Raw genomic sequence first — 42,037 nt, 5'->3', positions numbered from 1 at the left:
GATTACATTGGCGGGCTTGTCGGCGCTCGGAGCATCAGCTCAAAGCAAAGCCGTTGCAGCACCGATGGAAGACAGGAATCTTGTTGTTGACAATACGCTCGACAGTCTCAACAAGGTGCGTTTTTCACGTCCTGCGCCCGGATCGTCACGTAAAGGTGACAATCCGGTCTTGTTTCTCGTTGGCAACTCGACCATGCGCACCGGTACACTTGGTAACGGCAATAACGGACAATGGGGATGGGGCCGCTTCTTCCCGGATTATTTCGATGAAGACAGGATCACGGTTGAAAACCATGCTCTTGGAGGCACAAGCAGCCGTACATTTTATGAACGCCTTTGGCCCGATGTCCTTGCCGGTATCCGCAAGGGAGATTGGGTCATGATCGAACTTGGTCATAATGACAATGGCCCTTACGACAGCGGACGTGCAAGAGCCTCAATCCCCGGAACCGGCAAGGATACACTCCATGTCGTGATCAAAGAAACCGGAGAACATCGTGTTGTATATACCTATGGTGAGTACATGCGCCGCTTTATCCGTGATGCAAAGGCTAAAGGTGCCAACCCGGTTCTGCTTTCTCTGACACCCAGAAACGCATGGGCTGATGCTGACAGCACTGTCATTGAACGAGTGTCGGAGACCTTCGGGCTTTGGGCGCGCAGGATTGCCAAAGAAATGGAGGTGCCGTTTATTGATATCAACGAGATCTCGGCTGCGAAATTCGAACGTTTCGGCAAGGACAAAGTGAAAACGATGTTTTATCTTGACCGGATACATACAAGCGAGTTTGGCGCAAAAGTCAATGCCGAGTCTGCCGCCGAAGGATTGAGATCGCTGAAAAAATGTCGTTTGTCATCCTTCCTTAAACCGCTTGCCTATGACACTGTCACCGGTCATACCCGCAAACCTCGCCGCCCGGTCGTATTCACCATTGGAGACAGTACTGTCAAAAATGAAGATTCTGATGAAAATTCAATGTGGGGTTGGGGCAGTGTGCTTCAGGAGTATATTGATCCGGCTCGTGCTTCTGTTGAAAATTATGCAGTGCCGGGGCGTAGTGCCCGTCTCTTTTTGGATGAGGGACATTGGGACCGTATTTACAACGCGCTTCAGCCGGGTGACATCGTTTTGATCCAGTTCGGTCATAATGATGCCGGGCCAGTCAACACAGGTAAGGAAAGAGCGGAACTTCCCGGAACCGGAGGCGAAAGCAAGGTTTTCAAAATGAAGAGCACCGGACAATACAAAGTGGTCTATACCTATGGCTGGTATCTCAGGAAATTCATAATGGATGCCAGGGAAAAGGGTGCTGTGCCTGTTGTCATAAGCCATACACCGCGCAACAAGTTTGACAATGGTCTGATCGAAAGCAATAAGAAATCCTTCGGTTTATGGACCGCGCAGGTTTCAGAGCAGACCGGAGTCACGTTCATTGATCTGAATTCAATCGTCGGACAGAAATTGCAGCACATTGCTGATTATGACGGGCTGAAATCAGTCAATAGCTATTTCAAGAACGATCATTCGCATTTTTCTTTATCCGGTGCGCGGCTCAATGCCGAGGAGGTTGCACGTGTGGTAAACTCAATGCTGGATGTCGGGAACAAATAGAGGATCCGCTATCCAAAATAACAGACTTGCCGGCAAGATCCAATGCGATCTTGCCGGCAAGTTTTCTATACGGCTTACATAATTGGGTCAAATAAAAAAGGTAGCAGGACTATAAGCCGGGTTATGTCACCGCGGGACTTCTACACTTTGGATCCGAAGATCCGGAAGGTTGCCGCGGCGCCCGTGTCATTTATCTAATCGGTGCCTCGCATCGCTTCGGCACTCCAGCAGCCTACCCCCCGGCATATGGACGAGCAGCCCATTGTGACCACTCCCTTGAGGGAGCATTCTGTCACACGCCGGTATACATGGCCTTGCAACCCATAAGACGTGCGGCGTGCCATGTCGCCATGACACCCGGTGGGCTCTTACTCCACCTTTTCACCATTGCCGATACAATCCGTTCACAAAGAGCGGAATTCGTGTCGGCTGTTATTTTCTGTCACGCTACTCTGCCGTCACCGACAGCTCACTGTTAGAGAGTATGGTGCTCTGTGTTGCCCGGACTTTCCTCTTGCCGCTCCGGAGATCAACTCCATCGGCAAGCGACACAAGCGTCCTGCTACCGCGACAAAGTTACGAATAAATTTCATGAAATCTTTGTCTGTGCCGGTAATTTATAGTATTTTTACAGATAAAACCGATTATTGCCATGACTTTTGCTGAGGTTCTTCTTCCTGTCCCGATTGTCGGGACCTTTACTTACAGTGTCCCTGAGGATCTGGTGGCCGATGTAAAAATCGGGTGTCGGGTCATCGTTTCTTTCGGCCGGAAGAAATTCTATACCGGAATTGTTGTGGCCTTGACGCCGATCGCTCCACAGGGATATGAAGTGAAGGATATCGCTCTTGTCGTGGACCGGCAACCGGTGGTGCGCCATCCTCAGTTGAAATTGTGGACCTGGATGGCTGATTATTATCTCTGCACTCCCGGAGAGGTGATGAGAGCTGCTATGCCGGCAGGACTTAAGATTGAAAGCGAGACTTTCATATCTCCGGATCCGGACTATGAGGAGCGGCCTGACCAAAGGCTTAACACCCGTGAAGTCGTTGTGATGAACTATATTCTTGGGTGTGACAAAAAGCAGCCGCTTGATCTGATCGGGAAGAAAACCGGGTTTGCGAACATAGGCCCGATCATAAACTCTCTGCTCGAAAAAGGGGCTGTGCAGATTTCCGAAAATCTGGTTGAACGTTACCGTTCAAAAAAAGAGACTTATGTCAGGCTCACGGCTGAAAAGGGTGATAATGCGGCTTTGCATGCGGCATTTGATTCCGTGCGTTCCGGCGGTATGCAGGAAAAGGCTCTGCTGGCTCTGCTGGAGCTTTCGGCATTCATGCGCAAGGATACGACAGAATTGATCGAGGTGACGCGTGCGGAATTGCTGGAGCGGTCCGGTGTCACTACTGCTGTGATTGCCGCAATGGCGAAAAAGGGGATTGTGGAGGTCTATAAGAAAGAGATCAGCCGTTTTTCTTATTCCGGGCTTGTCTCAGGAGAGTTGCCTGTGCTGAGTGATCCACAGTCGGCAGCTCTTGACCGGATTCATAAGTCCTGGTTTGAAAAAGATATAACTCTCCTTCATGGAGTCACCTCAAGCGGTAAGACCGAGATCTATATTCATCTCATAGATTATGTGTTGAAAAACGGACGTCAGGCGTTGTATCTTGTGCCTGAGATCGCGTTGACAACCCAGCTGACACGCCGACTTCAGAAGGTGTTCGGTGAAAAGGTGGTGATCTATCATTCCAAGTTCTCGGACAATGACCGTGTTGACATCTGGAAAAAGCTGCTTGCGACATCCGAGCCATGTGTGGTGATCGGTGCCCGTTCGGCGGTTTTTCTGCCTTTTGCTTCGCTCGGACTTGTCATTGTTGACGAGGAGCATGAGAGTGCCTACAAGCAGCAGGATCCGGCTCCGAGATACAACGGGCGCGATGCTGCGATTGTCTTGGCGTCAATGCACGGCGCCAAGACGCTTTTGGGTAGTGCCACACCTGCAATTGATACATATTACAAGGCTTTGAACGGGCGCTTTGGCCTGGTTGAGCTTAAAGAACGCTACGAAGGGCTGAAACTTCCGCAGATGCAGATAGTCGATATGGCCGCCGCCAGGAAAAGGGGAGAGGTCGATGGCGCATTTTCGATGCTTACACGCCGTTTGGTCAATGAGTCGCTGCAAAGGGGCGAACAGTCAATTCTGTTTATAAACCGCAGAGGCTATGCGCCGATTGCCCGTTGTAAACTCTGCGGCTATGTGCCGAAATGCGAGAAGTGTGATGTCTCGCTTACTTACCATCGCCATTCCGATAAGCTGATATGTCATTATTGCGGTACCCCATACAGTGTTCCGGATGTTTGTCCGGCATGCAAGGAGCCTGGAATCGAAGTGCTCGGCTATGGAAGCGAGCGTGTCGAGGAAGAGATTGACTCGCTGTTTCCGACAGCGTCCATCGCGCGCATGGATCTTGACACAACCCGCAGCAAGGATGGCTATGAAAATATAATTGACAATTTCTCGAAAGGGAAGTCCCAGATATTGGTCGGGACACAGATGGTGACAAAGGGGCTGGATTTCGGGCGTGTGAGCGTTGTCGGTGTGATCAATGCCGACAGCATTGTCAATTTCCCGGATTTCCGGTCGTCGGAACGCGCGTTCAACATGATCGAGCAGGTAGCCGGACGAGCCGGTCGCAAAAGTGATAATGGAGTAGTGGCTATTCAGACCTATAATCCGTCACATCCGCTGTTTGACTATCTTGTCCGCCATGATTACGAAGGCCATTACAAGAGGGAAATCAGCGAAAGGGAACAGTATAACTATCCGCCCTTTGTCAGGATAATCTATGTCTACATAAAGCACAAGGATCCCACTGCCGTTTCTACAATCGCATTTGAGTTTGCCTCGCGTCTGAGGACTCTGCTCGGCAATCGTGTCAGTGGTCCTGACGAGCCTTATGTATCCCGGATCCAGACTTTGTATATCCGGAGGATAATGCTTAAGATCGAGACTCAGGCCTCAATCTCGAAAGTGAAAAGTCTTTTGAATGATATAAGGATTGAGATGACCAACAACCGTATGCTGTCAGGAGCGCTTCTTTACTACGACGTCGATCCAATGTAAGGCATAGCAAAGAGGGAAGGCCCCGAATGCACCGATTGCATCGGCAAGCCCGTCGGCCATATCACCGCTGCGGCCGACAGCCATTGCGCTTTGGACAAATTCAACCGCGATTCCAAAGAGTGTGACAACAAGACATGCGCCCAACGCCTGCCTGACGTTGAGCTTTTTCTTCATGAGATTACGCTCGAAAATATAGGTGAGAGCCAGACCTCCGAACATACAGCAGTGTGCGAGTTTGTCGGCACCCGGAAATAAAGGAAGTTCCTCCTCCCCAAAAGGCTTGGGAAGGAGGGTGAGATACAATATTATTACCGCCACAGCTGAAGTCAGCTGATAGGATGGGATAAAACGAGGTATCTTCATCTGTTGAAACCGGTTTATCGTGCAGCCATCAGTCCGGCATTGACCATCTCACGATAGGCCATCAGACCGTTGTCCGACAGTTCGACGATGCTGCGGCTTCCATCCGGCGCAGGCATTGCCACGTGTGATTCGTCAATGAATGTCATGAGTTCATAGCTTTCACCACCGGGTACTGCGACGCTCCATGTCTGATCATCTTTGTCGAAATCGAGGCGCACGACAGATTTGTCATTCTCCGATGTGATTGTATAGCCTTTGCCATCACATTCCACTATGTAGCGGCCGTCTTTTCCGTCGATCACTTTTTTGCCGGCAGCCACAGGATTGTCACCGCTCCAGAATTCAATGGAGTTGAGGACGAGAACGTCAGCCAGGCAGGATACTTCGTAAACAGGGATAACCCAAAATGCGAAAAACACAAGTTCATTTACGAATTTGTTGCCGACCTGCTTATTCCATGACAGGAGTTTGTTTGTCAGTGCAAAACTGCCGATACATGAAGTTGAGAGCATCGAGCCGGTGAGAGCAATTGCGATTGCAACAGGTAAATAGCGTTTTTTCATCAGAAGTAAAAATTATAGTTGAAGGTGAATGTTAATTCTTTTTAGAGGGCTTAATTTACTGATTTTTTAGCCCTGAGTGCGATGTCTAAGCTTTTATCCGGGCCTTGTTGTAGAATTTGTAGACGCGATTGACATAGTCAAATGTTTCACGTCCACGGGAATATCCATATTTTACAACCGGATCCTTGTAATATTTCGGATTTGATTTCCAAAGGATTGCTTTTGCAACATTGTTGTCCCACTTCTGAGAATTGAGACCGTATTTTTTTGCAAGATTTATAGCGTCATAGACATGCGCGATTCCGGAGTTATAAGCGGCAATGACGAATTTCTTGCGCTCTTTTTCATCAGGCACTTTGGATGCCAGCTGCTTGTCAAGATCCCGCAATAGCTTCAGTGCGGTTTCGATGGCAACATCATTCTGCATTACGCTTTTGGCTGTCTCTCCATATCCTTTTGCCGTGCGCGGCATGATTTGCATCAGTCCTCTTGCTCCGGCCCAGGAAACGGCGGTCGAGTCAAATTTGCTTTCCACATAGGCCTGAGATGCCAGTAACTTCCAGTCCCAGCCATAGTCTGCCGCGTATTGCTTGAACAAATGGTCAAACGGGGAGACATTGCTGCCGTTGAACGCATAACGTCCGCCCGGATCGTTTTTGCTCATCTCGAAATATCGTTTGAGCAGCATTGCCTGTTCCTGACGCGGTTTGTCGCTGTTGAGCCATGCGTTTATGCTGTCGCCCAACCAGGCTTTATCCGGTGCGACAGCCCAGGCTGAACGCTGTTCGAAACTCAGCGGCAGAGTAATGTCAAGATCATTGTAATATGTCTTATTGATCCTGGCTATGTCGCTGTCAACGACAGTCAATGGGATGGAGCCTTCGCTGACCATTGCGATCAGATCTTCGGTGATCATGGTGTCGCGGTTGACTGTGTGGATGTTTATTCCTCCTCCGAGTTCGTCATTCAGGTTGCGGATGCGGGCTTCGTATTTCGAGTCGGCTTCGACATAGACATCTTTTCCGACAAGATCGGTTACGTCGCTGATGATTTCGACTTCATCCTTTTTCGGTTGTACAAGAACCTGCGTGGTTACAGTTTCCGGTCCGCAGGCAACCACTTTGTTTTTGTATTCCGCTGTGACCGGGACTTCATAAGCTATCAGATCCACCAGCCCTGAATCAAGCATCTCGACAGCACGAGAAAGAGAGGGGGCTATCTCCATTTTCAGAGCGATCTCCTTGTCAACGGCCATTGATGTGACAAGCTCATAGTCATAACCCATTTCCTGCCCTTTGTAGATGAAATACGCTTCAGGACTGTATAAGGTGACCACTCTTAACGTGTCGGGGAACTTGTGAGAGCCGTCCGGCATGTCATTCCCATTTGACGCTCTGTTTCGCCCACAGCTGTAAAACATGGCGAAACAGAGCGTAAATGCTGTGATAGATAATAATTTCAAACCATTCTTCATAAGATATGCGTCAGTTAAAAGGAGGTAGGATCAGTTATTATATTTGCGCATAGTTCTCAATGAAAGAGATGGCAGGCCGGAAGATCCGAATCGGATCAATACTCAAATATGCCGGCAGAAGTCTTTATTGTCAGCTTGTTGGCCGGAGCGTCTTCCACATGGCCGATAATTCGGGACTCGATGCCGAATTCTTCTGCGATAGCCATGACTTTGTCTGCGGCTTCCGGACGCACATAGATTTCCATACGGTGTCCCATATTGAATACTTTGTACATCTCGCTCCAGGGTGTTCCGCTCTCCTTCTGGATAAGATCGAAGAGTGGGGGTATCGGGAACATGTTGTCTTTGATGACATGCTTGTTTTCGACAAAATGCAGCACCTTGGTCTGAGCGCCACCTGTGCAGTGGACCATGCCGTCGATCTCAGGACGCATGTCGCTGAGAAGTTTCTTGATGACAGGTGCATAGGTGCGGGTGGGTGACAGAACCAGCTCTCCGGCGGTAAGCGGAGTTCCGGCAACGGGGTCTGTAAGTTTCTTTGATCCTGAATATACCAGATCCTCAGGAACATCGGCGTCAAATGTCTCAGGATATTTCTCGGCAAGATATTTCGCGAAAACATCATGACGGGCGGAAGTCAGACCGTTGCTGCCCATGCCTCCGTTGTAGCGGGTTTCGTATTTGGCCTGTCCGAATGATGCGAGTCCGACAATAACGTCACCAGCCTTGATATTGGCATTGTCAATGACATCTGCACGGCGCATACGGCAAGTGACAGTCGAGTCTACAATTATGGTTCTCACAAGGTCGCCGACATCGGCAGTCTCTCCTCCGGTGGAATGGATTCCAACACCCATTTCCCTGAGTGTGGCCAGAAGTTCTTCAGTGCCGTTGATAATGGCTGAAATGACATCGCCGGGAATGAGATTTTTGTTTCTGCCGATGGTTGAGGATACGAGGATATTGTCAGTTGCGCCGACACAGAGAAGGTCGTCGATATTCATTACAAGTGCGTCCTGAGCAATGCCTTTCCAGACGGAAAGATCTCCGGTTTCGCGCCAGTAGGCATAGGCCAATGACGATTTGGTTCCAGCTCCATCGGCGTGCATGATGTTGCACCATTCCGGATCGCCTCCTAAAATATCAGGGATGATCTTACAAAATGCGTGAGGGAATATGCCTTTGTCGACATTCTTGATTGCGTTGTGCACATCCTCCTTTGAGGCGGATACACCGCGGAGATTATAGCGCTGATCACTCATAATTTCTCGTAGATGGTAGTTTAACAAACGTGAGGTAAAACTTGTTTGGCTAATATTTTTACAAAATTACAAAATTTTTATCTAAACACCGAGCCTTTTTGTATTTCTATGCACAATCAGCCTTTTCAGCATACTGCAAAGACTTGATTTAGGCAATTATAGAGTCAGACAGGGATCGACAGCATGGGGATGTCGGAATGGAAGAGCAATTTGTGGGCCAGGGTCGGGCTGAACAGCCTTGCAAAGATGTTTTTGTGAGGAGTAGGGACCACTATAAGCTCTATTTTGTTCTCGCTGTCAAGGACTCTGAATTCCTCAATTTCGTTGGAATGCGACATCTGAAGCGCTTTGAAGGTGTATGCCGGATAGTTTTTCAGGCAGTATTCCTTGAGATTGTTCAAGGCATCGGAATCACCGGCTGGTTTTTTCTTTGACGGGATGGAAGCCAGTGTTACCGAGAGCGACTGTTCGGGGAAGAGCCGGTAAAGCGCATCAAGAGCCAGGATGTCCTGCTGACGCGAAGAGGCAAAGTAAACCACTTCATGAATATCGGATGCAGATTTGAACCGCAGAATTTCAGGGACGGTGAAGATGCTGGACCGACAGGAATCGAGAACTTCCGCTGTCACACTTCCGAGCATATCTCTGGACTGTTTGTTGGCGCCGCGTGTCCCCATGACGATCAGCATAGGATGATGGGTCGAGGCATAATCTGTGATTACCTCTTCCGGTAAACCTTCGTTGACCTCAGAGGTGAATACGACAGGCGGTAGCACCCCGTCTTTCATCTTTTCCCGCAACAAGGTCTCGAATTCCTTCATCTGTCGGTTCCCGATCTTGTTCAGTTCCATTTCTTCCTGAATATCCATGGCAGCTTCGGCTGACGAGTCGAAAGTCATCGAGTCGGAAAGCTGAAGTGACGCGCTGTTGACAAGCATCGGATCAATATATGTGTGAAGCAGTCTGATCCGTGCTTTATGGGCCGCAGCTATTTTGAATGCCATGAAACAGGCCTGACGTGAAGAGTTGGAAAAGTCGATCGGGACAAGTATCTCCGCGCAGCCGTCAGGACATTCTTTAAGTGCCGACGGCGCGAAGATCTCAATGTTTTCAATCACCCGGAGAGCCAGAGGGAGATCACTTTCATTGATCCGCACTCTGATCCCTGATGAAACGACAGGTGTCGTGAGATTGACATTCTGCAATGTGACTTTCACTCCTTCACCTTCGAGAATATTTTTAAGTTCATGTGCCTTTTCATAAGTGTGTATGGCAATTGTTATCAGACGATCCTCCGGCATAAGCATTATTTGTTAGTTTTTAAAACGGGGAGATTGACATGAGATTTTGCTCTCTTTCAGTCATAAAAACAAATAAAAGGGCAAAAAGCCTTTGGGATAACAGACTTTTTACCCTTCTGAGAATGTTTTTATGCAATTTATAGATTACTTAGTCTTCTTTATTCTGGCATTGGATTATTTCCACGGCCATATCATATATGGTGGTATCGTCGAGGACTACTATGCCGCCATTGGGACCAGGTTCAATATGAACGCCACAATTTTTACCGAACTCGTAATTGGTGCCGCCAAAATAATTTCTTACTGTCTGCGGAGTGACATTAAGCTTGTCAGCGATCTGACGGATTGAACCATCAGGCAAACTGTCTTTGATGCGGCGAAGGTCGTTGAACGAGATAGTCTTAGTCATGATACTTATGGGTGTTTGGGGGTTAGTACTTAATTTAATTTTAGTTATTCAGTGGTATTTGGAGTTCCACGTCACTAAATTAAGTTTTAATTTCTAATCGGACAAATAAAATTGCTAAAAATTTTCTATGTTTAAAAACACCTTTTTCGAGTGAACTTTTATGTGCAATTTTAACTTAATGTATTTCAAGAAATAAGTCAATCCGTTCTTGGACCTGAACTATATTTTTTCGACCGCAGAGGCGTTGATCCATGCTCTGTGAGCATTGTCGACCTGTACGTCATACCAAAGGGCATTAACCGAGTCTGTGGTCGACCGGACTGAATCCAGAATCTGGACTCTGGTTCCCTCATGAAGCAGCATGGCTTCCTGGTTTCTGTCTTTCGGGATGCGTGGCGATGTGCTCAGAATTGTCGATGGGGCGGTTACAATTGCTACATCATCGGCCAGGGCGATGGATGCCGATCGGAAGGCCAGATAAATGAAGGCGCCACAGGCGATCAGTGTGACAATGCCGCCGAAGAATCCTGCTTTTCTTACTGCCACAAGATTTGAGAAGATATAAGCAGCGACTCCGCTCAGGGTGAGAATGAAGCAGGCAAATGCGAGCCAAGCCCAGGTGTTGGATTTAGCTGAGTTGGCAACGGCATCAAGAGCATTGCCGACAAACGATCCGCGTTCGCCCGGACGGTCCGCTATTTTGCTATTGACGAATTCCAGATTGTTGCGGGCGTCTTCGAATGTCGGATCAAGCCGTAAGGCGCGTTCGTATGCGAGGATTGATTTGCCTAATTCTCCCATACGGTAGTAGCTATTGCCCAGATTGTACAGGATTTCAGCTGAAGTGCCTTCTGTGTTGATGACATGCTGATAGGCGGCTGCGGCTTCTTGAAAATTGTCAGCCGTGTAGGCTGAATCCGCTTGCTGTAAAATCTCGGTAGTCTGAGCTGAAATAACAGAGCAAAAGCAGATCGCTGTCAGCAGGGATATTATTTTTCTCATCGTTTGCAATTTTCAAGGTTATTAATGACGTTTACGCCTCTCTCATATACATTGTCCATGCGGCTTGAGCTGTCCGGTGTGTAACGAGCCATTTCGCAGTCGTCAAGGACTTCAACAAGCCCGTTGGTGCTCTCCTCGGAGTATCCTTTTGATGCAAGGGTAGAGGAGATGTTCTCGCGTGAGAGCTGAGAGACTGGCATTGAAAGTTTGTCGGACAGATAGCCCCAGATAGCCCGAAGCATTTCTTCGTAGAACTTTTCGCTGTTTCCGGCTCTCATGAATGCCTCCGCAGCCTTGAGTCTCTTCTTGGCAACCTTGCTTGCCTTGGCGGTACGGCGACCGATGACATCGGCTGAAAGTCGGGCCTGACGGCGGTTGACAGCTACAAGACCTACGGTCAGAGCCAAAAATCCGGCATACATCAGCCAATACCAGCTTTCTGTTACAACCGGTTTGTGGACAGACTGCGGTTTTTTATCACCAAGGTAGATATGACGTATGTCTGAATTTTTATTTTCGACATCTTTCTGCTCTGACGACACGGGCGCAGACACGCCTTTCGCTACCTTGATTGAGTAGGTCGGAGTGGTCAGGGTCACGTATTGCTTAGTCTGCGGATTGAAATAAACGAATTTGTCGCTGCCGATCGAGAAGTCTCCGACGCTTTGCGGGACAAATGTGTATTCGATAGTCATCGTACCTGTGACATCATTGCCATTAGCCTCGGCCTGAATGTCGCTTTTGGGGGTGTACTGCTCAAACTCTGACGGGAAATCAATGACAGGCTCTTTGACATATTTGATGTTTCCGGTACCGGTTATAGTGTAGATGAGAGTAGCCGGATCGTTTGTGCGGAATGAGTTTCCTACCAGACGGCTGTCAATGCTGAATGTGCCAACCGCACCGGTGAATCCTTCCGGCTGTGGTTGCGGCAGAGGCAGAATATTGAGTGTGCCGGTGTTGGAGCTGACTTTTATTTTCGCTTCCCGCGGCTGGCGGACCTGGAACATTCCCATGTTGACATTGTCATACTGCACAACGGAAATATCGTAGTTGCCGGAATTGATTGTCAGTTTGCCGCTTTTCTGAGGGAAGATTATACAGCGTTTCAGGACTGCTGTCATGTAATTCTGGCCTTTGTAGGTCTCCATCTCGTTGAGAGAGGGCTGCACATCAAGTTCCTGAATAAGACACCCGTCAAAAGATGGCTGCTTGGTCGGCATGAATGATGAAATACTGTACTTTGTATAGAGCTTTATCGTACATGCGATGGCTTCCTGCTCATAAGCGGATGATTTTGAAAGGATGATCCGTACAAAGACATCATCGCTGTTGACACGACGGCCTGCCGCCTGAGTATCGACATCATCCACATCGACCGGACGCTGTGATGCCGGAGTGTTTCGGTCGGCGCTCTCGTGAACTGTGAAAGTGACAGCCTTGGTCGTGTAGCGCTTGCCGTCAGCCATCACAGAAGCTGCTGGAATGGTATATTGGCCAGCTTTTCCGGCTTTATAATAGTAGGTGTATTCTATGGATGACGAAGATGTGGCCCGACCGCCGACAACCTGATAGCTCTGGCGCTGTGAGGTAGACGGTCCGTAGAGTAGGGTACAGCCATTGATCTGAGAGACGTTCAGATCCGAGCCATCAGCGTTGTTGAGCTTGAACGTGATTGGGAAACGGTCTCCTTCATAGACCCGTGTCGGGGGCTGGACCGAAAAGCTCACCTGCGCGAACAAATTCTGGCAGATAAGAAAGGTCCCTAACAGTATAAATAGTGAAAAGCGTTTCATTCCTTAAGATCTGAATTTATAAATTACCATGGATTAGTGACAGGGCGGCGTGATGGAGCGCCGGTTTTCTTTTTCTCAGCATTGATGCGGGCGCGGGTGGCGTTTTCTTCGTTCTCCATCGCTTTCAGAATCTTTTCAGCATTCTGCTGGCTGATGCCGCTTTGTTGCTGCTGTTGCTGATTCTGCTTCTGCTGATCCTGGTTTTGCTGTTGCTGCTGTTGATCCTGATCCTTATTCTGGTCCTTATTCTGGTCCTGATTTTGATTGTTTTGATTCTGCTGCTGATCCTTGTTCTGATCTTTTTTGTCCTGATCCTTATTCTGATCTTTGTTCTGATCCTGGTTCTGTTGCTGTTCCTGCAAGCGTTTTTGTGCGATGCGCAGATTTTCACGAGCCTGATCATTGTCAGGATTTTTACGAAGAGTGTTCTTGTACAACTCTATGCTTTTGGCATAGTCCTGAGCATTGAAGGCGATATTTCCAAGATTGTAAAAGGCTTTCTCTGCGATCGAGATGTTTTCGGCGTCACGGGTGAGATTTTGAAGGATGGTTGTCGCTTCTTTCTGAGTCTCACCGGAAGCCGAGCCTTGACGCAGCAAAGAGGCCGCAAGGTTGAACTGGGCAATCTCGTTCATGGCGTTTTCCTGCAATGCCTTGCGATATGCTACTTCAGCTTCGGCATAACGCTCTTCATGGTAGAGTTTGTTGCCATCTACGATGTAGTTTCTCTCGCTGCGTGTGGTGCCGGACTGGGCATTAGCGGATGAGAGCGCCGATATGAGTAATGTAAATAATAAGAATCGTTTCATTTGTTTCCTCCTTCCTCTTTTGTGAAGAATCGGTACTTCTTGAGCCATGATATTTTGCGGGTGACTGTGACAGAGTCAATCAGGAGCAAAATGAGGGCGATTGCCGCAACAATGGGGAATTGCTCGCTTTGGGGTGAAAAAGACTTGCGTTCGAATTCGCCCTGAGTCAACTCGTTCATCTTGTCGTCAATGGCTGAAATGGCTGAGTTTGAGGCGCCGTTGACGTAGATACCTTTACCTGCGGAAGCTATCTGGGAGGCTGTGGCTTCGTCATGGCGTGTCACAACCTCTTCTCCGGTCATGGGATTGATCATGTAGTGGCCGTTGCCAAGCGGAATTCTTGCACCCTTGGCTGTTCCGAGACCAATGACATCAACCTGAATTCCTGCATCGGCTGCACGCTTTGCCGCATCGACAGCATTGTCTTCGAAGTTTTCACCGTCGGTGATGACGATGATTGCTTTGCCCATGTCATCGGTAGGGGTGAAAGAGTTCATTGCCATTTCAAGCGCGGTGCCGATAGCTGTTCCCTGGGTCGGGACAATGTCAGGAGTGATGCCGTTGAGAAACATCTTGGCAGAAATGTAGTCTGACGTGATCGGAAGCTGTGTATAGGCATCGCCTGCAAAGACAATCAGACCGACTTTGTCGTTTGACATCTTGTCGATAAGTTTCTCAAGAATATGTTTTGCTCTTTGCAGACGGCTGAGTCCGTTGTCGCTGTCCGTTATGGATGCAAGCATCGAGTTTGAGACGTCAAGACAGACCATCACCTCGATTCCGCGGGACGATGTCGTCTCTGACGCATCATCATCACGGCCTCCGATGGCGCGGGGACGGGAAATCATTATCACCAGCACGGCGATAATCAGAAGTGAGAGACTCATTTTCACCCAAGGCATATATTTTGACACCTCAGGCATCAGATGGGCTATCACTTCGGGCTTGCCATAACGGTTCATCTTGCGCCTGCGGCTCATGCGGCTCCATAAGAACAGACCTGCCACTAAGGGAAGCAGCAGTAGTAGGTATAGCAGATGTGGATAGGCGAACGAAATCATATTTCCAAGTTGTATTTCTTATGGAATGGTCCGGAACACGGTGTATCTTAATAACACTGCAAGACCGAAAAGGCTTAGGGCTGCGATTGCCCAGGGCAGATAGTCGTCTTCGGTGCTTGTAAAGTTCCTCAAATCCATCTTTGTTTTTTCCAGCTGATCAATTTCAGCGAATATCTCTTTCAGTACGTTGTTGCCTGTGGCACGGAAGTATTTTCCGCCGGTTGTTTCGGCTATGCTTCGAAGGGTAGCTTCGTCAATAACCACCGGGAGGTTTACATACTCGATACGGCCGAACATGTTTTCCTGCGGATATGGGGCTGTGCCGTTGGTTCCGATGCCGATAGTGTAGACTTTGATGCCTAACTGTTTGGCGATCTCGGCGGCGGTCAGAGGTGCGACATTGCCGGTGTTGTTAGAACCGTCAGTCAGAAGTATGATGCTTTTTGACTTTGCTTTGCCTTCTTTGATTCGGTTGATTGATGTCGCCAGACCGTCACCGATAGCTGTGCCGTCCTGAAGCATACCCATTTTGATGTCTCCGATATAGTTGGCGATCATTGAGCGGTCTGTTGTCATCGGGATCGCGGTAAAACTTTCAGCGGCAAAGATGACCACGCCGATATTGTCGCCCTCTCTGCCGGCTACGAATTTGGCAGCGACATCTTTGGCGGCCTCGAAGCGGTCGGGCTTGAAGTCACGCGCGAGCATACTGGTGGATATGTCCATTGCGAGAACGATGTCCGTACCTTCCACACTTGACGTATTCCAGGAATCGCGGGTCTGAGGCCTGGAAAGGACAACTATGACACAACCGATGGCGCCGAGTTGAAGTGCGAACAGCAGGTGGCGCATGGCGGCGAGTTTTGATCTACCTACGCGGCCGAATGACGAGACGGTCGAGACCTCCATTGAGGCATGGAGACCACGCTGTTTGAACACATACCATATAATCAACGGTATGAAGAGCAAAAACAGCCATAGATATTCGGGATGAGCCAATAACATATATTAAAGTCTAATTTTTAGTAGATTCTTCTTTGGGCGTTTCCTGTTTTTCGTCTGTCTCAGGGATTACAGGGCGAGGTTTGGTGTCCTCTACGAACTGCATGGCGGAATTGAATGCCCTGACATTGTCGTCAGGCAGAGGACGGACCTTGGCGAACTTCACAAAGTCTGCAGTCTCAAGCACACGTTCCATATTCTCTTTCGACAGGCGTGTTTCTTCGTTAGCCTCCAGCACACGGCGGATCTGAGTTGATGTCATCTCCATTGCATTGATGCCGAAACGTCCGTTGAGATAAATACGGAGAATGTCAGTAAGACGGGTATAGAATTCTTTCTCTTTGCCTTGTTCGCAGAGCTTTTCAGCGCGCAGGCGTGAAAGCTCGTCAATGGCCTTTTCATAAGGCGGGACGGGCTTGGGCGCAGGTGCGGCAAAGGGATTTTTCTTCTTTTTCATCATGTAGAAGACAAAACCTCCTATGGCAAGGACAATGATGACTGCGAGGATCCACAGACCGTAATCGACTATAAAGTCCGGCAGATAGTCAATGAAACTGCGGTCAACATCCGCTACGTCAGCATAGTCATGGATTGTCTCCAGTGAATCGACATCAACCGGGAAAACCTTAAGCACAAGTCTGTTTGATGCGATTGTTTCTCCGTTCGCGACATAAAGAATCGGTTTCAGCCGATAAACTCCGGAGTCAAAAGACTGCAAGACGATGTCCTGCCGGATTTCCCGACGTCCGCTTCCGTGCCCGGTGGTGTCGGCATTGAGATATTTGAGGATTTCAACCTTGTCGCAAAGGGAGTCTTTCGGGATAATCAATTGCCCGTCGGTGTTGTCGTCCGTGATTAGCTCGATATGGAGGGGCGTTGTGCGTCCCATCAGGAGAAAAGCCGAGTCAAGGCTGACTTTGAGACTTGGAACTCCTGCAAACGCTGACATTGATGATGTGAGCAGCACGAAAGTCAGCAAGACGGAACGGATATGTCGAAAGATATTCATGTTCAGCGGTCAATTAAAAGAGAAAGAGGGTGTGTTTCCTCAACGGACACCCCTGTTTTTGAATAAAGCCATCAATGAGTGGGCAAAATCTTCGTCAGTAGCGATGGACGCATGATCGACACGACATTTGCTGAATGTCTCGCTCATGGACTGCTGACGTTCATACCACCATTTACCGTAAGCCTGACGCGTGCGTTTTGAGGATGTGTTGATCCAGCGTGAGTCTCCGGTCTCAAGATCCGTCACCCGCATAAGGCCGACATCGGGCAGTGTCGTGTCTCGTTTGTCATAGACTTGTATCGCGATTACGTCATGACGGTTGCAGGCTATCTGCAACTGGCGGGTAAAGTCATGGGAATCGATAAAGTCAGATATGAGAAAGGTGGTGCACCGCTTTTTTAACGCATCAGTAAAGTAACGTAATGCCACTGAGATGTCCGTACCCTGATTCTCAGGCGTAAAGTCCAAGAGTTCGCGGATTATGAGAAGGATGTGTTTTTTGCCTTTTTTCGGAGGAATGAATTTCTCTATTTTGTCAGAGAAGAAGATCACTCCGATCTTGTCATTGTTGGTAATGGCCGAGTAGGCGAGAGTAGCGGCAATTTCAGCGATCATCTCTCTCTTTTCCTCTCCGACAGCACCAAACAGGCGGCTGCGCGACACGTCGACAAGGAGCATCACGGTCAGCTCGCGTTCCTCTTCATAAACCTTGACATAAGGATGGTTATGACGTGCCGTGACATTCCAGTCAATGTCACGGACATCATCGCCATATTGATATTCCCTCACTTCAGAAAAGGTCATGCCTCTTCCTTTAAAAGCCGTGTGGTATTCTCCCGCAAAAATGTTTTGGGAGAGACCGCGGGTTTTTATGTCGATTTTTCTGACTTTTCTGAGTAGTTCGTTTGCTTCCATGTAGAAAACATTAGAAAAGAAGAGGATTATTGGATCTTATCAGGGCACTTCGACCTTGTCGAGGATTTCAGAGATGACCTGATCGGTTGTAATGTTGTTTGCTTCTGCCTCATAGGTGAGTCCGATACGATGGCGGAGCACGTCATGACAGACGGCGCGGACATCTTCAGGAATCACATAGCCGCGACCGCGAAGGAATGCATAGGCTCTCGCTGCTTTTGCCAGGCCGATTGAAGCTCGCGGAGATGCACCGAAGCTGATCATTCCGGCGAGATCCTTGAGATCGTAGTCGCCGGGGTTACGGGTGGCGAATACGATGTCGACAATGTAACGTTCGATCTTTTCATCAAGATAGATCTTCTCGACGATCTTCTGCACTTCGAGGATTTCTTCCGGACGAAGAAGCGGACGCACTTCTGTTTTCACGCCGCTGATGTTCTGACGGATGATCAGTTTTTCTTCCTCTTTGGAAGGATAGCCGATTATGACCTTGAGAAGGAAACGGTCCACCTGGGCTTCGGGGAGCGGATAGGTGCCTTCCTGCTCAATGGGGTTCTGAGTGGCCATGACCAGGAATGGTTCATCAAGTTTGAAGGTCCGTTCGCCGATGGTCACCTGACGTTCCTGCATGGCTTCGAGGAGTGCGCTCTGGACTTTTGCCGGCGCACGGTTGATTTCGTCAGCAAGAACGAAATTGGCGAAAATCGGGCCGCGTTTAATCTGGAACTGCTCTTTCTGTACGCTGTAAATCATTGTTCCGATTACGTCGGCAGGGAGAAGGTCCGGAGTAAACTGTATACGGCTGTATTTTGCATCAATAATCTGTGCGAGAGTTTTGATTGCAAGGGTCTTGGCCAGACCGGGAACACCTTCCAGCAGTACATGTCCGTTGGAAAGGAGTGCGATCAGAAGTGAATCAATGAGATGCTTTTGCCCCACGATGGTCTGATCCATTCCTCGTGTCACAAGGTTGATAAAATCTTTCTTGCCGGCAACAAGATCGTTAAGTTCTCGAATATTAACCGATTCGCTCATAGTCTGAGTAGTGAGAGTTCTAAGTTGTGTATGTAATAGATTTTAATCCGCTAAGTTTGACAAACGGTTTACAAAATTATAAATAACAACAATTATTAGGTGAGAAAAGTGTGTTAATTTTATATATTTTTCCTTTAACAATGACAACGTCACCAATATTAGCATTGGTGACGTTGTCATTTGAATCTGAGCTGCGCGTTGTTTCAGCGGGGATATTTGGCGAGGATTTCGCCGGCTTTCTGCCTTGCCTTTTTCAGGCTTTCGGCATTTCCGGGAACTATGCCGTATTTTTCAGCATCCGGGATGTCCAGAACAACGCCGGGTTGCATGTTGTTGGGGTTGCCGATTTTGGACTTGTTTTCTTCGTAGATGTAGACCCAATAGTCTTTGCTGCCAAAGAATTTCTTTGCCATGTCGTGGATAAGATAGCCACGTCTGACTGTGTCTTTGCGCATTTTGGGGCTGGAACTTTCAGCGACAGCCGGTTCAGCGGCAGGCTCCGGGGCAGGGGCGGGAGCTGCTTCTGCGTCGCCCTTTTCAGAAGTCACTGTGTCCGTGAACTGTGTAGTTTCAGCCACAGTTTCTTCCGAAGGTGTATCTGCAAGTATTTCTGCCTTTGGAGATTCTCCGTGAGGGCGACCGCCGGGGAAAAGATGGTCGATAGCGAGGTATACTCCGCATGCACCCACTGCGAGACCGATAATCAGACCGATGATAAGACCCCACCAGAAATTTCCTTCCGAGGAGTGTGACTTGTCTGTCGTGACAAACACTTCCGGTTCCTCTTCCAGTGGCGCGATTTTAGGAGCGACTGGTCTGGTGACTGGCTGTTTTACAGTCGGTTTAACGATAACAGGTTCTGGCTTCGGGGCAGCTTCGGGTTGTTGTGCGATTTCCGGCTGCGGTTGAGTCTGTTCTGCTTTTTGCTCAGTATCGTGGGCTGCATCGGTCTCAGGCTCAGACTCGATTGATCCCGCTTCCGTTGGACTGTCGTCTCTGCTCTCCAGTTTCTCAGTCGTCTCTTCCTTCTTTTCAATTGCGATGACAGGTTCGTGGCATTCTGTGACAACTTCGGTCTCGGCAGACTGCCCGGAAGAATTGTCATCGTCTGTTTTATCAGATTTCGCGGGAGTTTCTTCTGCTTCTTCAACTGAAAGCATGGATTCTGTGACTTCATCGTTCAGAGTCACCGGCTCAAACATTGCAAACGGTGCGTTGAGTGTTTCAGCAAGATCTTTGTCAGATGTAAACCTGATGTTTTTCTCTCCGCTTTCGTTTTCGTCGTAAAGTGAAAACTCTCCAAGGCCTTTGATTTTGACGGTCTCTCCTTTGATCAACTCCTCAGAGAGAATTTCAAAGAAGTTTTTGACGAAATTTTCGGCACTTTCCTCGCTGATCCCGGTAGCTGCTGCTATGCGGGATGACAGTTGATGAAATGGTATTTTCTGATTCATTGCTTAGTCATTTTTTTACGTAAGACAATGCTTGGGGCAAATTCCATTCTGATTGCCGGCGGGACAAGTGTGCGCTTGCCCGTAGTCTCATCGAATACGATTATCTCATCTGTTTTTACAGATTTGAATGTGCCGAACCCCGGAATGGCAATTGAATCGAGGTCAGTTCCACATTCCTTGAATACTTTGCACAAGCCTTCGACAAGAGTCGCCACTTCGGATGACTCTCTGTTGAGCCGCTTTCCAAGGCGCGAAATAAATTGTTTGTTATCCACGTGTCAATCAAATAATACGTCGCGAATTGCATATCGCGGACGCTGTTTAACTTCAATAAATATTTTTCCGATATATTCTCCTGTCAGTCCTATCGCCATCAGGATCAAGCTCCCAAGAAACCACACCGAGAGCAGGATTGAGGCCCAGCCGGCTTCAAGACGGTCGGAATACAGAATTGAGAATCCGACATAGATCCCGATCAGGACATCAATAGCCAGAAATGCCAGACCGATATAGAAAACCCATCTCATTGGCTTGGCAGAAAAGGATGTTATGCCGTCAATTGAGAATGACAGCATCTTGGCGATGGGATATTTTGATTCGCCGGCAATCCTGGAAGCACGGGAGTAAGTGACGATGTCGCTTTCCAATCCCAGCTGTGGGATGATGCCACGAAGAAACAGGTTGGATTCTCCATATTCGCTAAGAAGGTCAAGGGCCTGTCTGCTCATGAGTCGAAAGTCTGCATGATCATATATTGCCTCGATACCCATTTTGCGTTGAAGGGAATAGAAGGCGTGGGCCGTAGAGCGCTTGAACCATGAGTCTGAATCCCTGTCTGTCCGGACTCCATAGACGATTTCTTTTCCTGAGATGAAACGACGGACCATCTCGATGATCGCTTCCGGATCATCCTGAAGATCCGCATCAATCGAAACAGCAGCATCACATCGGTCTTTGGCAGTCATGAGTCCGGCTAAAAGCGCATACTGATGGCCACGGTTATGAGCCAAAGAGATGCCTTTTACACGTTTGTCGCCAAGGTGGAACTTCCGGATTATTTCCCAGGTGGCATCCTTGCTGCCATCATCGCAACACAGGATGTAGCTTTCAGGCGAGACCATTGCCAGTCCCTCCATACGATCCAAAACAGAGATCAGTTTCGGGATTGTGATAGGCAATACTGCTTCCTCGTTGAAACAGGGCACTACGATAGCGATAGTTTTTGGGTCTGCCATGGAAAATTATCTGATAAGATGAAGGAGAGAGGAGACGAGTAATGATGTCGTGGATTGAACGGAATGATCAATAGTTACGGGCAAAGAGGACACGGCGTGCCGAGGGTTTGCCGGTCACCATGCAGACACCCGGAGTCTGGTCGCCGTCCAAGGGTATGCAGCGGATGGTTGCTTTTGTCTCTTCTTTGATGCGTTCTTCGGTTTCTGTTGTTCCGTCCCAGTGAGCAAGAATGAAACCACCCTTTTCGATCTCTTCCTTGAACTCCTCGTAAGTCTCGACTGTACGAGTCATAGACTCTCTGTGGTTGATTGCTTTCTGATAGATGTTTGCCTGGATTTCTTCAAGGAGTGCTTTAATGTATCCGGCAATGCCTTCGAGCGGAGCAACATGCTTCTCAAGCGTGTCACGACGCATCACCTCGACAGTGCCGTTTTCGATGTCGCGGGCGCCGATTGCAAGACGGACGGGCACACCTTTGAGCTCGTAGTCGGCAAATTTGAATCCGGGGCGCTTGTTTTCGGAATCATCATACTTGACGCTGATGCCCATTGCGCGGAGTTCATTGACAATCGGATCGACTTTGGCCGAAATTTCGGCGAGCTGATCGCTGTTTTTATAGATCGGAACGATCACAACCTGGATTGGGGCGAGATGGGGCGGAAGTACAAGGCCGTTGTCATCGGAATGTGTCATGATGAGCGCGCCCATAAGGCGGGTTGATACGCCCCATGAATTAGCCCATACGTATTCCGGCTTATTGTCTTTATTGACGAAGGTCACATCGAATGCTTTGGCAAAGTTCTGGCCGAGGTTATGGCTTGTGCCTGCCTGAAGGGCCTTGCCGTCCTGCATCATGGCTTCGATGGTATATGTGTTGAGCGCACCGGCAAAGCGTTCGTTGGCGGTCTTCACGCCGATGATAACTGGCATAGCCATATAGTCACGGGCAAACTTGGCATAGATGTTGATCATCTGTACTGTGCGGTTTTCCGATTCTTCGGCGGTAGCATGGGCGCAATGGCCTTCCTGCCACAGGAATTCGGCGGTGCGGAGGAACATGCGGGTACGCATTTCCCAGCGCATCACATTTGCCCACTGGTTGCACAATACGGGCAGATCTCGGTAGCTGTGAATCCAGTTCTTGTATGTGCCCCAGATGATTGTTTCAGAAGTCGGACGTACGATCAGCTCTTCTTCCAGACGGGCATCGGGATCGACTACGACACCATTGCCGTTCGGATCGTTTTTGAGTCGGTAGTGAGTGACGACTGCACATTCTTTGGCAAATCCTTCAACGTGTTCGGCTTCCCGGCAGAGGAATGATTTTGGGATAAGCAGAGGGAAATAGGCATTCTGCACACCGGTTTCCTTAAACATGCGGTCAAGTTCGCGCTGCATTTTTTCCCAAATTGCATAACCGTAGGGCTTGATCACCATACAGCCTCTAACCGCCGACTGCTCTGCAAGATCGGCTTTGACCACGAGCTCGTTGTACCACTGTGAGTAGTTGTCGCTACGCTTGGTCAGGTCCTTAAGTTCTTTTGCCATTGTTGATATGTTTCAGTGATAATATTGCTGTTATATAATGTGATTTTGTTATTTCAAAAGTTGGCCTTTTCTTGCCATAGTGATCATTTTTGGTCCCGGAATAATGAATATTTCAAGACGGCGGTTTTCCCGACGTCCGTCACGGGTATCATTGGCGACCAAGGGATCGGTATCGCCCATTTCATAGGGGATCACGATCAGATCTTCATTTATGTTGTCAAGCATCCAGTCATAGATGGAGTTGTTGCGTTCATGTGACAGACGCATGTTGTACGGAGCCGAACCGGTGTTGTCCGTGTGGACGGCATATACCATTTTCATCATGAATGGATCAGAAAATACTTTCAGAATCGGGGAGAGCCTGGCTGGTGCTGAAGGTGAAAGAAGGGTGTCATTCGGCAGAAAGATATCGTCGGACGGTATGGTGACAACAATGACCTCATCATTCCGGGTCATGTCGACGATATAGTTTTTCTTTGCCAGTTCCTGTGCAAGGCGGTTCATGTAGGTCTTGATCGCCGCATGTCCGTTTTTTCCGACAGCCGGGGTCAGAATATTCTCATCCAGACTCATGTCCATGAATCGGGTCTCATCGTAATCCTTATACGGGTCGGAGTTGTTGTCCTTGGCCGAGACTGATGCCGGTATGATGGCCGTCAGTGCCGAAACGAGTATAAAAATAAGATTTTTCATATTGGCTGAGAATATTGAAATTGTGGAGGAGATTTAATCTTCAAAACAGTCCAATGACTGCTCGTAGCGGAGTTCGGCCATCACCAGAGGCTCGACATCTTCCGGCTTTACAGGGGAGTCAGTGTCTTTCGACAGCATCTTTCTGACGTGTTTGATCAGAGCGTCTGTGTTCACCTCCTCATCGTCAGCCTCTGTGTCGATATCCAGAAGGCCATTGTCATCGTACCAGTCCCAGATTATGTCGATGATGTTCAGAATTTCGTCATCGTCATAGAGCTTCGAGGACTCAGCCGACAAGACCTCACGCATTGATTTTATAGCTTGTTTTTCGTCAAATTCTTTCATGGAGTCACATGTTGAGAGTAAGTATTTCAGAAGGGATATCAGTTTTTATGACTTGATTTTCCTGGTCAATCGAGAGAATGAACTCATCGGCAACAGGTATCAGAATCTCTTTTTCGCCAGATGTTTTTACAACGAAGAGTATGTTCTGGGTCTGATCGTTGATGTCTGTGATCACCCCTACGTTGCCGCTGTTGATGTCGTCGATCTCAAATCCGATGAGATCCGATGCGTAGAATCCGTCTTCCTCCTCGTCCTCCTCATATTCCGGCAGATCGGAACGGAGAATATAAAAACTGCGGTTTGTCAGTTCCTGTGCTTTCTCTTCCGAATCTATTCCGTCGATAGTAACAAGAAATGTGTCAGTCGTTTTGGGCCTTATGGAATTGAGAAAGAATGGCACGAAAATTCCGTCGATCTGAATTATGATACATTTTACATCGTTCAGATCAATGTCTTCTTCGATTGAAACCGAAATCTCTCCTTTGATACCGTGCGGTTTGTTGAAGCGGCCGACTTCTGCTATTTCCGATAATTTGATCACGTGGAGGCAACTAATGAATTAGACGATTATTTTTCTGACAAGCGCTTGCTTATCGTTTCTTTTTCTTTTTACCGCTTGGCGGAGCCACGATCTTGAATTCGTGGAGTTTGGTGGTCTCTGGCGAAAGCAGAATCTGTCCGTGGGAATATTCCGCCAGATCCTTGAAAATTTTAGTATCGTCAACCCCGTCGGCATTCACGGCCAGAAGCAATTTTTTCATGTGGTTGGCGATAAGGAGCGTAAGCTCGTCGCGCTCAGGCCCATTTTCCATCTTTATGGCTTCCGAGATCAGGCGCTCGACATCTTTGCCGTAATGACGATAGCGGATGTGTTCTGATGTATAAGGTATTTTTTCAGGCAAAGTATTGAGGTTCTCGGCATTGACCACCTCGGTAGGGAAGTCGATGTCAAGTTTGAAATCGCTCATAATTGCAAGATGGTCCCATAGTTTCTGCTGATAATTTTCTTCCTCACGCAGTTTCGGAAACAGTTTGCTCATACAGTTGATTATCGAGTGTGCGCAGCGGGTGCGTTCATCCCGATCTTCGATCGTCAGACAGTGTTCCACCATCTGATGGATATTGCGCCCGTATTCAGGCAGTTTCAGATGCTTTAATTGAGTATTATATGTCAGCATGTACAATTACTGGGATTAGGAGCGGATTTAAAAGTAAACATAAGGATATTCCCTCACAGGCAAACTTGTTCCATTCAGGAAATATCCTTATGTGTTTAACGTTGGACTGTCATTACATGTTCATGCCACCGTCGACCTGGATAACCTGGCCTGAGATGTAGCTTGACATGTCGGAAGCGAGGAATGTTGCGACGTTGGCGATGTCCTCGACCTGACCGGCGCGGCGCAGAGGAATTTTGAGTGCCCATTCTTTGCGCACGTCTTCAGGAAGTGCAGCGGTCATGGCTGTCTCGATGAAGCCGGGAGCAATTGCGTTGGCACGGATGCCGCGTGAGCCGACTTCCTGAGCGATGCTCTTGGCAAGTGCGATAAGACCGGCCTTAGAAGCCGCATAGTTTGACTGGCCGGCGTTGCCATGAACACCGACAACAGAGGCCATGTTGATGATCGAGCCCTGGCGCTGACGCATCATGATCGGGAGAACGGCATGGATGAAGTTGAATGCGCTCTTGAGGTTCACTGCGATTACAGCATCCCACTGAGCTTCGCTCATGCGCATCATGAGGCCGTCCTTGGTGATGCCGGCGTTGTTTACGAGAATATCGATATGTCCGAAATCTTCTTTGATCTTTCCGACAACTTCTTCAGTCTGGGCGAAATCAGCTGCGTTTGAAGCATAACCAATGGCGCGTACACCAAGAGCCTGAAGCTCTTTTTCGGTAGCTTCCATGTTTTCGTCACGATTGAGGTCGGTGAAGGCGATGTCTGCACCTTCCTGTGCGAATTTTACAGCGATGCTCTTGCCGATACCACGGGCGGCACCGGTGATCAGAGCTACTTTTCCTTCAAGTAATTTCATTTTTCTGAATAGTCGTTTTAGGTTACTATATAGTTGATTTAAGTAATAGCGTGTTGATTACGAATTTGATGACAGATTCCCTGATGCCGGCAGGCGTTATGCCAAGTTGGCTGAAACTGCTTCGCAGGTGGCAATAGTCAATGCCCTGGAATATCATCTGGTAGACTTCCGGCAGCAGAGATGCCTGCTGTGGGTTGAAAACACCTTTGGCCACGCCTTCGTCGATCATCTCCTTGATGAGTTCCTGTTCTTTGGCCACTGCGAGCACCCGGATTCGTTCAAGGCGTTTGTAGTCAAGAGTGATGTAGGATAGCAGCTGACTTGTCGCAGAGGTTTTGAGTGTTTCCTCCACAATGTCGAAACGCGCATTCAAAAAGCTGCGTAGCTTTTCCTCCGGTTCCAGATCAGAATTGACGATGCCGCGTAGTTTCATCACAATGGCGTCACTCTCGCGTTCGATCACGGCCTCATAAATCTCCCTTTTATTTTTAAAATAGGTGTAGATGGTGCGCCGCCCCTTGTCAGAAGCAGTTGCAATATCGTTCATTGTTGTCCGTTCCACGCCATTGCTGGTGAATAGCTGATGGGCAACCTCAAGGAGTCTTTCGCGGGTTTTCGACGCCATTGGTAGCTTTAGATATACATTTTCAACCACAAAGATACGCTATTTATTTCAGCAATGGAAAATAATTAAATAATGTTAACGAAAAAAGCGGGCTAAATTTTGTTTGCGGAATCGGGCTTGTCAGTATCATGTGCCCGACTTGTCGTTTTCCCATGATCGCAGGTTTGTCGCAATTGCGGATGCCGCCGGATGCTGAACTTTGTACTGTGTGATAGCTCATTTGAATTAAGAGGTTGTGGTGCTTTTAATATTATTTTGTGACGGTGTGCAGTAGTATTGCCCATGTGCGGTCATATCTTTGCATTATAAAAAATGACGCCTATGAAAACATCAAATTCAATAAACAGCACTGACAGACTCTATCTTACCGTAATGATAGGGCGTAGGACATTGGCTTCATTAAGTGTGAGCGGAGTAAGCACTCTTAATGAGATCTACCGTCATGTATTGGAAAATGCACAAGGACAAAAAGGGGTGATTACACTTTATTTACGAAACAGCACTCAGGGATGGACTCAGCAGCACACAATGGTGATCAGCCATCAGTCAACGGCTCAGAAAGAACAAAGGCGTTCGGTGGAGCCATGCTCATATCCATCTTTATTTGACCAAATGCTATTTGAATCCTAACAGTTCAAAGCTATCCACATAGATTTCCGTAACATTGCGCTTGATAGCATTACGGTCTTCCCAGATGCGGTAGCGTATTTTGCCCTCTACATAAAGACGTGATCCTTTTCTGATATATTTTTCTGCAAACTCAGCCGCTCCGTCCCACATAATAATACTATGCCATTCGGTGCGCTCCGGTATTTTTGATCCGTCAGGCAGTGTGCGTTCCCTTTCATTTGTTGCCATTCGGAACGAGGCTATGGGTCTTGTCTCCACATAGCGTATTTCGGGGTCAGTTCCCACATTTCCAATCAATATAACTTTGTTTACGCTCACAGTTTCTTCTCGGTTTTATAAGTCGGAGTTGACAGTTTTTTGTTCGGTCATGACAAAATTACTCATTTTTTAGCGGAAATGAAACTAATTTTAACCTCTATACGTTTATTATGTAAAACTGGAATTAAAATAATATCGAATATGAAAGGTTTGATTTATGGCTTGACCCTATTGGGCACTCTTTCTTTGGTCTCATGTGACGAAACCGCACGTCTGGCAAAGGATCTGCCGGGAAGTTGGACCGGGACGCCGGAAAACTTCACGGACAATTCTTATGTGACCGCCACTACTATCGAGACTATGGATTTTTCGAACAATCCTGAACTTGTTGCAAAAGGGAGCCGTGGTGGAGCATTGATTGTTGTCGGAATGCTGTCCGCAAATACTCAAATAGTAGGAGAGGTAGGACTGGTTGAGCCGTTAGGTCTGACTGTCAGCGGACGATCGACCATCAATGGCACATGGACTGTCATTGATGACGATGAAGTCGCAATCAGTCTTGACCCGTCTACTCTTGCTGTAAGTGTGGATCCGGACGCAGTTGTTGTTAATGGCGTTGTGACAGGGATGAACGGGCCTCGTATAGACTCGATCAAGCCTTCAGTAGCCGTCTCAATTGCTCAAAGCCTGAAAATGGCGCTTGTGAACCGCTATTCTTCTATTCGCAAATTGGACGATGTTAAAATCAAAGGTCCTTTGATGAAGTTTGAAATCGGTCACACCGATTACGTCTTTACCCGTCAGGATGCTGCTCAATAAGAAAATTTGCTTATCTTTGCCTGATAATTCAAACTCTCAAATATTCCCTTTTTGAATGAACAGGAAAGGTAAATTATATTTTCGCTATGGCACTATGGGGTCTGCGAAAACAGCTCTTCTGCTGACCACTGCCTATAACTTCGAGGAAAGGAAGATGAAATACGTCTGCCTTAAACCGGTAGTGGACACCCGTGACCTTACCAATGTAATAAAGTCTCGCATTGGTATTCAGCGTGAATGTCAGTGGATATATCACGACACTGATCTGTATGAATTGGCTCAGACTCTTTTTGAGGACTCAATGGCTGTCATCGACTGGTTTCTGGTTGATGAGGCCCAGTTCCTGACAGCCGATCAGGTCGATCAGCTCTCAAGGGTTGTTGATGACTTTGGCAGTAATGTCATCTGCTATGGCCTGAGAACAGATTTTCAGAGCCATCTCTTTGAGGGATCCCGCAGGTTGTTTGAGATTGCTGACACCATAGACGAAATTAAGTCAACATGTACTTGCGGACGAAAGACCATAATAAATGCCCGTATCGATAGCAACGGCGATTTTGTCGAGGAAGGCGAGCAGGTTGAGATTGGCGGTGACGACCGTTATATCGCAGTCTGCCGGAAATGTTGGCGAAACAAGAGGATAGAACAGTCCTATCGCTCGATACTCCCGTTCAGGGAACTGACAAAAGACTGAATAACTATTTGTTATGAAATTTAAATTAATTTCACTCCTGCTCGCGTTTGTCGGACTTGTGCCGGTTACCCGGTCTGCAAATCCCGTTTCATTGGTAGATGAGACTCTGACTTATGATGTCATCTACAAATGGGGGTTTATTAACAAGGTCGCGGGTTACGCTACGATGTCTCTTCGGAATGACGGTAATCTTTATCGTGCATCAGTCTATGCAGAGAATGCACCGTGGGCCAATAGCATATATATGCTTCGTGATACGTTGTACAGCACAATGACCAAAGACGGTTATTTCCCTGTGTCATATACATACATAGCCCACGAAAATGGCAAATATAAAAAGGATGTGCTGAGCTTTTCCCATACAGGCAATACATTTTCAGCTGATGCTATCCGATATAAGAGTTCAGGGAAGGGTAAGCCTATGAAGAGTTCTACTCTCCATCTTGAAGCTCAGGGAATGACAGTTGACATGCTGAGTTCTTTTTTCTATCTGCGTACACTTGACTTCCCGAATATGAAAAAGGGTCAGAGCGTGACTGTCAACATTTTTTCAGGATCGAAAAAGGAGAAACTGAAGATAACATATATGGGCACTCAGACAATATCGCTGAATGGAGGGAAATTTCCGACATATTATATAAACTTCACTTTCACGCGCAAAGGCGTTGAGAGTTCGGCCCCGATTTCCGGTTGGATTTCAACCGATGGCCAGCGCATTCCGCTGAAAGTAGAAGGTTCTTTGCCTGTCGGGAAAGTCAGGGCTCTATACACCGGTCCCAATCCTTGATGCAAAAGTGTAAAAGTCTTTCACGCGGTTACTTTGTAAAAACAGATTACGCTTAATTTTTAAGAGCTACTTAGATAGATTTATTTTGAATAAGACATTATTGGCAATGGCTGTTGCATCACAACTCCTCTCCGGGGCTTCTGCTTCGGCAGAGGAGCTTGCTTTAAAAATAGTGGCGACAACTGACGTCCACGGAAATTTCTTCCCGTATAATTTCATAACTCGTTCGCCTGATGAAGGCTCTATGGCGAGAATCTGTTCTCGTGTGAAACAATTGCGGGATTCGATTGGCAGTGATCATGTTGTCCTATTGGATAATGGCGATATACTTCAAGGTCAGCCGACGGCTTATTTCTATAATTTCATCTCTGTCGGAGAACGTCATCCGGTCGCACGGATGCTCGAATATATGGGCTATGATGCGGAGACAATCGGCAATCATGATGTGGAAACCGGGCATGCGGTATATGACCGTTATCGGAAAGATCTTGGGGAGATTCCGCTGCTGGGGGCGAATGTTGTAGATGCCGTGACCGGAGACCCATATCTTAAACCTTACCATATCATAGAGCGTGACGGCGTGAAAATTGCCGTCTTAGGGCTTCTGACTCCGGCTATTCCGGCTTGGTTGCCTGAGAATCTTTGGAGCGGTCTGCGTTTTGATGATATGGTGGAGTCGGCCGGGAAATGGATTGATATTATAAGAAACAATGAACATCCGGATCTCATTGTAGGACTTTTTCACTCAGGTCACGATTCATCGAGGATGACAGGCGATTGGATTGAAAACGCGTCACTCAAAGTGGCCGAAGAAGTCCCCGGATTCGATATTATATTCATGGGGCATGATCATCAGGTTTATAATTCTGCATTGTCGGGAGAGCCAAAGTCAGGCCATTTGGTTTTGAATCCGGCCAACAATGCGTTTAATCTTGCCGAAGCAGAAGTTGTGTTCTCCCGTGATGACAATGGACGGCTATCAGTCAGGAAGATCAGCGGACAGGTGGTCTCGGTTAAGGAATATGCTCCCGATCCGGATTTTATGAGGGAATTTGAGCCTGTGCAAAATGCAGTCAATGAATTTGTAAACCGAAAAATAGGCATTGCCACAGGCGATTTTTCTGTTCGCGATGCTTATTTCGGTCCTTCTGCGTTTATGGAATTGCTGCACGATCTGCAACTTGACATTACCGGTGCCGATATTTCCTTTGCTGCTCCCTTGTCATTTGATGCAATGATAGGGAAGGGCGATCTCAGGATGAGCGACATGTTCACATTATATAAATATGAAAACATGCTTTATACAATGGCTCTGACCGGAAAGGAGATTAAGGATTATCTTGAGATGAGTTATTCTCTTTGGACTGACCGGATGTCAGGACCGGAAGATCATATCTTGCTTTTTGCTAAAGATGGCCTGTCGGCGGCAAAGGGAGATTATGCTAAGTTGCAGAATCCCGCCTACAATTTTGATTCGGCAGCCGGCATAATCTATGACGTTGATGTGACGAAGCCGAAAGGGGAGAAAATAACAATCAAGTCCATGCCTGACGGGAGTCCTTTCGAGGAGGATAAAACATATAAAGTTGCCGTAAACTCTTATCGTGGTAACGGAGGTGGTGATCTTCTCACAAAAGGCGCCGGAATCCCTCATGACGAACTGAAATCGCGCATCCTGACTTCAACAGATAAGGATCTCCGTTTTTATCTGATAAAGGAAATTGAAAAGAGAGGCTCGATAACACCTCGTGTGACTCCAAACTGGAGGTTTGTTCCTTCTGATCTTACAGCTCCGGCTATCAGAAAGGACCGTTCAATACTTTTTCCGGTACAATAGAGCCTGCTGAAGTGAACATCCGAGGTGAACTGCCTCATTCGATCTTCGCTATTGACATGCACCGCAAAATATCGTATATTTGCAGACTGCTGGTCGTAATTCGACCACAATGTTTTATGTTCAACCTTGTAACTAATATTTACGCGATATGGGATTAGACATATATTCAGGGACATTGACTCGCTATTACAGTCGTAACTGGAAAACCATCGTGCAGCAGCTGTCAGAGGAAAACGGACAGAAATGCGTAATGACAGACGGTTGTGGTAATGAAATGAAACCCATAGAGGACAAAGCGGGAATAGCTGAAATCCGAGAAATCGTTATCCGGTGGGCTGACAATATTGCTGCAAATATCGACCTCCCAATTCCTGCGCCATTATGGGATGAAACAGCAGACTGCGACTATTATACCGACAAACCCGATTGGGAAGCCTTCGGCGCATTAGTGATGTTGCAGGCTTACACCTCCCTGAATCGCAGATTGCCCGAATATGTAGAAAGCAGATGGAATGCCTTTGATGATCCAGTAGTCCAAGAAGCTGTCTCAAAAAAGATAGTCAACTCATTGCTTTCTGATGTTGCCCTTTGGCTTCCCATTCCTGATAAGGCTATTTTTATAACTGCATATCCAACGGGCAATGAAGGCGCAATTTCCACGGTCTCACTTCTGAAACAGGAGCTGGAAAATCTGAACCAACAGTTATGGAATGCCGATGAAGCCACTATCCTTTCTTGGCGTAACGACAAATACTATGTCCCTGTAAAACAAAAAGAGCCGAACCTTCTTCTCAAATTTATCCGCAGGACAGATAAAACGCTCAAAGAGAAATATCGCACCGAAGATCTTGCACAATGCGCCTACTCGATGCTATATCAGGCAGTGTGTTTTGCTGAAGAACATCAAGTCCCGATATTGTTGGATTATTAAGAACCGGTTAGACAATAAATGGCTTCACAATAGAAATTGGCTCAGAGAATATCCATGACGTGTCAGTCTATTGAGGTCAGTCTTCAGCATCAATTATTCTGAACGCCGCCTCACGTCCGAAGCTGATGCGGTCAGGATAATGGGCGTCACTATTGACAACCAGAGGTATACCGGCGCGCTTAAGTTTCCGGATAGTGTGGGCCGATGGGAACAAACGAGGTCTGTAACATGCAGTTTGTTCGGCACTTGCTCCGACAGGCGGTTCCCACGCTTTGGTGTTTATCTCTGCCGCGATATCAGTTCCGGCAATAGCGTCAATCACATTGTCGATGTGCCTGCGATACCAGTCCTCATCTTCAATTCCGGGGCTGAAATGCGATGCGTTGAATCCGATCTTGTCAAAATGGCCTATGATGTCAAAGCCCCCGGCTGCAATCATCTCAAGAGTGCGGGCGTAAAATTTGTCGACGACATAACGGATGTCATCGTCAAAATATTTGTGCATTTTTTCGCAGAAACTTTCAGGGCGACCGTCGATGTCGACCATCTCTCTGCCGTCAGGCGTGGGGATGAAGTGGATCGAACTGAGCCTGTAATCAAGTGGCAGAGATGAGAAATAGGGGTGTGTTGCGCCCCAGTTGTCTCCAAGATAGTCAATCTCCATGGAAAGATAGAGGTTGATTTTGCCTTTATGGATATCTTTCAGCCGATTGAATTCGCTGATATATTCGCCGACCTGGGATTCAGACATGTTGCAAGGCGAATGGAATGGGATCGGGGAATGAGGTGTGAATCCATAATGCTTCAGTCCGGCACTTACAGCCGCATCTGCGAAGCGCGCCATTTCGGCGCGCCCATCGCAGAATTGAGTATGTGAATGTAGATTGTATGCTCTGGTTGACGTTATTATTTCTTTAACGTTCATTTGCTTTATTTGGAGATGGGAGGATTGGCGATATTCTGACGCATTGTTGTGTCAGATTCGATATTTTTCATGCGGTAATAGTCCATAACGCCGAGATTACCTGAAAGGAATGCCTGGGCCATGGCTCGCGGAAGTTCTGCTTCTGCTTCGATCACTTTTGCGCGGGCTTCCTGAGCTTTTGCGCGCATTTCCTGTTCAAGTGCGATCGCCATGGCGCGGCGTTCTTCTGCCTTGGCCTGTGCGATGCTTTTGTCGGCCTGGGCCTGGTCGATCTGGAGAGCAGCTCCGATGTTTTTGCCTATGTCGATGTCTGCGATGTCAATCGAAAGAATCTCGAAAGCAGTGCCGGAATCAAGCCCTTTGCGCAAAACGAGTTTTGAAATGTTGTCGGGGTTTTCGAGTACCTGCTTGTGACTTTCCGAAGAACCGATAGATGAGACGATGCCTTCGCCTACACGTGCGAGAACAGTGTCTTCTCCTGCGCCGCCAACGAGCTGACGGATATTAGCGCGGACAGTTACACGGGCTATCGCTATCAGCTGGATGCCGTCTTTGGCGACGGCTGTGACATGCGGTGTCTCGATTACTTTTGGGTTGACTGACATCTGCACCGCCTGGAACACATCGCGACCGGCCAGATCAATGGCTGTTGCCATTTTGAAGCCAAGATCAATGTTTGCTTTCGATGCTGACACAAGCGCATGAACCACTTTTTCAACGTTGCCGCCTGCAAGATAGTGCGCTTCAAGATCGTCCCTTGACACATCGTTGAGTCCGGCCTTATGGGCTTCAATCAAAGCCCGGACAATGACTGAAGCCGGGACTTTTCGGATGCGCATGAGGAAAAGCTGCATCAGCGAGATCCTGACTCCGCTCACACGGGCGGAGATCCACAGGAAGAACGGCACATAGTAAAAAAAGATGCAGATAATGATCACCAGTGCGATCAGTATCAAAATCAGAGTTACTTCCATACAAAAATATGATTGTGGTGGTTAAAGAGAGTTCTTTGTTATTCAGTCCATCACGGCTGTGACGATGCTGTTTTTAATGCGTTTCAGTTCCGCGCGCCGGTGGTCAAGACCGTTTTCAAGTGACAGGATTTCATGTTCTACACTGTGGTCGCCTTTGGCGTATGTTTCCCTGAGTTCTGCGAGCCGGGCCACTGCCTCGTCATAAGCTCTTGCTTCGTCAAGGTACTGGCGCATTGCTTCACGTGCCATTCCGGATGAAAGATCTGAGACAGAGGTGATGATTCTGCCGTCAGGAAGCGCAAAACGTATCTTGCGGTTGTTTCGGGAGCCTTTCATTGAGGAGAGAGAGGCAATCTTGTCTCTTATTGCGGAATAATTTCTGTCAGGATCCTGAGTGGGTTTGATTGACGACACTTTTGCGAAATCAATCAGGTCCGGAGTGTCTATCGGATAATTGATGCGGAGATCCTGAGGTATAAAGGTGTAGATTGTGACTGAGTCTTTCAGCCCGTTGCGGTCAGATGCCCACCATCCTGTGCCGGTGACCTCGTCAATGGCATACATGTAGTCATTGTATGGTGAGTTATAGGGCATACCTATGTTTGACGGCTGGAGGAATCCGTCTTCGTCACGTCGGGAAATGAATATGTCGAGATCTCCTAATGAGTTTTCACCGTCGGCGGCGAAATAGAGCGTCACACCGTCTGACATCAGAAACGGATAACCGACCCATGTGCCGTTGGTGTTGCCGAAGATTGATTTGTAGTCGAACAGCAGATTTGGAGTTTCCCAGCTGCCGTCAGCCAGACGGTAGGATTCATACATTTTCGATTCTCCGTCATTGGCGGATCCATACCAGATCATGTCTTCGCCGGATTCCGAAATGTATGCCGGTGCCCAGATGCCTGAGATGGACTGAGAGTCAAGATAGTCTTTGGGGACAATTTTTTCGATTTCGAACTCATCGGCCAGACTGCCGGCGCTTTTTGCCAGCTTTACGAATTTGAAAAATTCCTCAGACGGGACATTGATGCTGTCGATAATCTGAATTTTCTCCACACGGTCGAGCATGCTTCGTCCAAGATCAATTCTTGAACGAAGATAGTCGGTCCAGTCCAGGGTCTCGCTGCCGTCGCCATAAGAGAATCCCAGATCTTTCGCCGCATCTGTTTTCGAGCGTTTCGCAAGATATTTGTCGAGATATTCGTCGGCTTTGTCAAACTCGTATAGATAGAAATAGCTTTCGGCAATACCCAAATTCCCGGTATTGCCGCTTTTGAGATAGAAGGGGATGGCTTCTTTGAATCGTCCGGCATCTTTAAGCAGATCTGCGGCTTTGAGGTTTACAGTCTGGTTTTTCGGCGCATCCTTTGCCGCTTCAACAGCTGCCGAGATTTCAGTAGGATCGGCAGCTTGGAGCGGAGAAACCGCTCCAAGGAATGCCGATAGGACTACTATATTTCTGAGTAGTTTGGTCATATTATCAGTGTTGGGTTCGGTTTGGTTGCCCAAATTTAGCAAATTCGGGGCATATACGCAAACTTCCGCTTTATTCCGCTTTAGCGGAGAGGGCTTTGTCCATTGCAGCCGCAGCGCGTCGACCGTCACCCATTGCGAGGATCACAGTTGCGCCGCCACGGACAATATCGCCTCCGGCATAGATGTCAGACAGAGATGATTGCATCGAGTCTTCGTTGACAACGATTGTGCCTCTCCGTGAGATCTCAAGTTCCGGAATCGCGTTGGGAATAAGCGGGTTGGGGGAGACTCCGACGCTGACAATCACCAGATCTACCTCAATTTCGTCAATGGCTCCTTCGATCGGAACAGGTGAGCGTCGGCCGGATGCGTCAGGCTCGCCAAGTTCCATGCGCTGCACTCTCATTGCGCGCACTCGGCCTTTGTCGTCAGCCAGATATTCAACCGGGTTGCAGAGTGTGATGAATTCCACACCTTCTTCCTGGGCATGGTGCACTTCCTCTACTCGCGCAGGCATTTCCTCGATGCTACGGCGATAGACGATCATGGCTGTCTTCGAGCCTTGGCGAAGGGCTGTGCGCACAGAGTCCATTGCTGTGTTGCCGCCACCGATCACTGCCACTCTGTTGCCTTTCAGCACCGGCGTATCCTCGCCTTGCCGACCGGCACCCATCAGATTGATTCGGGTGAGATATTCGTTTGATGACATGATTCCGATGAGATTCTCTCCGGGAATACCCATGAAGCGAGGCAGTCCGGCTCCTGAGGCTACAAAAATTCCGTCGAAGCCCAGTTCATGCAGTTGATCATAGGAGATTGTCTTGCCGACAACGCAATCCTTTACAAATTCCACCCCTTCGGCTCTCAGAGCGTCAATCTCAGCTTCTACAACCGAGTTGGGCAGGCGGAATTCGGGAATACCGTATTTCAGCACTCCGCCGATCTCATGCAAAGCCTCGTAGACGGTCACTTCATAGCCCTTTTTGATCATGTCTCCGGCAAATGACAGTCCGGCGGGACCGGAACCTACAACGGCGATGCGCAAACCGTTTTTCTCGCTCGCTGTGGCAGTCGGTTTGATTCCGTTGGCCTTGTTGTTCATCCGCTCGAAGTCTGCGGCAAAGCGTTCGAGATAGCCGATCGCAACCGGTTCTTTTTTCATCTTGTTGTAGATGCAGCGTGATTCGCACTGCTTTTCCTGAGGACACACACGTCCACACACAGCCGGAAGCGCGCTGGTCTGCTTGAGAACAGCTGCTGCGGCAAGGAATTCTCCGCGTTCAATATTTTTGATGAAGGAAGGAATATTGATCGATACCGGACAGCCGCTCATACACTGCGGATCCGGACAGTCAAGGCATCGGGTCGCCTCGATTACGGCCTGTCCAGTGGCAAGGCCCTGGTTTACTTCATGGTTGCATGTGATTCGATATGCGGCATTCAATTGCGGCATGACAGCTCGCGGGATTGATGTGCGCTGTTTTGCGCTTAATGCCGAGCGCAGTTCTTCACGCCACTTTGCATCGCGGCTTGTATTTTGATCCATTTCTGAATAGGAATATTTAAGGTTATTGTAAATTTGAATTGTGGTTGGGACCGGTCTGTTGGTGCCGGCAGATCAATTATAGGCTTTCAGCCTGGTTATCATTTCATCGAAATCAACCTTATGTGCGTCAAACTCAGGTCCGTCGATGCAGACGAATTTGGTTTTGCCGCCGACTGTGATACGGCATGCGCCACACATGCCTGTTCCGTCGACCATGATAGTGTTGAGCGATACCATTGTCGGGATCTCATATTTCTTGGTGGTCAGCGCTACGAATTTCATCATGACAGCAGGCCCGATAGCCACTACCTGATCAACCTTTTCGCGGGCTATGACCGCTTCCAAGCCGGCTGTAACCAGGCCTTTTTCTCCTTTTGAGCCGTCATCGGTCATGATTATCACCTCGTCACTGTATTCAGCCACTTCTTTTTCAAGGATTATCAGCTCGGCTGTTCTTGCCGCCAGAATTGAAACGACACGGTTACCGGCTTCCTTCATGGCTTTCACGATCGGCAGAAGAGGCGCTACTCCTACACCACCGCCACAGCAGACAACTGTTCCCACGTTCTCTATATGGGTTGCCTGGCCGAGAGGTCCTACAACATCTGTGAAACACTCTCCTGGTTCAAGCGCACATATTTTTCGGGTACTTTCGCCGACGGCCTGCACCACCAATGTAATTGTGCCTTTATTCAGATCGGCACCTGCAATAGTGAGTGGGATTCGTTCTCCGCCTTCACCGGTACGGACGATGACGAAGTGGCCCGGACGGCGGGAGCGGGCTATCAGAGGTGCCTCTACCTCGAATCTGACTACATTTTCAGAGAAATGTTCTTTCTCAATAATTTTGTACATTGACATAGAGAATATTGGTTGGGTTGATTGGTTTATCTTTTTGCTTGTCATTCACTATATGTGATGTTGCGGATCTGACGTATTGTCTGATCCATTGACTTGGACTTTTCAAGCCGCTCTGTCCAGTTGCCGAACTTGTCGAACTTAAGATAGGTATAAGTCTGGATCTCGTCTTCCCCGTTCATATTATAGGAGTGTTGTTTTAGCAGCCCTTTGGTGTCGTAGACGTATGTCTGCACCCATTGTTCATCTCCTGAAACGGCTTCTGATTTGACAACATGTCCGGCTTTGTCATAGAAGAGCTTCATTGAGATGGTTGTATAGGACTCTTCGTCGTCCTCGGCTGTGTCAATGAGTGTGATCGCTGTCATCCTGCCTTCGGCATCCCGTTTGCAATCAATCTCTTCGCCGTCAATCTCGATCAGAGCGCCATCAGTGTCAAAGGTATATTCCGTCTGCCATTCGAGTCCTGCATCATTCATGACAATGCAGATCGAATCAACCGGACCGCTCAGACAAAACATTTTCAGATCATTGGCCTGACAGGCAAAACTAATGAAAAACAGCAATACGAAACTAACAGATTTCATAGGAAATGTGATAATACAAAAAGTGTGTCTGACAACGTCAGAACCACTCGACAAAGCAAAATTAGTATTTATATCTCAATTAAACGCTAAAAAATACTAAATTTTAATACACCTCCCCAAGATTTCGTGTTTTTATGGTCTTAGGTCTTGGTATCAGTTTGAAAGAGACCGTACATAAGATGTGATTTAGAGGTTGATTTTGCTTTGTTTTAGAACAATATGATTTTCGGCTCGTAATTAACTATTGGTTATTTTTAATTGTTTCTTTCTTTATCGTTCAATCGAGTATTGCGTTTGCTCAAAACAGCTGTATAACCGACAGTGCCGTACATGAAATTCAGTCCCCCCACTGACTGAACAGGACATCGAAACCGTATTCTACTATTTCGACAACGAATGGATTCCGGGGGCACACCCTGGTATGGTGCCGGCCGACTCCATTCAGAAGACGGAGGTAAATTGGTTCAATATTATTAGGTTCCCATATATTTGAGGCATATCTTGAATGTTGGAGAAATTACAATCATTAATTCGCAAGGGACGTGCGTTTTTGTATTAAAATTCAATAATAAGAATGGCTTCTTGCGAAAATTGAGTAATTTTGTATGTGTGAAACACAAGTGAAAAATGACTGGTAACGACACATCCAAACTTAAAGAACTCAGTGACTCGCCGATCGGCAGACTGTTGTGGAGATATAGCCTTCCTGCCGTGGTAGGAATGTTGGTCATGTCGCTTTACAACATAATAGACCGTATCTTTATCGGGCAAGGAGTCGGGCCTGAAGCAATAGCAGGCCTGGCTATTACGTTTCCAGTCATGAACCTGTCTGCTGCTTTCGGTGTACTGATAGGTGCAGGCGGATCCGCAAGACTTTCGATACTGCTTGGCGCCAAGGATTATGCAGGAGCCCAAAAGACTTTGTGCAGTTCTCTGATTTTGTTGCTGATAATAGTCGGCTGCTACATATTGAGTTTCGTTGTCTTTATTGACGATATTCTGATGGCTTTCGGCGCCAGCGCCGTAACCTTGCCTTATGCCCGCGATTTTATGCTCTATATTCTTCCGGGTATGTTTATGACCAATCTGGCTTTCACGTTCAACAATTTCATGAGAGCATCGGGCTACCCGATAAAGGCCATGATAACAATGCTGATCGGTGCCGGCTGCAACCTGCTCCTGGCGCCGGTGTTTATTTTTTATCTGGAGTGGGGGATAAAGGGCGCTGCGATCGCTACTGACATTTCAATGGCAATCTCGGCCTATTTTGTGCTTTCTCATTTCTTTTCGGCGAAAAATACTCTGTATTTCACAAGAGACCGCGATATGTATCGGCTTCGCAGCAAGATTATATTGCCGGTGCTTTCGATCGGCGCAGCTCCGTCTCTGGTAAATGCGGCGGCTTGCTTCATCAATATAATAATAAACAAGAGCCTGTATCAGTATGGTGGAGACATGGCTGTGGCCGCTGCCGGAATATTCACGTCCTATACATCACTGATGACAATGGTCGTGGTCGGTATCTGCCAGGGAATGCAGCCGATAGTGGGATACAATTATGGCGCAGGCAAACTGGAGCGTCTGCGGCGCACCTACTGGCTTGCGGTCGGAGTTGCAACGTTGATCGTAACGGTCGGACAGTCGGTCGGATTGTTTTTCCCGGACTATATCGGCAGGGCTTTCTCGAATGATCCGATACTTATTCGAGAGACCGTCCGTTGTCTCCATATATCGCTGATGGCTTTTACGGTTGTCGGTTTTCAGGTGGTCTCAACGACTTTGTTCCAGTCTATCGGCAAGGCCAAAGCCTCGATCTTTCTTTCGCTCACGCGTCAGGTCATTTTCCTGATCCCCTTGCTCCTTGTCCTGCCTCCCAGGATGGGTCTGGACGGAGTCTGGACGGCTTTCCCTGTGTCGGATCTTGTCGCTACGCTGGTGACAACAGTGATGGTTGTCTGGCAGCTGGCCAAGTTCAGGAAAGCAGAGACGTGCATCCCGGAGAAGGGATTGCATGAGCGCGCATCTCTGTGACGGTTGTTGCGATGATTCAACAAAAGAGGCTTCAACATTGTTAATTTTTACAAATAACAATGTGATATTACTAAACGTATGAATGTCTCTGCGATTGATTTGAAACTGAGGGAGCGCATGATGACCACGATGCACTTCGGCGTTGTCATTCTGTCATTGCTGCTTATCACACTTATAACTCTGGATACATTGCGGAATGTGTCATTTCTGGCTGATACATTCTATCTGAGGGTGCAATTCTGGTGTTGCCTGTTTTTCATTGCGGATGTCCTTATTGAAATGCTTTTTTCAGGAAAGAAACTCCGCTATCTCTGGACTCATGTTCTGTTCCTGCTGATTTCGATCCCGTATCTCAATATCATACACCATTTCAACATCCCGATAGACCGTCACGCGGAATATGTCTTAAAGTTTATCCCTATGATCCGTGCGGCCTATGTGTTTACGATTGTAACGGGGGCTACGACTTCATCGAAGTGGATAAAAAACATGCTTGCGACATATATGATAGTGCTTATTGTCGGAGTCTATTTCTGTTCGCTGACGTTTTTTGTGGCTGAAAAAGGTGTCAATCCCGATGTGAGGGACTATTGGTCTTCATTGCAATGGTCAATCATGAGCCTTACCACTGCCGGATGTTCGATCCATGCGATGACGGTGACCGGGAGAGTGCTCGGAGTTGTGCTTTCCGCTGTCGGGCTTATCTTTTTCCCTATTTTCACAGTGTTTTTGACAAACAGCTTTGCTTCAGGCGCAGACCAGGACGGGAATCCGAATGGAGTGTCGGGACAAGGCAAGCCTGCCTCCGGCAAGTGAAAACGACACGATTTTAGCTGCGTCAGGCCTGGCTGATACGTAATTTGAGATAAATTTTGAGGCAAACGTCAAAATTCGTAACTTTGTCTGCATCTAAAGAAATTTATCTAACAATAAAAATATGCTTAAAAATATTCTTTCGATCTCCGGTCGCCCCGGATTGTTCCGCCTTTCCAACCGTGGTAAAAAT

41 protein-coding genes and 1 other RNA gene are annotated in these 42,037 nt (G+C 47.8%); 10 read left to right on the top strand and 32 right to left on the bottom strand.

Annotated features, from left to right (window positions below; all coding sequences use genetic code 11):
- Window positions 1-7 precede the first annotated feature (7 nt).
- Window positions 8-1,612: a rhamnogalacturonan acetylesterase gene (locus tag K2H17_RS00925; protein ID WP_363319919.1), complete on the top strand. Its 1,605-nt coding sequence runs from the start codon at window positions 8-10 to the stop codon at window positions 1,610-1,612.
- Window positions 1,613-1,708: 96 nt separating this feature from the next.
- On the opposite strand, the gene rnpB is transcribed toward K2H17_RS00925, so the two are convergent.
- Window positions 1,709-2,178, bottom strand: an RNA gene (rnpB, locus tag K2H17_RS00920) — RNase P RNA component class A.
- Between the two features lie 86 nt (window positions 2,179-2,264).
- Between rnpB and priA the strand changes: the two genes are divergently transcribed.
- Entirely contained in the window at window positions 2,265-4,736 is a 2,472-nt protein-coding gene (gene priA / locus K2H17_RS00915) for a primosomal protein N' (protein WP_300130299.1), read from the top strand.
- Here the strand turns inward: priA and K2H17_RS00910 are convergent.
- The 25 genes from K2H17_RS00910 to ssb all read right to left on the bottom strand — a co-directional run bounded on the left by K2H17_RS00910 (window position 4,698) and on the right by ssb (window position 27,623).
- The gene (locus K2H17_RS00910; RefSeq protein ID WP_300130295.1) at window positions 4,698-5,099 is read right to left on the bottom strand and encodes a VanZ family protein; all 402 of its coding nucleotides are present in this window, start codon (window positions 5,097-5,099) and stop codon (window positions 4,698-4,700) included. The genes priA and K2H17_RS00910 overlap by 39 nt on opposite strands.
- A gap of 14 nt (window positions 5,100-5,113) precedes the next feature.
- Window positions 5,114-5,662 carry a DUF3332 domain-containing protein gene (locus K2H17_RS00905; protein ID WP_300130293.1) on the bottom strand — a complete coding sequence of 183 codons (549 nt, stop codon included), beginning with the start codon at window positions 5,660-5,662 and terminating at the stop codon, window positions 5,114-5,116.
- Between the two features lie 85 nt (window positions 5,663-5,747).
- Window positions 5,748-7,037, bottom strand: a complete 1,290-nt coding sequence (locus tag K2H17_RS00900) for a transglycosylase SLT domain-containing protein (RefSeq protein WP_300130290.1) — start codon at window positions 7,035-7,037, stop codon at window positions 5,748-5,750.
- A 194-nt stretch (window positions 7,038-7,231) separates the two neighbouring features.
- On the bottom strand, window positions 7,232-8,398 hold the full coding sequence (locus K2H17_RS00895) for an AIR synthase related protein (protein WP_300130287.1): 1,167 nt from the start codon (window positions 8,396-8,398) through the stop codon (window positions 7,232-7,234).
- Between the two features lie 164 nt (window positions 8,399-8,562).
- Window positions 8,563-9,699 carry a universal stress protein gene (locus tag K2H17_RS00890; protein WP_300130285.1) on the bottom strand — a complete coding sequence of 379 codons (1,137 nt, stop codon included), beginning with the start codon at window positions 9,697-9,699 and terminating at the stop codon, window positions 8,563-8,565.
- Between the two features lie 148 nt (window positions 9,700-9,847).
- Entirely contained in the window at window positions 9,848-10,108 is a 261-nt protein-coding gene (locus K2H17_RS00885) for a DNA-binding protein (protein WP_300130283.1), read from the bottom strand.
- A gap of 219 nt (window positions 10,109-10,327) precedes the next feature.
- A complete protein-coding gene (locus tag K2H17_RS00880) occupies window positions 10,328-11,110 on the bottom strand; it encodes a tetratricopeptide repeat protein (protein ID WP_300130280.1) in 783 nt (260 codons plus the stop codon).
- Window positions 11,107-12,906 (bottom strand): BatD family protein, encoded by a 1,800-nt coding sequence (locus tag K2H17_RS00875; protein WP_300130278.1) that lies wholly within the window; start codon window positions 12,904-12,906, stop codon window positions 11,107-11,109. Before K2H17_RS00875 ends, K2H17_RS00880 begins: the two co-directional genes overlap by 4 nt.
- Window positions 12,907-12,929: 23 nt before the next feature.
- The gene (locus tag K2H17_RS00870) at window positions 12,930-13,715 is read right to left on the bottom strand and encodes a tetratricopeptide repeat protein (RefSeq protein WP_300130276.1); all 786 of its coding nucleotides are present in this window, start codon (window positions 13,713-13,715) and stop codon (window positions 12,930-12,932) included.
- Entirely contained in the window at window positions 13,712-14,776 is a 1,065-nt protein-coding gene (locus K2H17_RS00865) for a VWA domain-containing protein (RefSeq protein ID WP_300130274.1), read from the bottom strand. Before K2H17_RS00865 ends, K2H17_RS00870 begins: the two co-directional genes overlap by 4 nt.
- Window positions 14,777-14,794: 18 nt before the next feature.
- The gene (locus tag K2H17_RS00860) at window positions 14,795-15,781 is read right to left on the bottom strand and encodes a VWA domain-containing protein (RefSeq protein WP_300130272.1); all 987 of its coding nucleotides are present in this window, start codon (window positions 15,779-15,781) and stop codon (window positions 14,795-14,797) included.
- Window positions 15,782-15,791: 10 nt separating this feature from the next.
- Window positions 15,792-16,787, bottom strand: a complete 996-nt coding sequence (locus K2H17_RS00855) for a hypothetical protein (RefSeq protein WP_300130270.1) — start codon at window positions 16,785-16,787, stop codon at window positions 15,792-15,794.
- A 39-nt stretch (window positions 16,788-16,826) separates the two neighbouring features.
- Window positions 16,827-17,702 (bottom strand): DUF58 domain-containing protein, encoded by an 876-nt coding sequence (locus K2H17_RS00850; protein ID WP_300130268.1) that lies wholly within the window; start codon window positions 17,700-17,702, stop codon window positions 16,827-16,829.
- A gap of 39 nt (window positions 17,703-17,741) precedes the next feature.
- The gene (locus K2H17_RS00845; RefSeq protein WP_300130266.1) at window positions 17,742-18,737 is read right to left on the bottom strand and encodes a MoxR family ATPase; all 996 of its coding nucleotides are present in this window, start codon (window positions 18,735-18,737) and stop codon (window positions 17,742-17,744) included.
- A gap of 203 nt (window positions 18,738-18,940) precedes the next feature.
- The gene (locus tag K2H17_RS00840; RefSeq protein ID WP_300130264.1) at window positions 18,941-20,191 is read right to left on the bottom strand and encodes an HU family DNA-binding protein; all 1,251 of its coding nucleotides are present in this window, start codon (window positions 20,189-20,191) and stop codon (window positions 18,941-18,943) included.
- Window positions 20,188-20,466, bottom strand: a complete 279-nt coding sequence (locus K2H17_RS00835; RefSeq protein WP_300130262.1) for an HU family DNA-binding protein — start codon at window positions 20,464-20,466, stop codon at window positions 20,188-20,190. Before K2H17_RS00835 ends, K2H17_RS00840 begins: the two co-directional genes overlap by 4 nt.
- A 3-nt stretch (window positions 20,467-20,469) precedes the next feature.
- Window positions 20,470-21,426 carry a glycosyltransferase family 2 protein gene (locus K2H17_RS00830; protein ID WP_300130260.1) on the bottom strand — a complete coding sequence of 319 codons (957 nt, stop codon included), beginning with the start codon at window positions 21,424-21,426 and terminating at the stop codon, window positions 20,470-20,472.
- Window positions 21,427-21,493: 67 nt separating this feature from the next.
- Window positions 21,494-22,975 carry a proline--tRNA ligase gene (proS, locus tag K2H17_RS00825; RefSeq protein ID WP_300130258.1) on the bottom strand — a complete coding sequence of 494 codons (1,482 nt, stop codon included), beginning with the start codon at window positions 22,973-22,975 and terminating at the stop codon, window positions 21,494-21,496.
- A 48-nt stretch (window positions 22,976-23,023) separates the two neighbouring features.
- Window positions 23,024-23,668, bottom strand: coding sequence for an OmpA family protein (locus K2H17_RS00820; RefSeq protein WP_300130256.1), 645 nt, complete (start codon window positions 23,666-23,668; stop codon window positions 23,024-23,026).
- Between the two features lie 33 nt (window positions 23,669-23,701).
- Window positions 23,702-24,013, bottom strand: coding sequence for a hypothetical protein (locus tag K2H17_RS00815; RefSeq protein WP_300130254.1), 312 nt, complete (start codon window positions 24,011-24,013; stop codon window positions 23,702-23,704).
- A 4-nt stretch (window positions 24,014-24,017) separates the two neighbouring features.
- Complete coding sequence (gene rimM / locus K2H17_RS00810) at window positions 24,018-24,554, bottom strand: ribosome maturation factor RimM (protein ID WP_300130251.1); 537 nt, start codon at window positions 24,552-24,554, stop codon at window positions 24,018-24,020.
- 49 nt (window positions 24,555-24,603) lie between these two features.
- The gene (locus K2H17_RS00805; RefSeq protein ID WP_300130248.1) at window positions 24,604-25,191 is read right to left on the bottom strand and encodes a DUF4290 domain-containing protein; all 588 of its coding nucleotides are present in this window, start codon (window positions 25,189-25,191) and stop codon (window positions 24,604-24,606) included.
- A 112-nt stretch (window positions 25,192-25,303) separates the two neighbouring features.
- Window positions 25,304-26,050: a 3-oxoacyl-[acyl-carrier-protein] reductase gene (fabG, locus tag K2H17_RS00800; RefSeq protein ID WP_300130247.1), complete on the bottom strand. Its 747-nt coding sequence runs from the start codon at window positions 26,048-26,050 to the stop codon at window positions 25,304-25,306.
- Window positions 26,051-26,075: 25 nt separating this feature from the next.
- Window positions 26,076-26,675 (bottom strand): TetR/AcrR family transcriptional regulator, encoded by a 600-nt coding sequence (locus K2H17_RS00795; protein ID WP_300130246.1) that lies wholly within the window; start codon window positions 26,673-26,675, stop codon window positions 26,076-26,078.
- 615 nt (window positions 26,676-27,290) lie between these two features.
- A complete protein-coding gene (ssb, locus tag K2H17_RS00790; protein WP_300130243.1) occupies window positions 27,291-27,623 on the bottom strand; it encodes a single-stranded DNA-binding protein in 333 nt (110 codons plus the stop codon).
- A 78-nt stretch (window positions 27,624-27,701) separates the two neighbouring features.
- On the opposite strand from ssb, the gene K2H17_RS00785 reads away from it, so the two are divergent.
- The 5 genes from K2H17_RS00785 to K2H17_RS00765 all read left to right on the top strand — a co-directional run bounded on the left by K2H17_RS00785 (window position 27,702) and on the right by K2H17_RS00765 (window position 32,631).
- Window positions 27,702-28,382, top strand: a complete 681-nt coding sequence (locus K2H17_RS00785) for a hypothetical protein (protein WP_300130240.1) — start codon at window positions 27,702-27,704, stop codon at window positions 28,380-28,382.
- A 55-nt stretch (window positions 28,383-28,437) separates the two neighbouring features.
- A complete protein-coding gene (locus tag K2H17_RS00780; RefSeq protein WP_300130238.1) occupies window positions 28,438-29,076 on the top strand; it encodes a thymidine kinase in 639 nt (212 codons plus the stop codon).
- A 13-nt stretch (window positions 29,077-29,089) separates the two neighbouring features.
- On the top strand, window positions 29,090-29,863 hold the full coding sequence (locus K2H17_RS00775) for a DUF3108 domain-containing protein (protein ID WP_300130237.1): 774 nt from the start codon (window positions 29,090-29,092) through the stop codon (window positions 29,861-29,863).
- 106 nt (window positions 29,864-29,969) lie between these two features.
- A complete protein-coding gene (locus K2H17_RS00770) occupies window positions 29,970-31,700 on the top strand; it encodes a bifunctional metallophosphatase/5'-nucleotidase (protein WP_300130304.1) in 1,731 nt (576 codons plus the stop codon).
- 148 nt (window positions 31,701-31,848) lie between these two features.
- Entirely contained in the window at window positions 31,849-32,631 is a 783-nt protein-coding gene (locus K2H17_RS00765) for a hypothetical protein (protein WP_300130236.1), read from the top strand.
- A 76-nt stretch (window positions 32,632-32,707) separates the two neighbouring features.
- Here K2H17_RS00765 and K2H17_RS00760 read toward each other — a convergent pair whose 3' ends face one another.
- The 6 genes from K2H17_RS00760 to K2H17_RS00735 form a co-directional block, all read right to left on the bottom strand.
- On the bottom strand, window positions 32,708-33,556 hold the full coding sequence (locus tag K2H17_RS00760; RefSeq protein ID WP_300130233.1) for a histidinol-phosphatase: 849 nt from the start codon (window positions 33,554-33,556) through the stop codon (window positions 32,708-32,710).
- 5 nt (window positions 33,557-33,561) lie between these two features.
- Window positions 33,562-34,530, bottom strand: a complete 969-nt coding sequence (gene floA / locus K2H17_RS00755) for a flotillin-like protein FloA (protein ID WP_300130230.1) — start codon at window positions 34,528-34,530, stop codon at window positions 33,562-33,564.
- Between the two features lie 42 nt (window positions 34,531-34,572).
- Window positions 34,573-36,009, bottom strand: a complete 1,437-nt coding sequence (locus tag K2H17_RS00750; protein WP_300130229.1) for a hypothetical protein — start codon at window positions 36,007-36,009, stop codon at window positions 34,573-34,575.
- A 70-nt stretch (window positions 36,010-36,079) separates the two neighbouring features.
- The gene (gene gltA / locus K2H17_RS00745; protein ID WP_300130227.1) at window positions 36,080-37,555 is read right to left on the bottom strand and encodes an NADPH-dependent glutamate synthase; all 1,476 of its coding nucleotides are present in this window, start codon (window positions 37,553-37,555) and stop codon (window positions 36,080-36,082) included.
- A gap of 72 nt (window positions 37,556-37,627) precedes the next feature.
- Entirely contained in the window at window positions 37,628-38,410 is a 783-nt protein-coding gene (locus K2H17_RS00740; protein WP_300130225.1) for a sulfide/dihydroorotate dehydrogenase-like FAD/NAD-binding protein, read from the bottom strand.
- A 47-nt stretch (window positions 38,411-38,457) separates the two neighbouring features.
- A complete protein-coding gene (locus K2H17_RS00735) occupies window positions 38,458-39,000 on the bottom strand; it encodes a hypothetical protein (RefSeq protein ID WP_300130223.1) in 543 nt (180 codons plus the stop codon).
- A 627-nt stretch (window positions 39,001-39,627) separates the two neighbouring features.
- Between K2H17_RS00735 and K2H17_RS00730 the strand changes: the two genes are divergently transcribed.
- The 3 genes from K2H17_RS00730 to K2H17_RS11195 form a co-directional block, all read left to right on the top strand.
- A complete protein-coding gene (locus K2H17_RS00730) occupies window positions 39,628-41,031 on the top strand; it encodes an MATE family efflux transporter (protein WP_300130220.1) in 1,404 nt (467 codons plus the stop codon).
- Between the two features lie 78 nt (window positions 41,032-41,109).
- Complete coding sequence (locus K2H17_RS00725) at window positions 41,110-41,847, top strand: two pore domain potassium channel family protein (protein ID WP_300130218.1); 738 nt, start codon at window positions 41,110-41,112, stop codon at window positions 41,845-41,847.
- A gap of 121 nt (window positions 41,848-41,968) precedes the next feature.
- A partial coding sequence (locus K2H17_RS11195; RefSeq protein ID WP_363319918.1) for a DUF5606 domain-containing protein occupies window positions 41,969-42,037 on the top strand: 69 nt, incomplete at its 3' end.

Source organism: Duncaniella sp. (genome assembly GCF_029054785.1).
Taxonomy (GTDB): domain Bacteria; phylum Bacteroidota; class Bacteroidia; order Bacteroidales; family Muribaculaceae; genus Duncaniella.
This window is presented reverse-complemented; position numbering and strand designations above follow the sequence as displayed.

What these genes read in the sequence shown, in the direction of transcription:
- K2H17_RS00770 (WP_300130304.1), top strand. Translation starts at nt 29,970, where the DNA reads ATGGCTGTTGCATCACAACTCCTCTCCGGGGCTTCTGCTTCGGCAGAG.
- K2H17_RS00875 (WP_300130278.1), bottom strand. Translation starts at nt 12,906, where the DNA reads ATGAAACGCTTTTCACTATTTATACTGTTAGGGACCTTTCTTATCTGC.
- K2H17_RS00870 (WP_300130276.1), bottom strand. Translation starts at nt 13,715, where the DNA reads ATGAAACGATTCTTATTATTTACATTACTCATATCGGCGCTCTCATCC.
- K2H17_RS00860 (WP_300130272.1), bottom strand. Translation starts at nt 15,781, where the DNA reads ATGTTATTGGCTCATCCCGAATATCTATGGCTGTTTTTGCTCTTCATA.
- K2H17_RS00880 (WP_300130280.1), bottom strand. Translation starts at nt 11,110, where the DNA reads ATGAGAAAAATAATATCCCTGCTGACAGCGATCTGCTTTTGCTCTGTT.
- K2H17_RS00805 (WP_300130248.1), bottom strand. Translation starts at nt 25,191, where the DNA reads ATGCTGACATATAATACTCAATTAAAGCATCTGAAACTGCCTGAATAC.
- K2H17_RS00885 (WP_300130283.1), bottom strand. Translation starts at nt 10,108, where the DNA reads ATGACTAAGACTATCTCGTTCAACGACCTTCGCCGCATCAAAGACAGT.
- K2H17_RS00780 (WP_300130238.1), top strand. Translation starts at nt 28,438, where the DNA reads ATGAACAGGAAAGGTAAATTATATTTTCGCTATGGCACTATGGGGTCT.
- priA (WP_300130299.1), top strand. Translation starts at nt 2,265, where the DNA reads ATGACTTTTGCTGAGGTTCTTCTTCCTGTCCCGATTGTCGGGACCTTT.
- K2H17_RS00900 (WP_300130290.1), bottom strand. Translation starts at nt 7,037, where the DNA reads ATGCCGGACGGCTCTCACAAGTTCCCCGACACGTTAAGAGTGGTCACC.
- K2H17_RS00725 (WP_300130218.1), top strand. Translation starts at nt 41,110, where the DNA reads ATGAATGTCTCTGCGATTGATTTGAAACTGAGGGAGCGCATGATGACC.
- K2H17_RS00750 (WP_300130229.1), bottom strand. Translation starts at nt 36,009, where the DNA reads ATGACCAAACTACTCAGAAATATAGTAGTCCTATCGGCATTCCTTGGA.
- K2H17_RS00820 (WP_300130256.1), bottom strand. Translation starts at nt 23,668, where the DNA reads ATGAAAAATCTTATTTTTATACTCGTTTCGGCACTGACGGCCATCATA.
- K2H17_RS00795 (WP_300130246.1), bottom strand. Translation starts at nt 26,675, where the DNA reads ATGGCGTCGAAAACCCGCGAAAGACTCCTTGAGGTTGCCCATCAGCTA.
- K2H17_RS00840 (WP_300130264.1), bottom strand. Translation starts at nt 20,191, where the DNA reads ATGAATCAGAAAATACCATTTCATCAACTGTCATCCCGCATAGCAGCA.
- K2H17_RS00845 (WP_300130266.1), bottom strand. Translation starts at nt 18,737, where the DNA reads ATGAGCGAATCGGTTAATATTCGAGAACTTAACGATCTTGTTGCCGGC.
- K2H17_RS00895 (WP_300130287.1), bottom strand. Translation starts at nt 8,398, where the DNA reads ATGAGTGATCAGCGCTATAATCTCCGCGGTGTATCCGCCTCAAAGGAG.
- K2H17_RS00910 (WP_300130295.1), bottom strand. Translation starts at nt 5,099, where the DNA reads ATGAAGATACCTCGTTTTATCCCATCCTATCAGCTGACTTCAGCTGTG.
- K2H17_RS00890 (WP_300130285.1), bottom strand. Translation starts at nt 9,699, where the DNA reads ATGCCGGAGGATCGTCTGATAACAATTGCCATACACACTTATGAAAAG.
- K2H17_RS00850 (WP_300130268.1), bottom strand. Translation starts at nt 17,702, where the DNA reads ATGGAAGCAAACGAACTACTCAGAAAAGTCAGAAAAATCGACATAAAA.
- K2H17_RS00760 (WP_300130233.1), bottom strand. Translation starts at nt 33,556, where the DNA reads ATGAACGTTAAAGAAATAATAACGTCAACCAGAGCATACAATCTACAT.
- K2H17_RS00865 (WP_300130274.1), bottom strand. Translation starts at nt 14,776, where the DNA reads ATGATTTCGTTCGCCTATCCACATCTGCTATACCTACTACTGCTGCTT.
- K2H17_RS00815 (WP_300130254.1), bottom strand. Translation starts at nt 24,013, where the DNA reads ATGAAAGAATTTGACGAAAAACAAGCTATAAAATCAATGCGTGAGGTC.
- K2H17_RS00775 (WP_300130237.1), top strand. Translation starts at nt 29,090, where the DNA reads ATGAAATTTAAATTAATTTCACTCCTGCTCGCGTTTGTCGGACTTGTG.
- K2H17_RS00905 (WP_300130293.1), bottom strand. Translation starts at nt 5,662, where the DNA reads ATGAAAAAACGCTATTTACCTGTTGCAATCGCAATTGCTCTCACCGGC.
- K2H17_RS00735 (WP_300130223.1), bottom strand. Translation starts at nt 39,000, where the DNA reads ATGAAATCTGTTAGTTTCGTATTGCTGTTTTTCATTAGTTTTGCCTGT.
- K2H17_RS00765 (WP_300130236.1), top strand. Translation starts at nt 31,849, where the DNA reads ATGGGATTAGACATATATTCAGGGACATTGACTCGCTATTACAGTCGT.
- K2H17_RS00740 (WP_300130225.1), bottom strand. Translation starts at nt 38,410, where the DNA reads ATGTACAAAATTATTGAGAAAGAACATTTCTCTGAAAATGTAGTCAGA.
- gltA (WP_300130227.1), bottom strand. Translation starts at nt 37,555, where the DNA reads ATGGATCAAAATACAAGCCGCGATGCAAAGTGGCGTGAAGAACTGCGC.
- fabG (WP_300130247.1), bottom strand. Translation starts at nt 26,050, where the DNA reads ATGAAATTACTTGAAGGAAAAGTAGCTCTGATCACCGGTGCCGCCCGT.
- K2H17_RS00785 (WP_300130240.1), top strand. Translation starts at nt 27,702, where the DNA reads ATGAAACTAATTTTAACCTCTATACGTTTATTATGTAAAACTGGAATT.
- K2H17_RS00730 (WP_300130220.1), top strand. Translation starts at nt 39,628, where the DNA reads ATGACTGGTAACGACACATCCAAACTTAAAGAACTCAGTGACTCGCCG.
- proS (WP_300130258.1), bottom strand. Translation starts at nt 22,975, where the DNA reads ATGGCAAAAGAACTTAAGGACCTGACCAAGCGTAGCGACAACTACTCA.
- K2H17_RS00855 (WP_300130270.1), bottom strand. Translation starts at nt 16,787, where the DNA reads ATGAATATCTTTCGACATATCCGTTCCGTCTTGCTGACTTTCGTGCTG.
- K2H17_RS00830 (WP_300130260.1), bottom strand. Translation starts at nt 21,426, where the DNA reads ATGGCAGACCCAAAAACTATCGCTATCGTAGTGCCCTGTTTCAACGAG.
- floA (WP_300130230.1), bottom strand. Translation starts at nt 34,530, where the DNA reads ATGGAAGTAACTCTGATTTTGATACTGATCGCACTGGTGATCATTATC.